At 64.8% G+C, this 56383-nt stretch carries 48 protein-coding genes and 1 riboswitch (1 of these 49 only partly in view); of the genes, 26 read left to right on the forward strand and 22 right to left on the reverse strand.

Annotated elements, in window-relative coordinates; genetic code table 11:
* Positions 1 to 45: 45 nt before the first annotated feature.
* Complete coding sequence (locus ACW5W4_RS03535) at positions 46 to 2046, reverse strand: methyl-accepting chemotaxis protein (protein WP_456688432.1); 2001 nt, start codon at positions 2044 to 2046, stop codon at positions 46 to 48.
* Positions 2047 to 2306: 260 nt separating this feature from the next.
* Here ACW5W4_RS03535 and hinT point away from each other — a divergent pair, with 260 nt between their 5' ends.
* The 9 genes from hinT to secF all read left to right on the forward strand — a co-directional run bounded on the left by hinT (position 2307) and on the right by secF (position 10197).
* Entirely contained in the window at positions 2307 to 2657 is a 351-nt protein-coding gene (gene hinT / locus ACW5W4_RS03540; RefSeq protein ID WP_456688433.1) for a purine nucleoside phosphoramidase, read from the forward strand.
* Positions 2657 to 4051, forward strand: coding sequence for a COG3014 family protein (locus ACW5W4_RS03545; RefSeq protein ID WP_456688519.1), 1395 nt, complete (start codon positions 2657 to 2659; stop codon positions 4049 to 4051). The genes hinT and ACW5W4_RS03545 overlap by 1 nt, the downstream gene beginning before the upstream one ends.
* Before the next feature lie 67 nt (positions 4052 to 4118).
* Complete coding sequence (locus tag ACW5W4_RS03550; protein ID WP_456688434.1) at positions 4119 to 4517, forward strand: YcfL family protein; 399 nt, start codon at positions 4119 to 4121, stop codon at positions 4515 to 4517.
* Positions 4517 to 5113, forward strand: coding sequence for a penicillin-binding protein activator LpoB (gene lpoB, locus ACW5W4_RS03555; RefSeq protein ID WP_456688435.1), 597 nt, complete (start codon positions 4517 to 4519; stop codon positions 5111 to 5113). Before ACW5W4_RS03550 ends, lpoB begins: the two co-directional genes overlap by 1 nt.
* Positions 5103 to 5936, forward strand: coding sequence for a phosphotransferase (locus ACW5W4_RS03560; RefSeq protein ID WP_408796784.1), 834 nt, complete (start codon positions 5103 to 5105; stop codon positions 5934 to 5936). Before lpoB ends, ACW5W4_RS03560 begins: the two co-directional genes overlap by 11 nt.
* 8 nt (positions 5937 to 5944) lie before the next feature.
* On the forward strand, positions 5945 to 6802 hold the full coding sequence (locus ACW5W4_RS03565) for a DUF6279 family lipoprotein (protein ID WP_456688520.1): 858 nt from the start codon (positions 5945 to 5947) through the stop codon (positions 6800 to 6802).
* Between the two features lie 136 nt (positions 6803 to 6938).
* Entirely contained in the window at positions 6939 to 7337 is a 399-nt protein-coding gene (locus tag ACW5W4_RS03570) for a hypothetical protein (RefSeq protein WP_427263145.1), read from the forward strand.
* A 131-nt stretch (positions 7338 to 7468) separates the two neighbouring features.
* On the forward strand, positions 7469 to 9280 hold the full coding sequence (gene secD, locus ACW5W4_RS03575; protein WP_456688436.1) for a protein translocase subunit SecD: 1812 nt from the start codon (positions 7469 to 7471) through the stop codon (positions 9278 to 9280).
* Positions 9281 to 9282: 2 nt separating this feature from the next.
* On the forward strand, positions 9283 to 10197 hold the full coding sequence (gene secF, locus ACW5W4_RS03580; RefSeq protein WP_456688437.1) for a protein translocase subunit SecF: 915 nt from the start codon (positions 9283 to 9285) through the stop codon (positions 10195 to 10197).
* A 69-nt stretch (positions 10198 to 10266) separates the two neighbouring features.
* Here the strand turns inward: secF and ACW5W4_RS03585 are convergent, their stop codons facing one another.
* Entirely contained in the window at positions 10267 to 10869 is a 603-nt protein-coding gene (locus tag ACW5W4_RS03585) for a DUF924 family protein (protein WP_456688438.1), read from the reverse strand.
* A gap of 198 nt (positions 10870 to 11067) precedes the next feature.
* Here ACW5W4_RS03585 and ACW5W4_RS03590 point away from each other — a divergent pair, with 198 nt between their 5' ends.
* From ACW5W4_RS03590 to ACW5W4_RS03600, 3 genes are all read left to right on the forward strand, one after another.
* Positions 11068 to 11985: a DUF808 domain-containing protein gene (locus ACW5W4_RS03590; protein ID WP_456688439.1), complete on the forward strand. Its 918-nt coding sequence runs from the start codon at positions 11068 to 11070 to the stop codon at positions 11983 to 11985.
* A gap of 176 nt (positions 11986 to 12161) precedes the next feature.
* Positions 12162 to 13934, forward strand: a complete 1773-nt coding sequence (locus ACW5W4_RS03595; protein ID WP_456688440.1) for a M3 family oligoendopeptidase — start codon at positions 12162 to 12164, stop codon at positions 13932 to 13934.
* A gap of 147 nt (positions 13935 to 14081) precedes the next feature.
* The gene (locus tag ACW5W4_RS03600; protein ID WP_456688441.1) at positions 14082 to 15911 is read left to right on the forward strand and encodes a M3 family oligoendopeptidase; all 1830 of its coding nucleotides are present in this window, start codon (positions 14082 to 14084) and stop codon (positions 15909 to 15911) included.
* On the opposite strand, the gene ACW5W4_RS03605 is transcribed toward ACW5W4_RS03600, so the two are convergent.
* On the reverse strand, positions 15904 to 17061 hold the full coding sequence (locus ACW5W4_RS03605) for a diguanylate cyclase (RefSeq protein ID WP_456688442.1): 1158 nt from the start codon (positions 17059 to 17061) through the stop codon (positions 15904 to 15906). The two genes, ACW5W4_RS03600 and ACW5W4_RS03605, sit on opposite strands and share 8 nt — an antisense overlap.
* Positions 17062 to 17238: 177 nt before the next feature.
* Between ACW5W4_RS03605 and ycfP the strand changes: the two genes are divergently transcribed.
* The 3 genes from ycfP (at position 17239) to ACW5W4_RS03620 (ending at position 19580) form a co-directional block, all read left to right on the forward strand.
* Positions 17239 to 17778, forward strand: a complete 540-nt coding sequence (gene ycfP, locus ACW5W4_RS03610; protein WP_041998845.1) for an alpha/beta hydrolase YcfP — start codon at positions 17239 to 17241, stop codon at positions 17776 to 17778.
* Positions 17779 to 17856: 78 nt separating this feature from the next.
* A complete protein-coding gene (locus ACW5W4_RS03615; RefSeq protein ID WP_427263137.1) occupies positions 17857 to 19149 on the forward strand; it encodes an NAD(P)/FAD-dependent oxidoreductase in 1293 nt (430 codons plus the stop codon).
* 113 nt (positions 19150 to 19262) lie between these two features.
* Positions 19263 to 19580 carry a heavy metal-binding domain-containing protein gene (locus ACW5W4_RS03620; protein WP_456688443.1) on the forward strand — a complete coding sequence of 106 codons (318 nt, stop codon included), beginning with the start codon at positions 19263 to 19265 and terminating at the stop codon, positions 19578 to 19580.
* An 84-nt stretch (positions 19581 to 19664) separates the two neighbouring features.
* On the opposite strand, the gene ACW5W4_RS03625 is transcribed toward ACW5W4_RS03620, so the two are convergent.
* Positions 19665 to 21929, reverse strand: coding sequence for an LTA synthase family protein (locus tag ACW5W4_RS03625; RefSeq protein ID WP_456688444.1), 2265 nt, complete (start codon positions 21927 to 21929; stop codon positions 19665 to 19667).
* A gap of 233 nt (positions 21930 to 22162) precedes the next feature.
* Between ACW5W4_RS03625 and ACW5W4_RS03630 the strand changes: the two genes are divergently transcribed.
* Entirely contained in the window at positions 22163 to 23239 is a 1077-nt protein-coding gene (locus tag ACW5W4_RS03630) for a hypothetical protein (RefSeq protein ID WP_456688445.1), read from the forward strand.
* A 66-nt stretch (positions 23240 to 23305) separates the two neighbouring features.
* Here ACW5W4_RS03630 and lysC read toward each other — a convergent pair whose 3' ends face one another.
* A complete protein-coding gene (gene lysC, locus ACW5W4_RS03635; protein WP_456688446.1) occupies positions 23306 to 24658 on the reverse strand; it encodes a lysine-sensitive aspartokinase 3 in 1353 nt (450 codons plus the stop codon).
* An 86-nt stretch (positions 24659 to 24744) separates the two neighbouring features.
* Positions 24745 to 24970: riboswitch (Lysine riboswitch) on the reverse strand.
* Between the two features lie 108 nt (positions 24971 to 25078).
* Positions 25079 to 26407: an amino-acid N-acetyltransferase gene (argA, locus tag ACW5W4_RS03640; RefSeq protein WP_456688447.1), complete on the reverse strand. Its 1329-nt coding sequence runs from the start codon at positions 26405 to 26407 to the stop codon at positions 25079 to 25081.
* A 251-nt stretch (positions 26408 to 26658) separates the two neighbouring features.
* Here argA and msrA point away from each other — a divergent pair, with 251 nt between their 5' ends.
* Positions 26659 to 27291 carry a peptide-methionine (S)-S-oxide reductase MsrA gene (msrA, locus tag ACW5W4_RS03645; protein WP_456688448.1) on the forward strand — a complete coding sequence of 211 codons (633 nt, stop codon included), beginning with the start codon at positions 26659 to 26661 and terminating at the stop codon, positions 27289 to 27291.
* A gap of 311 nt (positions 27292 to 27602) precedes the next feature.
* Here msrA and ACW5W4_RS03650 read toward each other — a convergent pair whose 3' ends face one another.
* From ACW5W4_RS03650 to ACW5W4_RS03660, 3 genes are read right to left on the reverse strand one after another with little or no spacing between them, the layout of a single operon-like run.
* Complete coding sequence (locus ACW5W4_RS03650) at positions 27603 to 27938, reverse strand: DUF3802 family protein (protein ID WP_408796768.1); 336 nt, start codon at positions 27936 to 27938, stop codon at positions 27603 to 27605.
* A 35-nt stretch (positions 27939 to 27973) separates the two neighbouring features.
* On the reverse strand, positions 27974 to 28489 hold the full coding sequence (locus ACW5W4_RS03655) for a GNAT family N-acetyltransferase (RefSeq protein ID WP_456688449.1): 516 nt from the start codon (positions 28487 to 28489) through the stop codon (positions 27974 to 27976).
* Positions 28486 to 28842, reverse strand: coding sequence for an MmcQ/YjbR family DNA-binding protein (locus ACW5W4_RS03660; protein WP_456688450.1), 357 nt, complete (start codon positions 28840 to 28842; stop codon positions 28486 to 28488). Before ACW5W4_RS03660 ends, ACW5W4_RS03655 begins: the two co-directional genes overlap by 4 nt.
* A 108-nt stretch (positions 28843 to 28950) precedes the next feature.
* Between ACW5W4_RS03660 and ACW5W4_RS03665 the strand changes: the two genes are divergently transcribed.
* Positions 28951 to 29745 carry an alpha/beta fold hydrolase gene (locus ACW5W4_RS03665; protein WP_456688451.1) on the forward strand — a complete coding sequence of 265 codons (795 nt, stop codon included), beginning with the start codon at positions 28951 to 28953 and terminating at the stop codon, positions 29743 to 29745.
* Between the two features lie 30 nt (positions 29746 to 29775).
* Here the strand turns inward: ACW5W4_RS03665 and ACW5W4_RS03670 are convergent, their stop codons facing one another.
* Positions 29776 to 30753: a LysR family transcriptional regulator gene (locus ACW5W4_RS03670; protein ID WP_427263128.1), complete on the reverse strand. Its 978-nt coding sequence runs from the start codon at positions 30751 to 30753 to the stop codon at positions 29776 to 29778.
* Positions 30754 to 30816: 63 nt separating this feature from the next.
* Between ACW5W4_RS03670 and ACW5W4_RS03675 the strand changes: the two genes are divergently transcribed.
* The 5 genes from ACW5W4_RS03675 to ACW5W4_RS03695 are packed head-to-tail and all read left to right on the forward strand — an operon-like array spanning position 30817 to position 38206.
* Positions 30817 to 32514: an L-lactate permease gene (locus tag ACW5W4_RS03675; RefSeq protein ID WP_456688452.1), complete on the forward strand. Its 1698-nt coding sequence runs from the start codon at positions 30817 to 30819 to the stop codon at positions 32512 to 32514.
* 12 nt (positions 32515 to 32526) lie between these two features.
* Positions 32527 to 33318 carry a (Fe-S)-binding protein gene (locus ACW5W4_RS03680; protein WP_456688521.1) on the forward strand — a complete coding sequence of 264 codons (792 nt, stop codon included), beginning with the start codon at positions 32527 to 32529 and terminating at the stop codon, positions 33316 to 33318.
* The gene (locus ACW5W4_RS03685; RefSeq protein ID WP_456688453.1) at positions 33311 to 34747 is read left to right on the forward strand and encodes a LutB/LldF family L-lactate oxidation iron-sulfur protein; all 1437 of its coding nucleotides are present in this window, start codon (positions 33311 to 33313) and stop codon (positions 34745 to 34747) included. The genes ACW5W4_RS03680 and ACW5W4_RS03685 overlap by 8 nt, the downstream gene beginning before the upstream one ends.
* A gap of 1 nt (position 34748) precedes the next feature.
* Positions 34749 to 35399: a LutC/YkgG family protein gene (locus ACW5W4_RS03690; protein ID WP_456688454.1), complete on the forward strand. Its 651-nt coding sequence runs from the start codon at positions 34749 to 34751 to the stop codon at positions 35397 to 35399.
* Positions 35399 to 38206: an FAD-binding and (Fe-S)-binding domain-containing protein gene (locus ACW5W4_RS03695; protein ID WP_456688455.1), complete on the forward strand. Its 2808-nt coding sequence runs from the start codon at positions 35399 to 35401 to the stop codon at positions 38204 to 38206. The genes ACW5W4_RS03690 and ACW5W4_RS03695 overlap by 1 nt, the downstream gene beginning before the upstream one ends.
* 129 nt (positions 38207 to 38335) lie before the next feature.
* On the opposite strand, the gene ACW5W4_RS03700 is transcribed toward ACW5W4_RS03695, so the two are convergent.
* From ACW5W4_RS03700 to ACW5W4_RS03720, 5 genes are all read right to left on the reverse strand, one after another.
* On the reverse strand, positions 38336 to 38677 hold the full coding sequence (locus ACW5W4_RS03700; RefSeq protein WP_456688456.1) for a hypothetical protein: 342 nt from the start codon (positions 38675 to 38677) through the stop codon (positions 38336 to 38338).
* Between the two features lie 384 nt (positions 38678 to 39061).
* Complete coding sequence (locus tag ACW5W4_RS03705; RefSeq protein ID WP_456688457.1) at positions 39062 to 39532, reverse strand: hypothetical protein; 471 nt, start codon at positions 39530 to 39532, stop codon at positions 39062 to 39064.
* A 395-nt stretch (positions 39533 to 39927) separates the two neighbouring features.
* Entirely contained in the window at positions 39928 to 41004 is a 1077-nt protein-coding gene (locus ACW5W4_RS03710) for a lipocalin-like domain-containing protein (RefSeq protein ID WP_456688458.1), read from the reverse strand.
* A complete protein-coding gene (locus ACW5W4_RS03715) occupies positions 41001 to 43415 on the reverse strand; it encodes an FtsX-like permease family protein (protein WP_456688459.1) in 2415 nt (804 codons plus the stop codon). The genes ACW5W4_RS03710 and ACW5W4_RS03715 overlap by 4 nt, the downstream gene beginning before the upstream one ends.
* Before the next feature lie 21 nt (positions 43416 to 43436).
* Positions 43437 to 44117, reverse strand: coding sequence for an ABC transporter ATP-binding protein (locus ACW5W4_RS03720; RefSeq protein ID WP_456688460.1), 681 nt, complete (start codon positions 44115 to 44117; stop codon positions 43437 to 43439).
* Positions 44118 to 44310: 193 nt separating this feature from the next.
* Between ACW5W4_RS03720 and ACW5W4_RS03725 the strand changes: the two genes are divergently transcribed.
* The 3 genes from ACW5W4_RS03725 to ACW5W4_RS03735 all read left to right on the forward strand — a co-directional run bounded on the left by ACW5W4_RS03725 (position 44311) and on the right by ACW5W4_RS03735 (position 46961).
* Positions 44311 to 44778 carry a DUF4357 domain-containing protein gene (locus tag ACW5W4_RS03725; protein ID WP_456688461.1) on the forward strand — a complete coding sequence of 156 codons (468 nt, stop codon included), beginning with the start codon at positions 44311 to 44313 and terminating at the stop codon, positions 44776 to 44778.
* A gap of 156 nt (positions 44779 to 44934) precedes the next feature.
* Entirely contained in the window at positions 44935 to 46365 is a 1431-nt protein-coding gene (gene nhaD / locus ACW5W4_RS03730; RefSeq protein ID WP_456688462.1) for a sodium:proton antiporter NhaD, read from the forward strand.
* Positions 46366 to 46394: 29 nt separating this feature from the next.
* Positions 46395 to 46961 (forward strand): pyridoxamine 5'-phosphate oxidase family protein, encoded by a 567-nt coding sequence (locus ACW5W4_RS03735; RefSeq protein ID WP_456688463.1) that lies wholly within the window; start codon positions 46395 to 46397, stop codon positions 46959 to 46961.
* A 67-nt stretch (positions 46962 to 47028) separates the two neighbouring features.
* Here ACW5W4_RS03735 and ACW5W4_RS03740 read toward each other — a convergent pair whose 3' ends face one another.
* The 7 genes from ACW5W4_RS03740 to ACW5W4_RS03770 all read right to left on the reverse strand — a co-directional run.
* The gene (locus tag ACW5W4_RS03740) at positions 47029 to 48222 is read right to left on the reverse strand and encodes a Bcr/CflA family multidrug efflux MFS transporter (RefSeq protein WP_456688464.1); all 1194 of its coding nucleotides are present in this window, start codon (positions 48220 to 48222) and stop codon (positions 47029 to 47031) included.
* A 73-nt stretch (positions 48223 to 48295) separates the two neighbouring features.
* Positions 48296 to 49954 carry a hypothetical protein gene (locus ACW5W4_RS03745; protein ID WP_456688465.1) on the reverse strand — a complete coding sequence of 553 codons (1659 nt, stop codon included), beginning with the start codon at positions 49952 to 49954 and terminating at the stop codon, positions 48296 to 48298.
* Between the two features lie 86 nt (positions 49955 to 50040).
* Positions 50041 to 51303, reverse strand: coding sequence for a hypothetical protein (locus tag ACW5W4_RS03750; RefSeq protein ID WP_456688522.1), 1263 nt, complete (start codon positions 51301 to 51303; stop codon positions 50041 to 50043).
* A 200-nt stretch (positions 51304 to 51503) separates the two neighbouring features.
* Positions 51504 to 52064 (reverse strand): hypothetical protein, encoded by a 561-nt coding sequence (locus ACW5W4_RS03755; protein WP_456688466.1) that lies wholly within the window; start codon positions 52062 to 52064, stop codon positions 51504 to 51506.
* A 146-nt stretch (positions 52065 to 52210) separates the two neighbouring features.
* Complete coding sequence (locus ACW5W4_RS03760; RefSeq protein WP_456688467.1) at positions 52211 to 53635, reverse strand: NAD(P)/FAD-dependent oxidoreductase; 1425 nt, start codon at positions 53633 to 53635, stop codon at positions 52211 to 52213.
* A gap of 75 nt (positions 53636 to 53710) precedes the next feature.
* Positions 53711 to 54550, reverse strand: coding sequence for an FTR1 family iron permease (locus tag ACW5W4_RS03765; protein WP_456688468.1), 840 nt, complete (start codon positions 54548 to 54550; stop codon positions 53711 to 53713).
* Positions 54550 to 56383, reverse strand: the 3' portion of a protein-coding gene (locus tag ACW5W4_RS03770) for a YncE family protein (RefSeq protein ID WP_456688469.1). The gene runs 1187 nt beyond the window's last position; only the last 1834 of its 3021 coding nucleotides appear in the window; its start codon lies beyond the right edge, outside the window; it ends in the stop codon at positions 54550 to 54552. The genes ACW5W4_RS03765 and ACW5W4_RS03770 overlap by 1 nt, the downstream gene beginning before the upstream one ends.

A 56383-nucleotide genomic window follows, 5' to 3' on the forward strand; every position in this document is an offset into this window, starting at 1 on the left:
GGAGGCCCCGCAGATGCGGGGCCTCGTCGTCTCTGGGGGCAGCCGTCAGGCGCTGAGGCGAAAACGCCGGACCAGGCTCTCCTGCTGCTCGGCCAGGGCATCGAGCTGCTGGCTGGTCTCGGCGACCCGCTCTATGCCCTGATAGTTGAGGTCCGAGATGTCCGAGATGCGATTGAGGTTGGTGGCGATGTCGGCGCTGGTGGCCTGCTGCTGCTCGGCGGCGGAGGCTATCTGGCTCGACATGTCGCTGATGAGCACCACTATGCCCTGCACCTCCTCCATGGCGTTGTTGGCGTGGGAGCTCTGGCTCATGCAGCTGTCCATCTCGCGGGAGCACTCCTGCATCACGCTGACCGCCCGGGCGACCCCCTGCTGCAGGTTCTCTATCATGGTCTGGATCTCGTTGGTGGAGTGGGCGGTGCGCCCGGCCAGGTTGCGCACCTCGTCGGCCACCACGGCGAAGCCGCGGCCCTGCTCGCCAGCCCGGGCCGCCTCGATGGCGGCGTTGAGGGCCAGCAGATTGGTCTGCTCGGCGATGGCGCGAATGACGTCGAGTATGTTACCAATCTGGCCGCTCATGGCGCTCACATCGCCAATCACTTTGCCGGTCTGTTGCAACTTGCCCGCCAGCTGGTGGGTGGTGCTGATGTTGCCCGCCATCACCTGGCGTCCGGTCTCGGAGGCCTTCTCCACGTCCATCACCCGCTCCAGGGTCTGGTTGGCGGCCTGGGCCACCTCCCGCACCGAGGCCTCCATCTGGGTCATGGCGGCGGCGACCGAGGCGGTCTCCTGGCGCTGCTTCTCCAGATCCGCGCGCACCGATTCGGTGGTGTGGCGGTTGTCGTGGGCGGCGTCATTGAGCTGGGTCGAGGCCTGGGAGAGCTGGGAGAGCACCTCGCTCATCTGGGCGATCAGCAGGTTGACCTGGCTGCCGAGCTGGCCGAATTCGTTGCGGCTCTTGAAGCCGATGCGCAGGGTCATGTCCCCCTGGGTCACCTCGGTCAATACCCGCAGCAGCTCCTTGAGGGGTCGACGGATGGCGCGGCCCAGGGTGATGGCCACCAGGATGGCGACCAGGATGGCCAGCCCTATGCTGACTCCCTGAGAGAGGCTGCTGCGCTGCTGTACCTGTTCGGAGGCCAGGATGCTGGCGTTCATCAGCTGCTGGCTCTGGGCCGTGATGGCCTCGAGCTGACCCTGGATGGCGATGATGAGCTGGCTCGCCTGCTTGCTCTTCTCGTGCAGGGTGGCCTGCTGTTTCATCAGGGTCAGATACTGGCCGAGCAGGCCGTCGGCGGCCGTGGTGTCGCGCACGAAGGCGCGCACGCTGTGGCCGAGGTCGTTGTCAAAGTCCGGCAGCTCCCGCTCCAGATCCGCGATGGTGCCGTTGAAGCCGTCGATCTGCATCTTGTTGCGCTTGAGCGCCGCTTCTATGGGGGCGGGGATGCTCTGGTTGAGGGCATCCATGGTGGAGAGCTCGATGGCGGAGAGCTGGGTGGTGAGCTTCTCGGAGAGCATCTTGATGAAGCTGTCATCCTGGCCGGCCATCATGTCGCCCAGGTTCTTCTTGAACTGGGGCAGGGTGACCTGAAACTGGCCCTTGGCCCGGTTCACCTTGTGCAACTGGCTGAGCAGGGCCTGGTGTGCGGCGGGCAGGGCCTGGGTCAGGGCCTGGTAGCTGGCGACCTGCTCCTTGAGCGCCGTGAGCGGCGCCTGCAACTGGGGCTCATTGCCGGCCTGGGCAGTCAGGGCCTGCAGCCGGCGCTCGACCTCGGCCTCGGCCTCCGTCAGGGTGGCTATCTCTTCGGGCATCATCCTGGCGTCCTGCTCGGTCAGCACGTCGTTGAGCCGCTTGTTGGCGCTGAGCAGGCTTATCTGGGTCTGGCTGCTGGCCTGAACCAGCGGCATGGACTGCTGGGTGACCTGATGCAGGGCCTGACCGAGGGCGCGCTGGCTGTGAAAGGTGAAGGCAGAGCTCGCTATCATCACGGCCACCAGGATGGCAAACCCGAGATAGACCCGCTGCAAGATGGAGAGGTCCGACATGCTTAGTTTCATTATTGTCCCGCTTTGAATGCAAAAGTCCCTTGCCTGAATCCCCCGTCCCTTTGCTACCCTACGGACGTCGCGCCCGGCACCGGGGATCCCTCGTTCTGGCTATCGGTATTTTTAACAATAACTGAAGGGATTGTGACAACGGCTGTCGCAAAAACCGGCCTGTGTCACACTTGGCGGCCCCGGTGGCGATGGAATAGCCTCGTTAGAGGCTTTATTTTGATTTTTCTTTTTAACGCAAGGAGTTACCCATGGCCGATGAAACCATTTTCAGCAAAATCATCCGCAAGGAAATCCCGGCCGAGATCCTCTATCAAGACGATCTGGTCACCGCCTTTCGCGACATCTTCCCCAAGGCCAAGACCCATATTCTCATCATCCCCAATGTGCTGATCCCCACGGTCAACGACGTCGAAGCCGAGCATGAGCTGGCCCTGGGGCGCATGTTCACCGTGGCCCGCAAGCTGGCGGCCGAGGCCGGCATCGCCGAGGATGGCTATCGCCTCATCATGAACTGCAACCGCCACGGCGGGCAGGAGGTGTACCACATCCATATGCACCTGGTCGGCGGTCAACCCCTGGGCCCCTTGCTCAGCCTGTGATGCGCCTCGTCTCATCGACCGGCCTGCTGCTGGCCGCTCTGCTGCTGGGGGGCTGTGCCAGCTGGCAGGACTTGTTCGTTTCCTATTCGGTGCAGATGGCGCCGGTGCGCAGTGCCCTGCTCCAGGGCAAGGCTCTGGACGCCATGGCCGAGGTACGCGAGCTCGAACCCGGCGATGACGGCTATGTGCTCAGCCGCCTGGAGCTGGGGCGCATCGCCCAGCTGGCCCGGCAGGATCCCGCCAGCCGCCAGGCCTGGGTGGCGGCGGACAGGGCCCTGAGGGCCCAGGATGAGCAGGCGCGCTACCGGCTGAGCCAGGGGCTGGCCCAGGCGGGCAGCCTGCTCACCAACGATCAGACCCTGGGCTATCAGACCCCGGACTATGAGCGCACCATGCTGCACCACTACCTGGCCCTCGATTACCTGGCACGAGGGGATCGGGAGGGGGCCCTGGTGGAGGTGCGCCGCGCCAACCAGGTGCAGGAGCGGGCCCTGCGGGAACGGGATGGCGAGCTCGCCAAGGCGAAGGCACAGGCCGGCGTGCGCCAGGCCCTGTCGCGGGCGCCGGATCTCGACCGCCTGGTCGGTCAGGTCAAGAATGGCTTCCAGAACGCCTACACCTTCTATCTGTCCGGGGTGCTCTATGAGGCGAGCGGGGATCTCAACGATGCCTGGGTCGACTATGGCCGCGCCCTGGAGATAGCACCGGACAACCCGGCTCTGCAAGGGGCCCTGCTGCGGTTGGCGCGCCTGCGGGGCTCCGCCGAGGAGCTGGAGCAGACGCAGCGGCGCCTCGGTCGCAAGGCGCCGCCCCTGACGCGGGGGGAGGGCAGGGTGGTGATCCTGTTCGAAGACGGCCTGATCCCGGCCCGGCGCGAACTCTTCCTGCCACTGCCCCTGTTCACCTCGGCCGGGGATTTTCGTACCTTTACCGTCGCCATCCCCTACTACGATAATCGCGGCGCGGACGTGGGGCCCCTCAGGGTCGGGGTGGCTGGCCAGGTCGGCAGCACGACGCCCCTGGTGCGGCTCGAGGCCCTGGCCGCCAGGGATCTGCAGGAGCGCCTGCCCGCCATGTTGAGCCGTCAGGCGCTGCGGCTGCTGGCCAAGGAGCAGCTGCGGCGCACCGCCGCCAAGGAGGGGGGGGATGTGGGCAACCTGGTGGTCGGTCTGTTCAACACCTTCTCCGAGCGGGCCGATACCCGCAGCTGGCTGACCCTGCCGGCCCAGGCGTCGAGCTGGGAGGCCAGCCTGCCGGCGGGTCGCCAGAGTCTGAGCCTGGGGGCGGGGAGCGCGAGCCAGACCCTGCCCATCGAGGTGCGGGCCGGGCGCACCACGCTAGTTTGGGTACAGCGCCTCGGCGCGGGCCTGAACAGCCGGGTGATGCCCCTATGAGTGCCCGTTTGGGCAAGGATCACTGACTGACCGGTTCGGCCCCTCGGCCACCGGCAAGGAGAACAAGATGAAAGCACATGGCTTGGCCCTCGCTCTGGTACTGCTGCTGGCGGGGTGCGCCACCAATACCTCCGGCGTGGCGCTCTATGGCGCGGCCGGGGCGGCCGCGGTGGCGGAGCAGCACCAGAACGTCAACGTCACCCTGACCGAACTCAGCCGCCGTCAGCAAAACGGCCTGCTGCAGGTCAACGTGGCCGCGGCCAGCACCCAGCGCGGCGACAACAAGCTGCAATACCTGTTCTATTGGTATGATGACGCCGGGCAGGAGGTGGCCAGCGATGGCCGCGGCTGGACCCCCATCACGCTGCACGGCTACCAGACCCGCACCCTGTCCGCCCTGGCGCCGAGTCCGGCCGCCCTGGGCTACCGGATTTACGTACGCGAAGTGATTGAGGAATCGAATTGATGAGAATGAACCATGCCCTGCTGATCCTGACCTCAGCCCTGCTGCTGGGGGGCTGCTCCAGCACCACGGTGAGCTATGGCGATGCCACCGCCACCGAGACGGTCACCGTCGATTATGGCTCGAGCGATCTGCAGGCCATCGCCGACAAGATGGCGGACTCCATGCTCGCCTCGCCGGCGACCAGCGAAATCACCGCGGGGGGCCGTCCCGTGATGTTCATGGACAGCATCCGCAACAAGACCTCGGAGCACATCGACACCGAGGCCATCACCGACACCCTGCGCACCAGGCTGCTGCGCTCGGGCAAGTTCCGCTTCGTCGACATGAGCAAGGTGGCGGCGGTCAGGCAGCAGCTCGAGTACCAGCAGAGCAGCGGCATGGTGGACCCTGCCGCCATGGTGCGCCTGGGCAAGCAGACCGGCGCCCGCTACATGGTCTATGGCAACCTCAGCAGCATCGTCAAGGACAACGGCAAGGTGAAGGACGTCTACTACCAGATGACCATGAACCTGATGGACTTGCAGAGCGGCGAGCTGGAGTGGGCGGATCAGAAGGAGATCCGCAAGCAGGCCAAGACCTCGACCTTTGGCTGGTAACCAGGCCCTGCTGGCGAGCCTGCCTGCCCCCTGGCGGACGGGATGGCTCGAGCCCCTGGGGCTCGGGCTGACCAACCGCAACTATCGACTGCGCCTCCCCTCGGGGCGCAGTTACTTTTTAAGGCAAGGCCACCCGGATCCGGCGCGCCTCGGCATCGATAGGGCTACCGAGTGGCAGCTCTATCGCGGGGCCATGGCGGCCGGACTGGCGCTGCCTTGCCATCACGGGGATCCCGAGCGCGGCATCCTGCTGCTGGACTGGTGCGAGGCGCCGAGCTGGGCGCAGTCGCCTCCTCCCCGCCAGCTGGCGCTGCCCGCCCTGGCGCGGCTGCTGGTGCGGCTGCATCGCCTGCCGGTGCCGACCGTCAGGATGGCGGTGCGGGCCCATGCCCGGGGCTATCGCAGCCGGCTGCGAGCCCCTCCACCCTGGCTGGCCGCCCTGGAGGCACCCCTGCTCGCCAGCCAGGAGCCGGACGGCTGCTGGCTCCCTTGCCATCACGATCTCAATCCGGCTAACTTGTTGGGGGAGCGGCCCTGGGTCATCGACTGGGAATATGGCGCCGCCGGTCACCCGGGGTTCGAGCTGGCCAGCATAGTGCGCACCCATGGCTGGGACCTGGATGAGATGGCGGCGCTTGAAGCCTGCTATCTTGAAGAACATGCACGGCTCGCCCCCACCACCCCTATCCCGGTGTTTCAGGGGGAGGCCTTCCTGCCCTGGGTCGACTACATCGCCCTGCTGTGGGCCCTGCTCATGGCCGAACAGGCGCCGGATCCGGCCTATGACACCCTGATAGCCCATCATCGCCAACGACTGGAGTAACCATCTTGATGACACACCTTTGGCGCAAGAAAACACGAGTCTGGCTGGCGGGTCTGGCCTGTCTGCTGCTGGTCGGCTGTGCGACCCGGGTGATCTACTACTGGCTCGACTCGGCCATCATCTGGCAGCTGGACGACTACTTCTCCCTGGACCGCGACCAGAAGACCCTGCTCGATACCGAGGTGAAGGGGCTGATGGCCTGGCATCGCCAGCACGAACTGCCTCTCTACGCCCGGGATCTCGATGCCCTGGCCAAGGCGGTGGCCAGCCCCATGAGCCCGGCCCAGGTCACCCTCCATCTGGACAGGACACAGGCGAGCCTGACTCGCACCCTGGAGAACGCCATCCCCCGCACGGTGCGCCTGGCCCGCACCCTGACCGATGCCCAGGTGGCGCACTTCATGGCCGATCGGGTGAAGCGCCAGCAGGAGCGCCAGCATGACTTCACCACGGAGTCGAAGACAGGGATGCAGCAAGAGTTCCAGGACAAGCTGAGGGAGCGGCTGGCGTTCTGGATAGGCAAGGTGAAACCGGCCCAGGAGCCGCTCATCGCCCAGTGGGCCGAGTGGCAATACGAGATGATGCCCCCCTGGCTCGAGTTTCAGGGGGCCTGGACCCGGGAGCTGGACAGGTTGATGAAGCAGCGCCAGAGTCCGGACTTTGGCAAGGAGCTGACCCGCTTGCTGCAACAGGGGGACGGCCTGATGGATGGCCGCTTCACCGGCTACACGGATCAGTCCCGCCAGCGCACCATCCAGTGGCTCAGCGATTTGAGCCAGTCGCTGGATCTCTCCCAGCGCGCCCACCTCTATACCCTGCTCAAGGAGTATGCCGAGGACTTCGAGACCATGACCCGCAGCCGATGACAGTGCGCGCGGGGGCAGGGCCGGCCTTGCCCCCGCCACCTTGCCTGTGATAGCTTGCCAGCTGTGGGCGCCCGCCCACGGCTTTTATCGGGGTAATATGTCGACCAATCGTCCAGACACAGTGAAATGGATGCTGATGAGCGTGCTCATGGCCTTCATGCTGCTGTTCTCCACTCTTGGAGTGGAGCGATCTGCGGTGGTCGTTCCCCAGCATCAGCACAGCCAGGAGAGCGTCTTTCATGGCGCCAGCGTCCCCGAAGGGGGGGCGGTCAAGTTCATCGGTACCCATCAGAATCATCTGCTGCGGCTGGAACATGCCCAGCTGAGGGAGGGTGAACGTCCGCCGCTCGATTACCAGCTGATCGCCGACTGGTCCGCCGCCTTCTGCCAGCTGCTGCTCGGCGGTCTGCTGCTCTGCCGCGCCCTGCTCTACCAGAGACACAGTTTCCGGGACCAGTTCAGGGCCATCCATCGCCACTGGCTCTGCCGCCGCCACCTGCAATACCGCTTCTCCCAGAGCGCCGTTTCGCGCTGATCCCGAGCCGCCGTCGGGCCAATGCCTGCCGGCCGCTCCCCGGGCCATCCTTGCCCGATGTCGACTGATTGTCCGCGATGACGCCCGCCGTGCGGGTGCTCGCCCTGTATCCTTCGATCCGGATCTTCCCTATGAACAGCGTGAGAAAGAAATCGCGCCTCGTGCACAATCGCACGAGCGCCTGGCAGTACGCCCTGTTGCTGCTGATGTTATTGACCTTCGGCTTCTACTCCCTGCCCACCTTCTTCGGTGAGCAGCCCTCCCTGGGCCTGCACGGCCAGACCAGTCTGAGCGACGGCGATGCCCAGTTGCTGGCCCGGCAGGGCATAGCGGTGCAGCAGAGCATCGCCTCGGCGGACAAGCTGGAGCTGGTGTTCGCCAATCAGGCGGATCAGCAGCGCGCCAAGCAGCTGCTCGAGGGGCAGGGCCATGACAGCGCCGCCCTGACCCTGGAGTTTCATGCCAACGCCCCTGGCTGGATAAGCCGGCTCGGGGCCAGCCCCATCAAGCTGGGGCTGGACCTGCGTGGCGGCTCCCAGCTGTTGATCGGCGTGGATCTGGACTTCGTGCTGGAGAGCCAGACCCGCAACCTGGTGGACAACCTGCGCAGCGGCCTGCGCGAGGCCCACCTGCGGGGCGGCGCCGTGAGCCGGGTGGCGACGGGGGAGGTGCGCATCCAGCTTCCCGAGGACGCACAGCAGGCCCCCTGGCTCACCCTCATCAAGGAGAGCGGCGGCGTGCGCCAGGGGCAGTGGCAGCTGGCGCGCAGCGGCAACCAGGTGACCCTGACCCTGAGCGAGGCCGAGCGCAGCCTGCTCATCAACAACGCCGTGACCCAGAACCTGTCGATCCTGAAAAAACGGATCAATGAGCTCGGCATCGTCGAGGCCTCGGTCCAGCGCCAGGGCCAGGACGGCATCCGCATCGAGCTGCCGGGGGTACATAACCCCAGGCAGGCCAAGGAGGTGATCGGGGCCACGGCGTCCCTGGCCTTCTATCAGGCCAGGCCCGAGAGCCACTTCGTCATGACCGACAGAGAGGGGCGCAGCGTGGGACTGGATCGCAAACCCGTGCTGACCGGCGAGCACATCGTCGATGCCAGGGCCAGCATGGGGGAGATGGGCCAACCCCAGGTCGCCATCGTGCTCGATGCCCTGGGGGGGAGCAAGATGAGCCAGTTCAGCCGCCAGCACGTGGGCAGCGCCATGGCCACCCTGTTCACCGAATACAAGACGGACGGCAAGGACAAGCTTCGGGCCCATAGCGAGGTGATCAACGTCGCCACCATACAGACGGCGCTGGGCAACCAGTTTCGCATCACCGGCATTGGCAGCATGCCAGAGGCCCAGGAGCTCGCCATGTTGCTGCGGGCCGGCGCCCTGACCGCGCCGCTCAAGATCCTGGAGGAGCGCAGCATAGGCCCCACCCTGGGGATGCAGAACATAGAGGCGGGCTTCACCGCCCTGGCGTTTGGCATGGCGGGCATGATGCTGTTCATGATGGCCTGGTATCGCAAGTTTGGCTGGGTGGCCATCTCGGCCCTGCTCGCCAACCTGCTGATGCAGGTGGGCATGCTGGCGGTGCTGCCCGGCGCCGTGCTGACCCTGCCCGGCATCGCCGGTCTGGTGCTCACCGTGGGCATGGCGGTGGATACCCATGTGCTCATCTTCGAGCGGGTGAAAGACAGGCTGCGGGAGGGGGGGAGCCTGGCCGGGGCCATCGACTTCGGTTATCGCTCGGCATTTAGCACCATCTTCGATGCCAACCTCACCACACTGATCAGCGCCGTGGTGCTCTACTCCATCGGCTCCGGGCCGCTGCAAGGCTTCTCCATCACCCTGATCCTGGGGCTGGTCTCCAGCATGATCACCGGTATCTGGGGCACCCGTGCCATCATCAACCCCATCTGGGGCAAGAGCAGCCAGCGGCTGCAGAGGGTTTAATCATGTTCCATCGTCTGTTTGCCATGAACCTGACCCGCTGGCGCTACCTTGGCCTGGGTTTCTCCGTGCTCATCACCCTGGCCAGCGTGGCGCTGCTGCTGGGCAACGGCCTGCAACTGGGCCTCGACTTTACCGGCGGCATCTTGCTGGAATTCAAGATCCAGACCCTCAAGGAGGCCCACGAACTCAACGCCCTGCTCGATGGATCCCTGCAAGCCCTGGTCAGCCTGCAACCGGCCGGGGTGCCCGGGGAGTGGCTGATCAAGCTGCCGCCCCATGGCCTGCCCATGCCAGCCCAGGCCCTGGCGGAGCAGCTGGCCGGCCAGCTCTGCCTGCCGGTGGAGCTGCTGCGCACTACCATAGTCGGTCCCCAGGTGGGCGCCGAGCTGTTCCAGCAGGGGATGATGGCGGTGCTGGTGGCCTCCCTGGCCATCTCGGTCTACCTGGCTTTTCGCTTCGAATGGCGCCAGGCTGTGGGCATACTGCTCTCCGTGCTCCATGACGGCGTGGTGGCGCTGGGGCTGCTGGCCCTGTTTCACATCGAGTTTGATCTCAACGTGATCGCGGGGCTGATGGCGGTGATAGGCTACTCCCTCAACGACAGCATCGTCATCTCGGATAGGCTCAGGGACATATTGAGCTCCCGTACCCGCCTCGACATGCACGGCTGCAGCGATCTCGCCATCAAGGCCACCTTCAGCCGCACCATGATCACCTCGGGCACCACCCTGTTTACCGTGGGCGCCCTGCTGCTGTTTGGCGGCGACGCCCTCCATGGCTTCGCCTTCACCCTGTTTGCCGGCATCCTGACCGGGACCCTCTCCTCCATCACGGTGGCCTCCACGGTGCAGGAGCTGCTGGGGCTCTCCCCCCAGGCTTACCAGAAGAAGGAGGACGATCTGGCGCAGGCGGCCTGAGTCGCGTCGCCGCTTGATGAAAAACGGGCCCGTCGGGCCCGTTTTTGCTGATGGCCCCGCCGGGGCGCCTTAGAAACCGGAGCCGGGCTGCTGCAGGAACGCCGTCTCCTCCGAGGTGCTTGGGCGGCCCAGGATGGCGTTGCGGTGGGGGAAGCGGCCGAAGCGCTCGACGATCACCTGATGGCGGCGGGCAAAGTCGGCGAAGCCCTCGAAGGTGGCCCGGGCAGGCCCCCCGACCTGCTCGGCCGCCAGGGCCTCGAACAGGGCGACGCTTCTGCTCTGCTGCTCCCGGGATTCCGCATGTTCCAGGGGCAGATAGAAGAAGACCCGCGCCAGGGGGGAGAGGGACTTGTCCGCCCCGAGGGAGAGGCCCGCCAGGCAGAGGTCGCGGGCCTTGGCGTCCTGGGCAAAGGCGCCTGGGGTGCCTCGGTGGATGTTGCGCGGCAACTGATCCAGCAGCAGGATCAACGCCAGCCGGCCGGCGGACACCTCGGCCCACTGAGCCAGGTCGCCCCTGGCCGCCGCCTCGGCCAGTTCGCCGAAGCGGCGGGCCAGCAGGGCATCGGTCTCGCTGTTTTTGCCCCACCAGAGGGGGGCTTGCCGCTGGGCGCGGGGGGCGTCGTCGGCGTCATCGCCAAACCAGAAATCGAGCAGAGGCTGCCAGGCTTGCATGGGAACTCCTTGGGCTGGGGTGGCCTGAGGCGGTGTCATCCGACTCAGAGGGGCTGCCGAAACGGCGGCTTCTGGTTACACTGTGCCATCTTTTGCCCCAAAGGGTGATCCCCGGATGGGCCCGTGGTCGCCTGATCCCCTCATCACCCTGATCTGGGCAGCCCGGATGTGTCCCACTGAATAGAAGGAATGCCAGATATGGCCGGAGCCAGTTTGTTAACCCTGCTCGATGATATTGCCAGCGTGCTCGATGATGTCGCCCTGATGACCAAGGTGGCGGCCAAGAAGACCGCCGGGGTGCTGGGGGACGATCTTGCCCTCAACGCCGAGCAGGTCTCCGGGGTGCGGGCCGAGCGGGAGCTGCCCGTGGTATGGGCGGTGGCCAAGGGGTCGTTTCGCAACAAGCTGATCCTGGTGCCCGCCGCCATCGCCATCAGCGCCCTCATCCCCTGGCTCATCACCCCGCTGCTGATGCTGGGGGGCGCCTACCTCTGCTTCGAAGGCGCCGAGAAGCTGGCCCACAAGTTCCTGCCCCACGGGACAGAGGAGGAACAGGGGCAGGTCGATGCCATCCCGGACGATCTGATGGCGTTCGAGCAGCAGAAGGTGAAGGGAGCCATTCGCACCGACTTCATCCTCTCGGCGGAGATCATCGTCATCGCCCTCGGCACGGTGCAGGGGGCCAGCCTGGCGCTGCAGCTGTCGGTGGTGGCGGGCATCGCCGTCCTGATGACGGTGGGGGTCTACGGCCTGGTGGGCCTCATCGTCAAGCTGGACGACATCGGCCTGCACCTGCTCAAAAAGCCCGATGGCGGCCCCCTGCGCCGCGCCCTGGGGCAGGGGCTGCTGGTGACGGCGCCGCGCCTGATGCACCTGCTGGCTCTGGTCGGCACCATCGCCATGTTCATGGTGGGAGGGGGCATCCTGGTCCATGGCTGGCCCTTCGCCCATCACCTGATCGAGGGGGCCGCCGGCACGATCGCCACCCTGCCGACCCTGGGAGGCCTGCTGGCCGCGGTGACGCCGACCCTGCTCAGTGCCCTGGTCGGGGTGGCGGCGGGCATGGTGCTGGTGCTGGCCATGACCCTAGTGAGCCGGCTCAAGCCCGCCAGGTAACGGGCGCGTCGGATCTGCCTTCGGCCGACAGGGGCCGTCGCATCCGGCAAGGGTTGTCCAGGGGGTTGGCTCGGATGGGGGCTGGGCAAGGCTCGGCCCCCTTCGTACTATCCGAACTGGCACTCGCCCACAGAGGCGGGGCCAGATGACATGGATGCAAACCAACAAGGACAGTTATGAACCCACCCGTCTGGCAGGATGATCACATCTATGCCGCCCCCGACTGCCCGGCGATCGCCGCCGATTTCCACCAGGCCAGCCAGGCCCTGGCCACCCTGGGTCAACTGGTTGAGCAGATCCCCCATACCGCAGAGATCAATGCCCTGCGCCACCTGCTTCGGGCCATCCGGCGTTTGACCACGCGGCTGCATCGCCTGGCCTGGAACGGCCAGACCTATGGCTACAACCGGCTCAGCCGGGACGGTCGCGACGACAAGGCCAGGGCGCTCTATGGCCGCAGCCAGCAGCTGCAGGCGACCCTGGCCCAGCTCGCCAAGCCGGTGGCCCTGTTCTGGCTGAACGCCCCCGAGGAGCGGGTGCGGGCCCTGCTGCAGGACCCCGAGCTGTTCGAGCTGGCCTACCTCATTCACCACGACAGGGCGCAGCAGGATCAGTGGCTCTCCCTCGAGAGCGAGCAGCTCATTGAGGGGCTGGCGGTGGATGGGCTGCAGGGGTGGGGCACGCTCTACGACACCCTGGTTGCCCGGCTCACCCCAGTGGTGGAGGGGGAGCCCATGGGGCTGGCCCAGGCGGACAACCTGCTCGCCCACCCGCAGAGGACGCGCCGGGCCGGTGCCTGGCACGCCATCCAGGCGGCCTGGGGGGCGGAGCAGGAGACGGTGGCCGCCATCCTCAACGCCATCAACGGCTGGCGCAACGAGCTCACCCGTCAGCGGGGGCGCAGGCAGGATGCCCTCGACGTCAGCTGCCATCAGGAGCGCATCACCCGCGCCACCCTGGAGACCCTGATGGCGGCGGCCGAGGAGCACAGGGAGCTGGGGCGCCGCGCCCTGCGGGCCATGGCCTGTGCCCAGCAGATAGCGGACTTTGCCCCCTGGGATCGCTATGCCCCGGCCCCCCAGATCGCGCACGGCGGGTTCGGCTTCGAGCAGGCGCTGGATCTGGTGGCGCAGGCCTTTGCCGCCTTCGATCCCGAGATGGGGGCCTTCGCCCGCATGATGGCCGACCAGGGGTGGATAGATGCGGCCCCGAGCAAGCACAGGCGCAGCGGCGCCTACAGCACCGAGTATGCCGACCCGCCCGAGCCTCGGGTCTTCCTCACCTTCGAGGGGACCCTGGACAACGTCATCACCCTGGCCCACGAGCTGGGCCATGCCTGGCACAGCTGGCTGCTGCGTGACCTCCCCCTGGAGCAGCGGGAGTATCCCAAGACGCTGGCGGAGACCGCCTCCCTCTTTGCCGAGACCCTGGTGCGCGACGCCCTGCTGGCCGCCTGCGACAGGGTGGAGCAGCGCCGGGCCATCGCCTGGCTGGACGGGGAGCGGGCCGCGAGCCTGCTGCTCGACGTGCCTGCCCGCTTCACCTTCGAGCGCGCCCTGGTGGCGGCGCGGGAGGCGGGCTATGTGGGGGCGAGTCAGCTGCGGGCCATGATGAAATCGGCGCAGCAGCAGTGGTATGGTGACACCCTCAGCCAATATGACGAGCTGCTCTGGGCCAGCAAGAGCCACTTCTCCATCGCCGAGTTCGGCTTTTACAACTACCCCTATCTGTTTGGTTATCTCTTCAGCCTGGGGCTCTATGCCCAGCATGAGCGCAGCGGGGGCGAGTTTGTCTTCACCTATCGCGAACTGCTCCGTGACACCGGTCGCATGAGCGCCGAGGCGCTGGTGGAGAAGCACCTGGGGGTGGATATCCGCGAACCCGGGTTCTGGCAGGAGAGCCTGCGTCATGTGGAAGCGGCGGTGAGCCGCCTGGAGCGGCTGGTATAGTCGCGAACCCCTTTCTCAGGGCAGGAAAGCCTGCGCTATGTGGAAGCGGCGGTGGAGCGGCTGGTGTGATGCCTGCCCGCGAAGGTGGTGGCTCTGGCCACCTGGATGTAACGACGGGCCAGACCCGTCCCTGACGATGAGCGTTCGATGCAACAACGAGTCTATCCACAGCAGTGGCAAAATGATCACATCTACCCCTCCCTCGACAGCTGTGTCCTCGAGGCGGACATGAGCCTGGCCCGTGCCAGCCTGGCCGAGCTGAGCGGTTTTATCGAGGGACTGGCCCAGGTTCCGCGCACCCCAGGCGCCCTGCAGGACTTCCTCAGGGAGGTGCGGCTGCGGGCCAGGCGCATTCGCGACATCGGCTGGAACATCGCCGTGCTGGCCGCCTGCAAGGGGAGCCAGGACGTCCGGGATCCCCTGGCCAAGCAGGTTGCCTCCCGGGCCCGTGCCCTCAATGCGGATCTGTTCAAGACGCTTGCCCCCATCGAAGATCTGATGCTGGGGCTGGCGGAGCCCGAGTTTGAACAGCTGATGGCCGACCCCCTGCTCGGGGAGGAGGGGTACCGGCTGCGCCACGAGCGCCGCCTGCAGGATCAGCGGCTGCCGGTGGCGGCGGAGCAGCTGGTCATCGGCCTTGGCTCCGACGGCCTGCACGCCTGGGGCAATCTCTACAACGATCTGGTGGGCAAGATAAGGCTGACCATCGACGGCCGCGAGATGGGGCTGGCCGAGGCGAGCAACCTGCTCTCCTGCCCGGATCGGGCGCTGCGCAAAGCGGCCTTCGACGCCATCAGCGCCGGCTGGGAGGGGGAGCAGGAGACGGTGGCCGCCATCCTCAACGCCCTCAACGGCTGGCGCCTGGAGCTTTCGCGCCAGCGCGGCAAGCACCGGCGCCTCGATGCCCTGGATCTCTCCTGTCACCAGAGCCATATCGAGCGGGCGACCCTGGAGGCCCTCATGGCCGAGACGTATCGGGCCCGGGGGCTGGGCCAGCGGGCCCTGGGGCTGATGGCCGGTCACCTTGGCCTCGAGGTGCTGGGGCCGGAGGATCTCTTTGCGCCGCCCCCTGCCGCCAGCCGCCGGGCGATCCCCTTCGAGGAGGCGGTCGACCTCATCGCCCTGGCCTTCGCGCGCTTTGACCCCGAGATGGGGGACTTTGCCCGCATGATGGCCGAGCGCGGCTGGATTGATGCCGCTCCCACCCCCAACCGGCGCACCGGGGCCTACTGCACCAAGTTTGCCGAGCCGGTGGAGCCGCGGGTCTTCATCACCTATGCCGGCACCCTGGACAACGTCATCACCCTGGCCCACGAGCTCGGTCACGCCTGGCACAACTGGCTCATCCGCGACTTGCCCATGAGCCAGCGCAGCTACCCCATGACCCTGGCGGAGACCGCCTCCATCTTCGCCGAGACCCTGGTGCGCAGCGCCCTCTACGAGCAGGCGCAGAATCCCGAGGAGCGCCTGGCCATGGCCTGGGCGGAAGCCGACGGCGCCGCCACCTTCCTGGTCAACATCCCGGCTCGCTTCGACTTCGAGCGGGCCCTGGTAGCCGAGCGGGAGCTGGGATATGTCTCATCGGCCCGGCTCAAGGGGCTCACCGACGAGGCCTGGGGGCGCTGGTACGAGGGGAGCCTTGGCCGCTATCACCCCATGTTCTGGGCCGCCAAGGGGCATTTTTCCATCGCGGGCCTGGGCTTTTACAACTACCCCTATCTGTTTGGTTACCTGTTCAGCCTCGGGGTCTATCGGCAGCTGATGAGCCGCAAGGGGGCAGGGGAGGCGAACGTGGCCGAGGCCTATCGCGCCCTGCTGCGAGACACCGGCCGCATGAGCGCCGAGGCGCTGGTGGCGAAACACCTGGGGCAGGATATCCGCGAGCCGGCCTTCTGGCGCCAGAGCCTGGAGGGGGTCGAGGGGGTGGTGACGCGACTGGCCGCGCTGGTCGGGGAGCCTGATCTGGGTCTCAATTGAGCTGAGTGGCCAGCTCCTGCTGGCAGGCCACGCAGTTGCGCCCGCGCCGCTTGGCAAGATAGAGGGCGAGATCGGCCTGCTTGAGCAGGTCGGCCAGGGAGGATCCCCGATCGCTGGCCACCCCTATGCTCACAGTGATGCGCAGCGCCCCCAGTTCGCAGATCAGGGGGGAGGCGGCTATCTGGCTGCGCAGGTACTCGGCGCGGGCGTGGGCATTGGCCAGATCCTCCCCGGGCAGCAGGATGGCAAACTCCTCGCCGCCGACCCGGGCCAGGATGGCCGGGGTGCCCATATGGTGTTGCAGCAGGCGGGCGAGGTGACAGAGCAGCCGATCGCCCGTGTCATGGCCGTGATGGTCGTTGACCTGCTTGAAGTGATCCACGTCGATCAGCAGCAGGGCGCGCTGGGGATCGGTCTGGGCCTGCCAGCGGGTCTCGAAGCCGCGGCGATTGAGCAGCTGGGTCAGGCTGTCTCGCAAGGAGAGTTCGTTGAGCTTGCGGGTGTTGCGCAGCACCACCATGAAGAACTGGCCCAGTTGCAGGCCGGTGGCGAGCAGCCAGATCACCAGCAGCGCCACCAGGCTGTGATGGGACCGAAAGTGGATCTCCTGGCTCGGCAGCGGCAGGCTCTGGGCCATGAGGAGCCGCTCCCCCCAGGCCAGGATGGCCAGCAGCCCCAGCAGACTGAGCAGGCCGCTGAGGGGGGCGCCCAGCTGCTGGCTGAGGGGACGGGCCGAGTAGCAGATCATCAGAAAACCGCTGACGCCGGAGAAGAGGGCCAGCAGCAACAGGCGCAGCTGGCTCTGGGGCAGGCTCGGTCCCACCCAGACCAGCAGCAGGGCACCGAGCAGGGTGATGGTCAGCCAGCGGAGCAGGGGGAAGCGGCCCCGGTCGAAGCGGTAGGCGCGTCCCCACAAGAGGGTGAAGCCGCAGAGCACCAGGATATCCGCCCCCGTGTAGCTGAGCCAGGGATCCAGGGCGCCGCGCCGGGCAAACAGGACGAGGGCCGCGGCCCAGCACAGGGAGTAGGCGGCGCCGAGCAGGCAGGTGAGACGCTCGCTGCGCACCAGCCAGGCCGTCAGGGCCCAGAGCACAGCATACAGACCCATCTGGGCGGCCAGTAACAGATAACTCAGGGCGATTCCGTTCACGCCGTCCTCATCCGTTGTTTTTTGTGCTTGAAGCGTAGCAACTTATCGGGATCGACAGCGGACGCAACCGACGACCACAGTCGTGATCCAAAGCAAGAAAGCCGCATGTTTTGGTGGCGCCGGGCCCGTCTGCTGCGGTAGTTTCGAAAGAACCGACACAGATTCTGAGGTCTTACCATGATCATCTATCTGCATGGCTTCGATGCCACTAGCCCTGGCAATCATGAGAAGGTGCTGCAGTTGCAGTATATCGATGATGATGTGCGCTTCGTACACTACAGCACCATACATCCCCGCCACGACATGAGTCACCTGCTCAAGGAGGTGAAGAAGCAGCTCGACATGAGCACGGACCCCAAGCCCCTCATCTGCGGTGTGGGCCTGGGCGGCTACTGGAGCGAGCGGATCGGCTTTCTGTGTGGCATCAAGCAGGTGATCTTCAACCCCAACCTGCACCCCGAGATCAACATGGAGGGGCGCATCGACCGGCCCGAGGAGTACCAGGACATAGGCACCAAATGCGTGTCAGAATTTCGTAATAAAAACTCAGGAAATTGCCTGTGCATCCTTTCCGTGCGGGATGAAGTGGGTAATAATGCGGACACTGAGCGTGAATTGAAGAATTATTACGACATCGTGTGGGATGAGCGGGAGAGCCACAAATTCAAGAACATCTCCCATCACCTGCAGCGGATGAAGGCCTTCAAGGAGGCCTGATGCAGTCACGTCATGGATTCAACTATCAAGGGAGCCTCCGGCTCCCTTAGCTTTAAATGGAACCTGAGGTAATTCACCATGACCAATATCGTTGTCGTCGGCGGCGGGGCTGGCGGGCTGGAGCTGGCCACCAGCCTGGGCCGCAAGCTGGGCAAGAAGAACAAGGCACAGATCACCCTGGTGGACCGCAATCGCACCCACCTGTGGAAACCCCTGCTGCACGAAGTGGCCACCGGCTCCATGGACGCGGGCATCGACGCCCTGAGCTACCAGTCCCATGCCAAGAACCACGGCTTTGACTTCCAGCTCGGCAGCCTGACCGCCATCAAGCGTGACGAGAAACGCATCGTGCTGGCCCCGATCCACGACGAGGATGGGGAGCTGGTGGTCCATGAGCGCGAGCTGCCCTATGACATCCTGGTGATGGCCATCGGCTCCGTCTCCAACGACTTCAACACCCCGGGCATCAAGGATCACTGCATCTTCCTGGACAGCCCCTCCCAGGCGCACCGCTTCCACGACCACATGATGAACCGCTTCTTGCAGTTCGCCACCGAGTACCAACCCGGTGACAAGGTCAAGATCGCCATCGTCGGCGGCGGCGCCACCGGGGTGGAGCTCTCCGCCGAGCTCTACAACGCGGTGGAGCAGCTCTACGCCTACGGCTTCAAGAACCTCACCACCGACAGCCTCAAGGTGACCCTGGTGGAAGCGGGCCCCCGCATCCTGCCGGCCCTGCCCGAGCGCATCAGCGGCGCCGCCCACCAGGAGCTGGTCAAGCTGGGAGTGGACGTGCGCACCGCCACCATGATCACCGAAGCCACCAGCGAGGGGCTGCGCACCAAGGATGGGGAGCTCATCGAAGCAGACCTCATGGTGTGGGCCGCCGGCATCAAGGCGCCGGACTTCATGAAGGAGATCGCGGGCCTCGAGACCAACCGCATCAACCAGCTGGTGGTGCACCAGACCCTGCAGACCACCCGTGACGAGCACATCTTCGTCATTGGCGACTGCGCGGCCTGCCCGCAGCCGGATGGCAAGTTCGTGCCGCCGCGGGCCCAGTCCGCCCACCAGATGGCGACTCAGGCCTACAAGAACATCCTGGCCAAGCTGGCGGGTGGCGAGATGAAGCCCTACCTCTACCACGACCACGGCTCCCTGGTCTCCTTGAGTCGCTTCTCCACCGTGGGCAGCCTGATGGGCAACCTGATGCGCGGCTCCATGATGGTGGAGGGTTACATCGCCCGTCTGGTCTACATCTCCCTGTACCGGATGCACCAGGTGGCCCTGCACGGCTATGTGAAGACCGGCCTCATCATGCTGGTGGGCCGCATCAACCGGGTGCTGAGACCGACTCTGAAGCTGCACTGAGTCCCGTCCGGACGCGATGACGACAGGGAGAGGCCGAGGCCTCTCCCTTTTTTGTTTCTGTCCCGGCAGGCTTTGGGGTAGTCTGGAACCCGTTTTCACCCAAGGAGCGCAAGATGATCCTCTCAACCACCCCCACCCTGGAAGGCAAGGTTATTCGCGAGTATCGCGGCATCGTGGTCGGCGAGGCCATCCTCGGTGCCAACGTGTTCAAGGATCTGTTCGCCGGCATCCGCGACATCATAGGCGGGCGTTCCGGCGCCTATGAAAAGGAGCTGGCCCGGGCCCGGGAGATCGCCTTCGATGAGCTCAAGGAGCGTGCCCAGACCCTTGGCGCCAACGCCGTGGTGGGCATCGACCTCGACTACGAGGTGGTCGGCCAGAACGGCAGCATGTTGATGGTGAGCATCAGCGGTACCGCCGTGGTGGTCTGATGTCTTAGTTCGCCCCAGAATGTGGCCAGAACGCAAACGGCCGCCCCTCGTCCGGGCGGCCGTTTTTCATCATCCCACGCCGGCTCAGGGCAGGGTCTCGGGGCGAAAGCTTTCGCGGATCTGCGGCACCAGGGGCGAGACGTCGAATCCCTTCTCCTGGCCGAGCACGGGGTGGAGCAGGGGGCCATCCTTCAGGGGGGTGAGATCCCCGGCCAGCAGGGCGCGGGTCGCCTGGCCCATCTGGTAGAGCTGGCGCACGGCACCAAACTGGCGCGCGAGATCCAGGCTGCCGTCATTGCGGGTGAAGGCCATCATGGGGATCTGATAGCTGGCATCCCGGGGCGGCTTGTCCCCATGGATCCCCTTGCCCGCCGACATCAGGTAGGGCTGGTGATCGCCAAAGGCCACCACCAGATAGCGTTTGCCGCTGGCATCCAGGGCCTTGAGCAGCCGCTCCAGGGAGGCCATGGCATCCACCACCCCGGTGTAATAGGTGTTGAGCAGCTGGCGCTCGGCCGGCGCGAGATCCGGGCAGGCCTTGTCGAGCTGCTGGGCCTGATAACGCACGCCATCGAAGGGGCCATGACCCTGCATGGTGACCCCGTAGGCGAACAGCGGCTGGTCATCCTGGTTGCTGCGCCTGAGCAGGTGATCGATCAGGGCATGGTCCGACACATAGAGTCCCTTGTACTCCAGGCTGGTGAAGTGGTCACTGAACCAGCGCTCCTCATACCCCAGCGCCGCAATGGCCTTCTCCCGCCCCCAGAACTTCTCGGTATAGGGGTGGGCGAACAGGGTGCGATAGCCGCTGGCCCTGGCGGTCTGGGCCAGCCCGGGCACCTGGTCGCGCAGATAGTAGTAGGGCACTATGCCCTGCTTGAGCAGCCCCACCGGCAGGCCGGTGTTCATCTCGAACTCCGGCAGCACCGTCATGCCCCCCGTGGTGGGGGAGTGGATGGTCTTGTGCCACTGTGCCACGGTGGCGGGCAGGTTCAGGGTGGGGGCGGGGGCGCAGATCCTGGCTTGCCAGTCGAGCCAGAGGGACTCGTACTGCAGCACTATTACCCTGTCCCAGCGAGGTTGAGCCGGGGGCGGGGTCTGCGGCCGGACCTGGCTCAGGCTGGGTGCCTTGCTCTGCAAGGGGTGGCGAAAGATGTTGCCGCTTTGCAGCATCTCGTCCACCAGGTTGAACAGGTAGAGGCCGGGACCGGCGCGGATGATGTCCCTGTGGTAGTTGACCGCCCTGTCCATGTAGCGGATGTTGACCCCCAGCAGCAGGTTGCCTGCCTGGGTGGCGAATACGCACAGGGCGAAGAAGGCGACGGTGGCGGCCAGGGTGCGCAGCACCCAGCGCGACAGGGCGAAGTACCAGCACAGGAAGAGGAGGGCGAGGCCGAAGATCCAGGGCAGCAGGGGATGCTGCTCGGTCAGGATGCGGGCCAGGGCCAGCAGGTTGCCCAGATCGTCCCCCCCGAGCGGCACCCCGTAGATGGCGATCTTCATGAAGTTGGCGAGCAGCCCCAGGGCGCAGAGCAGGGTAAACACCAGCCCCATGTAGAGGTTGAAACCGGCCAGGGCGCACAGTCCCCAGCCGAGCACCATGCTGCCCCAGGCCAGGTAGTAGTGCTCGGGGCGAAAGCCGGTCCAGAGCAGGAACTCGCCGACCCGAAACACCACGAAACCGTGCAGCAGCACGAAGGTGAGGTTGCCTATCAGCAGGCAGCCCATCAGCCGCCAGGCGAGCCCCCGGCGCAGGAGCGGCAGGCAGATGCGCAGGGCGGCGGCGCAGATCAGCAGCACCAGCCCCAGGCTCGCCAGCAGATAGCTGAGGTTGAACCCCTGCTCCGGCAGGGGCTGCAGTATGCGGCGCAGCCCGCCGCTGTCATCCCTGTCTGCCAGCTGCAAACCGATGCGCAGCTGATAGTGGTTGGAGAGGGCGTCGTCCGGTGCCCTGAGGGTGCTGTTGAGGTCGAGGCTGCACCCCGTGGGATCGCAGCGTTGGCGCTTGTCGGCCCGCTGGCTCTGGGTGGCGATGGCCGTCCCCTGCTCCCCCAGCAACTCCACCCGCACCCTGTCCGCAGCTTGCAGCGGCTGCCTCAGCTGCCACTGGCTGTGCACCACCAGATAGAGGCCGCGGTTGTCACTCTTGTAGAGCAGGGAGTGACGCACCAGGGTGGCGACCGGGTTGTCGGCGGGCCCCAGCACCATGGGCCTGGCCGGACTCAGCAGGTTGGCCGGGCCCATGGTCGGTAGCAGCAGGGTGAACAGCAGCAGGGCAGACAGCAGCGCCAGCATCAGGGCTGGCAGCGGGGGAACCCGTGGCCTTTGGCCTGGGCGGGAGAGGGGCATAAGGGCTCGTCCTTTGAGCATCATCTTGCTTGCTTCAATGTTGACCGATGGTGCTGGGCTTGCCCTTGCTTGTCAATTTAATGACAGAAAAATGAATGGATGCGGACACTTGTGTGACGGGGATCCGGTCCCGACCGCTGTTTCTGTGATGAAAGCGGCATCATGAGAGGATGGCACTGGCAAGGGAGCGGGAGCGCTGTTTACTCTCTCAATAACGAATGAGGGAGACTGTAATGAATCCTAAAGTTGCCGGACGCCAGGCGAGACTACTACAGATGTTGCAGCGCAACGACGAGATACTGGTTGGCCGCGAGCGCGACTGTCCCCTCTCCCTCGCCCAGTTGCAGAGCCTGGGGGAGAGCCACCCTGCGGTGATCGCGCTCCATGATGGCGGCCTCAGCGCCCAGGTGTTTCACCTCAAGGTCGAGGGCCATCACTGGTGCCTCAAGCGCAGGCGCGCCGTCTCCCGGGTCGCCAATCCCGATGGCCAGACCGCCTTTCTCACCGAGCTCGAACGCCGGCGGGAGATAGAGGCCCTGCGCGAGCAGCATCCCACCCTGCTGCCCAACGTGGTCTGCACCAGCTTCGGCTCGGCCCGGGCCGGGATCCTGCTCTCCCCCTGGCTGCGGGGCGAGCCGGTGCGCACGCTCTGCGAGCGCAACCTGGCCCAGATGCTGGCGGCCGAGGCCGAGCTGGCGCGCTGGGGCTGGTTTGACTGGGATCCGAGCCCGGGCAACCTGCTCGACGACGGCCAGCAGATCAGCCTGTTCGATTTCGGTTACACCTGGCCCTTCGATCCCCGCTTCGAGTTCAACTCCAACGGCCTGTGCGACCCTGAGTTTCATGTGGTGGAGCGCCTCGAGACCCGCACCCTGTCCGGGCTCTGGCTCGACGAGGTCAATCCGCTGGCGCAGTTTGCCTGCTGGCGACGCCTCACCCTGGCCTGGGCCGAGCAGGAGCTGGCGCGGCTGAGCCGGGAGGGGGCCTGCGCCCCCGTGCTGGCCAGGCTGGAAGGGCTTGCCGGCGAGTGGCGCACCGCCCTGAGCGGCGAGGAGGCGCTGGCGGCGAACTGGCTCAAGGACATGTATCGCAGCCATCGCCTGGACGTGCAAGACGATCTCGGCGGCCAGAGCTGCACCCCACTCACCCTCAAGCGGCTCGACTGGCTGGAGCATGCCCTGCGCCACTGTTATGAGGAGCTGGCCGAGGGCGCGCCGCTGGGGGGGCTGAGTCAGCCCCAACTGATCGAGGAGCTGGCCCGCTGGCGCGAGCAGGCCAGGGAGTGGCAGCTGAGCCCGACCCCGGCCTGATCCCGGGAGCAAAAAACGACAGAGGGCGCCAGGGGCGCCCTCTTTGTTGCCGTGGCCGCCGAGCGCTCAGTCGAGCAGCTCCTGGTGCAGGCGATTGACTATCTGGTTAGCCTCACCCTCGTTGACCAGGAAGCAGAGGTTATGGGCGCTGGCGCCGTAACAGATCATGCGAATGTTGTGCTCGCGCATGGCGTCGAACACCCGGCTGCCCACCCCGGCGGCCTCGCTCATCCGGTTGCCGATGAGGGCCACCAGCGCCAGATCCGTCTCCACCTTCACCTTGCACAGCTGGCCCAGTTCCGCCAGCACCTTGTCGCCGAGGGCGGGTTCGCCGTTGCTCTGGCTGCCGGTGTGATCCAGGGTCAGCGACACGCTCACCTCCGAGGTGGTGATGAGGTCCACCGAGATGCGGTGGCGGGCCAGGATGCCGAACACCTCGGCCAAAAAGCCGTAGGCGTGGAACATGTTGAGGCTGTGCAGGGTCACCAGCACCTGCTGGCGGCGCAGGGCCACGGCGCGAAACAGCGGGCTGCTCTGGGTGGTGGCGCGGATCCAGGTGCCCCCCGCCGCCGGATCCTTGCTGGAGCCGACAAACACGGGGATGTCTTGGCGCACCGCGGGTTGCAGGGTGGCCGGGTGCAGCACCTTGGCGCCGAACGTGGCCATCTCTGCCGCCTCCACGAAGCTGATCTCCGGGATGGGGCGGGCGCGGGTGACCAGGCGTGGATCCGTGGTGTAGATGCCGGGAACGTCGGTCCAGATCTCGATGGCGGTGGCGTCGAGGGCCTCGGCAAAGAGGGCGGCGCTGTAGTCGGAGCCGCCGCGGCCCAGGGTGGTGGTGCGGCCATCGCCATCGGCGCCGATGAAGCCCTGGGTGATGACGAGGGTGTCACCGAGCAGGGGGCCCAGGGCCTGCTGGCAGAGGGCGCGGCTGGCGGCGAGATCCACGCTGGCCTTGCCAAAGCGGCTGTCGGTGCGCAGCAGCTGGCGCGCATCCTGCCACTGGGCCTTGACGCCCCGCTGGCACAGAAGCTCGGTAAAGAGCCGGGTGGACATCAGCTCGCCGCAGGCGATCAGGCGATCCGCCAGCTCCGCATCGGTCTGCTGGGTGGCCTGGAGCGCCATCTTGCGCACCTCCTCCAGCAGGCCATGGATGATGGCGGCGGTGTCGGCCGGCTGGCCGAGGTCTTGCAATATGCCCTGCTGGATCTCGGCCAATTTGCCGAGCTGCGCCTCGCGCTCCCCTTCATCGAGTTCGCCCTGGGCCAGGGCCACCAGCAGATTGGTGACCCCGGAGCTCGCGCTCAGCACCACCAGCCGGGTTGCCGGGTTGGCCAGCACTATGTTGGCGCAGTTGTTCATGGCGGCGGCATTGGCGACGCTGGTTCCGCCAAACTTGGCGACGTTGAAAGGGCTCATTGCATACTCCTGTCTATATCAAATATCCGGATCCATGGGGCAAAGAGACAGGGGAGGGCAGAAAATGGCAGGAATGGCGAAAGATCCCGGCCAGAAGCGCTCCACCTGCAGAGCCCATCCAGTACCCGGCCAGGATCTGGACCGGGTAGTGGATAGACACGACCGATGACAACCCGGGGGATTCAGCCCCCGCGGCCGACGATGAGGATACCAGGCTCCTCCTGCGTCTCGGCGCTGCTCCCCCTCAATCGGCATCATGGGACTCTGGTGTCCTGCTCCGACCTACCTGGGCAACGCTCCTCTTCTGGCTCCACCCACTGGGGTGGAGTGCAATTAGAAATAACCCGCGTTGGATTGCACTGTCAATCGAGTTTCGAAAAAAGTTCAATTTCCCGCCGAAGACAACACAAAATCAACAGCTTAAATAATGGGCTTTGACAAAACCTTGGAGCGACGCTGCCAGTTGTAGAGCCGCTGGCGCGCCACCGGCAGGGCCTCGACCTCCAGGGGCTCGAAGCCCCGCTCCCTGAACCAGTGGATGGAGCGGGTGGTGAGTACGAACAGCTGACGGATGCCGAGGCGCTTGGCCCGCTCCGCCACCTTGGCCACCAGCTGATCGCCCCGGTTGGAGTTGCGGTACTCGGGGTGAATGGCGACGCAGGCCATCTCGGCCATCGCCTCCTCCATGAAGCAGTAGAGGGCCGCGCAGCCGATGATGAGGCCGTCGCGCTCTATGATGGTGAACTTGTCGATCTCCATCTCCAGCTGCTCCCGGGAGCGGCGCACCAGGATCCCTTCCTCCTCCAGGGGGCGGATGAGATCCAGGATACCGCCTATGTCTTCTATGGTGGCGGCGCGGGCCCGTTCGGCGCTCTCCCGCACTATCTGGGTACCCAGCCCCTCGCGGCTGAACAGCTCCTGCAGCATGGCGCCATCATCCTGGTAGCTCACCAGGTGAGAGCGGGGCACGCCGCCGCGGCAGGAGGCGATGGCCGCTCTCAGGTAACGGGCGGTGCCGGACATCTCTTCCCCCGCCTGCTCCAGCTCCACCAGCAGCTCCTCCGCCTGCTCGGGGAAGAGCTCGGAGATGGCGTGGCCCTGTCTGTCCAGTACCCCTTGGCTGGAACTGAAGCAGATCAGCTTGTCGGCCTTGAGATCCACGGCGATGCGTCTGGCCACCTCTTCCGAGGTGAGATTGAAGCTCTCCCCGGTGACGGAGCAGCCGATGGGGGAGATGAGCACCAGGTTCTGCTGATCGAGCTGACGCACTATCCCCTCCACGTCGATGCGACGGACCCGGCCGCTGTGGCAGTAGTCGACCCCATCGTCTATCCCCAGGGGCTGGGCGGTGACAAAGTTGCCGCTCACCACGCTGATGCGGGCCCCCTGCATGGGGGTGTTGGCCAGCCCCATGGAGAGCTTGGCGGTGATGTCGAATTGCAGGCCACCGCTCACCTGCTTGATGAGGGCGAAGCTGGGGTCGTCGGTGACCCGGACTCGTTTGTGGTAATGGGCCTCGATGCCGGCGCGGGCCAGGGCCTCATCGTTCTGGGGACGGGCGCCAAATACCAGTACCAGGCGGATCCCGAGCGTCTGAAGCAGGGCGATGTCACTGACGATATTGGCAAAGTTGGGATGGGCGATGGACTCCCCTCCCATCATCAGCACGAAGGTGGCACCCCTGTGCACGTTGACATAGGGGGTGGACTGCCGAAAGGCATGGACCAGGCTGGGTTCACGTTCACGCACTCGAGATTCATCCATAAAAAAACAGCAATGGGCCCAATATATGAAAATAAATTCACAAATCAAGACTAAATATTGATTTGGTGCGATTTGTTGCCATCACGGCCTCGCCCTGGGAGTCTGATGGCCCGAGATGACGAGGCCATGACTCGCCACCGGGAGAGAGCAGGGCGGTTGATCCGGCGGGACAAACTCCTTATCTTCACCCTTCTTGCCGATGTCACGGGCTGGACCCGCTAGTTAAGGATGAGTCAATGGAAGCGATATTGAGTGCCGAACAGGCCCTTCCCGGGCGCGATGAGCCCATGGTGATTGGCCAGCTGCATGCTGTCAACGGTCACCCGACCCAGGGGCCCTGGCCCGAGGGGCTGGCGCTGGCCTGGTTTGGCATGGGGTGTTTCTGGGGCGTGGAGCGCCTGTTCTGGCAGCAGGCCGGCATCTATTCGAGTGCGGCCGGTTATCAGGGGGGCCATACCCCGAACCCCACCTACAAAGAGGTGTGCAGCGGCCAGACCGGCCATGCAGAGACGGTGCAGCTGGTGTTCGACCCCAAGGTCATCTCCTACGCCGAACTGCTGCGCCTGTTCTGGGAGCACCATGATCCGGCCCAGGGCATGCGCCAAGGCGGGGATCTGGGCACCCAGTACCGCTCCGTCATCTTCTGTGGCGACGAGGAGCAGCAGGCCCTGGCCCAGGCGAGCCTGGTTGCCTATCAGAGCGCCATGGCCGCCAGCGGCGACCCGCGCACCATCACCACGGAGATCAGGCCGCTGGCCCCCTTCTACTACGCCGAGGATTACCATCAGCAGTATCTGCATAAAAATCCGGAAGGGTATTGCGGTCTCGGTGGCATAGGCGTCTGCCTGCCCCCCAGCCTGGCGCGCTAGTTGGCGCCGCTTGGTACTGGCAGCAAAATAAGTTGAAATAAATGGGCAACAAAGCGGAACTTGGCCGGGAAGGCGTGGACTAACTAGTTAGCAGCCAAGGATGGCCGCGATGCCAGACACATGATGAGCCTCCCAACCATGATAGCAAGCGGGGGGCCCCCCCCCGCGGGGGGCCGGGGGATTTAAGACGCGCGGGCGGCGGGCGCGGCCGGGGGGGGGGGGCCCTTCTCATTTCCGCTCGCAGGCGGGCGGCGTCGCCCGGGTTGCGCCCATGAGGGCGCCGCTGGCAGGGACGAGCCGAGCGGGGAAGATCAGTTGATGGCGCTGTCGAACAGGTTCTTGATGAGGTCGATGAATTCGTTCAGGAAGGCGTGTTGCTGCTCGGTCGGGGCCTGAAGCCAGACGGCGGAGAGCACCTCCTCCAGATCGGCGACCACGGCGTCGGCCTCCTGCATCATCACGAAGCGCAACTTGGCATCGAGCTGGGGGTTCTGCTCGCACAGGGTCATCAGGCTGTTGGCGACCCGGCTGCTCACCAGATCCTCTATGGTCAGCTCGCCCTGGCCGGATTGATGGCCTTCGAACAGGCTGAGCCGTTCCACCAAATACTCAATCAGCGCTATATAGCCGTCACTCTCAACCACCATGGGGTGCTACCTCATCGAAAAAATCAGGGCGTATTCTAGTGGTTGTCGTCAGCTTGGCAAGGGCCGTCGTCAAGGGAGAGGTGCAGGCGATGGCGGGTGAAGCCGACGCCACCCCGGCTCACCTGCTCCAGGCCGTCCAGGACGAAACCGTGGCGCAGGAACAGGGGATAGCTCAGCAGGCTCGCCTCGGTATCGATCCAGGTCAGGCCCAGGGCGCGGGCCTCGGCGATGAGGCGGCGGATCAGCAGGCTGGCGAGCCCCTGCCTGCCCCACTCGGGGGCGACATAGAGCAGCCCCAGATGGCCACTCGGGCTCAGGGTGATGAAGCCCAGCAGCGCATCCCCCTGGGCCAGCACCCAGCCGTAATGGGTTTGCAACTGATCGGCGAAGCCGGGGTGATGGGCTCCCCGAGCCCACTGCTCCACCTGTTCCGGGCTGTAGTGCGCGGGGCCGAGCTGGCGCACCGCCCGCTCGAACAACTCGGCCAGGCGGGGGATGTGCGCTGCGGTCAGGGGCACGCAGCGGGGGGCCAGCGGCGGGTGCGCCCTCATGGCTTGACCGCCTGGGGTCGCCTGGCCTTGGGCAGGCCGGCCACCACCCGCTCATAGGAGTGCATGACCCAACCCTGCCAGAGCGTGTCAGTCAGGGTGTCGGTCAAGGCGATGGAGTTCCAGTGCTGCTTGTTCATGTGCCAGCCTGGGGTGACCTCGGGGTGGATCTCCCGCAGCAGCAGGGCCAGTTCGGGCTCGCACTTGAGGTTGAGGCGCATCGGCGCTTCCTGCCAGCTCAGCAGGGCGAACATCTTGCCGGCGATGCGATAGACCAGGTATTCGGGGCCAAAGGGCGTATCCTCGGCGGCGCCCGGCAGGCTGAGCAGAAATTCACGTAACTGTGTCAGGGTCATGCAAGCCTCCAGGCGGATCCGATCATGCGAGCAAGCATATTCATCCGGGTGAGCCATCTGTTAATATGCGCGCCGAGTATACCCCCCATCACAGCGGGAGCCCATGAGATGTTGTACCACAAGACCTTTGAGCTGGGCCCCGATCGGGATTGGGTGGTGTTCGTGCACGGCGCCGGCGGCAGCTCCTCCATCTGGTTCAAGCAGCTGCGGGCCTACCGGGAGCACTTCAACGTGCTGCTGCTGGACCTGCGCGGTCACGGCCAGTCCAACCAGTTGCAGCAGGTGGTCAAGGGCCACTACAGCTTTCGCGCCGTGACCGAGGACATCCTGCAGCTGCTCGATCACCTGCGCATCCCCCAGGCCCACTTTGTCGGCATCTCCCTTGGCACCATCCTCATCCGCCACCTGGCGGAGCTCTGCCCCGAGCGGGTCAGGAGCATGGTGCTGGGCGGCGCCATCCTGCGCCTCGACATCCGCTCCCGGGTGCTGGTGCAGCTGGGTCGCCTCGGCCAGCACATCCTGCCCTACATGTGGCTCTACCGCCTGTTTGCCTTCATCATCATGCCGCGCCAGCACCATCAGGAGTCCCGCAACCTCTTCGTGCGCGAGGCCCGCAAGCTGTGCCAGAAGGAGTTCAAGCGCTGGTTTCGTCTCGCCACCGAGGTGAACCCTCTTATGCGCTATTTCAAGGAGCGCGCCCTGCCCATTCCCACCCTCTACGTGATGGGGGAGGAGGATCACATGTTCCTCGCCCCGGTGCGCGAGCAGGTGGCCCGGGATCCTTACAGCCGGCTCGAGATCATCGAAAAATGCGGCCATGTCTGCAACGTGGAGCAGCCGGAGCGCTTCAATCGCCAATCGTTGGCGTTTCTCTCCCGCCAGGTGACCCTGCCGGGCCGATAGCGGCGAGCCCCCAGCCCGTGTTCGGGCCCCTCAGACGAAGTAGTGGCCAATCTCCAGATAACGCTGGCGGATATGCTCGATGAGCAGCCGTATCTTGCGCGGCGGCTGGCGGGTGAAGGGGTAGACGGCGTAGATGCCGAGTTTCTTGCCCACTCGCTCGGGAAACAAGTCCACCAGTTCGCCGTTCATCAGATCGTGATAGACCAGACAGCGCGGCACATAGACGATGCCGCGCCCCCCCAGCGCCGCCTTGCGCAGGGCCCCGGCGTTGTCGGTTGAGAAGCTGCCCGACACCGACAACAGATAATCCCCCTGTTCCCCCTTGAAGGCCCACTCGGACGCCCCCGTGCTCTGGTAGGCGTAGCGCAGGCAGTTGTGGCCTTGCAGATCCCTGGGCTCGCGCGGCGCCCCGAAGCGGCGCACGTAGCCGGGAGCGGCGCAGATGACCCACTGGGAGTCGAGGATGTGGCGGGCAATCAGGCTGGAATCATCCAGATAGCCGGTGCGAATGACCAGATCGAACCCCTCTTCCACCAGATTGACGAAGCGGTTGTCCAGCGACATCTCCACCGTGAGCCCGGGGTGCTGCTGGCAAAAATCGGCCACGGCGTCGGCCAGCAACAGTTCCCCCGAGATGGTGGGCACCGACATGCGCACGTGGCCGCTCACCTTTTCGCCAAACCCCGCCACCGCATCGAAGGCGTCCAGTGCGGCGGCCTTCACATTTTTGGCACCCTGATAGAGGGCCTTGCCCGCCTCGCTCAGGGTGAGGCGACGGGTGGTGCGATAGAGCAGCTGCACCCCGAGTTCTTCCTCAAGACGCCCGATCCGTTTGCTAACCACTGAATTTGTCAGGGAATTTTGTTCCGCCACCTTGCTGAAGGAGCCTGCCTCCACCACCTGGGCGAAGAGGATGAGGTCGTCGGTGCTGGCCATATTGATCAACTTTTGGAATGAATGTTGTTCATTATTTCCATATATCGCGAAAAAGGAACAGGGTAAGGTCACGTTCGCTTAACAAAACAACAACAAGGTGCCCCCGCGGTGCCCCCTCTGGACAAGGACGTTATGATGACAGACACCCTGCTGGCCCTGGTGGCCTTCTCGCCGATCCTGGTGGCCGCCGTGCTGCTGGTCGGCCTCAACTGGCCCGCCAAGCGCGCCATGCCCATCGCCTTTCTGTTGACCGTCTTCATCGCCCTGTGGGGCTGGCAGATGAGCCCGACCCGGGTCTTCGCCTCCACCCTGCAAGGATTGGTGATCACGGTGACCGTGCTCTGGATAGTGTTCGGCGCCATCCTGATGCTCAACACCCTCAAACACACCGGTGCCATCACCGCTATTCGCGGCGGCTTTACCAACATCTCACCGGATCGGCGCATCCAGGCCATCATCATCGCCTGGTGCTTTGGCGCCTTTATCGAAGGGGCCTCTGGTTTTGGTACCCCGGCCGCCATCGCCGCCCCCTTGCTGGTGGCCATCGGCTTCCCGGCGCTCGCCGCCGTGCTGCTCGGCATGATGATCCAGTCCACCCCGGTCTCCTTCGGCGCGGTGGGCACCCCCATCCTCGTGGGCATCAACAAGGGGCTCGACAGCCAGGCCATTGGCCAGACGTTAAGCGCAGGCGGCAGCAGCTGGGACATCTATCTGCAGCAGATCACCACCAACGTGGCCCTCATTCACGCCACCGTCGGCACCCTGATGCCGGTGCTCATGGTGATGATGCTGACCCGCTTCTTCGGCCGCCACCGCAGCTGGACCGAGGGGCTCGCCATATTGCCGTTCGCAATTTTTGCCGGGCTCGCCTTCACCGTGCCTTATGCCCTGACCGGCATGCTGCTCGGCCCCGAGTTCCCGTCCCTCATCGGCGGTCTGGTGGGGCTGGCCCTGGTGGTGACCGCGGCGCACCACGGCTTTTTGGTGCCCAAGACTCAGTGGGATTTCGCCCCCGAGAAAGAGTGGCCGGCCGAGTGGCTGGGCTCCATCAAGCTGGATCTCAAGGAGGCCGCTGGCCGCCCCATGTCGCTCATGCTGGCCTGGCTGCCCTATGTGGCGCTGGCCCTCTTGCTGGTGGCGAGCCGGGTGAGCCCGGAGTTCAAGGCGAGCCTCCTGTCGGTCAGCCTGCCGTTTGCCGATCTGCTGGGGGAGAAGGGGGTGAGCGCCTCCATTGAACCGCTCTATCTGCCGGGGGGCCTCTTGGTGCTGTGCGCCCTGGTGGCGACCCTGATCCAGTCCCGCTCCCTCGCCCCCTTTGGCAAGGCCATGGGCGAGTCCGGCCGCACCCTGATCGGCGCCGGTTTCGTGCTGATTTTCACCGTGCCCATGGTGCGCATCTTCATCAACTCCGGCGTCAACGGGGCGGATCTCGCCAGCATGCCGGTGACCACCGCCAATTTCGCCGCCGGGCTGGTCGGGGAGTTCTTCCCGGCGCTGAGCGCCACTATAGGCGCACTGGGGGCCTTTATCGCCGGCTCGAACACGGTGTCGAACATGATGTTCAGCCAGTTCCAGTTCGAGGTGGCGCAGACCCTGGGGGTCTCCACCGCCGCCATGCTGGCCCTGCAGGCGGTGGGGGCGGCGGCTGGCAACATGATCGCCATCCACAACGTGGTGGCGGCCTCGGCCACCGTGGGTCTGCTCGGCCGTGAGGGGGCGACGCTGCGCAAGACGGCGCTACCCACCCTCTACTACCTGCTGGCCACCGGCCTCATCGGGCTGGCGATCATCTATAGCTTCCACATCTCGGACGCACTGCTGCAATTGAAGTAAGGAGAGCAAGTGATGAAGGTAATGCGGGTCTATCCGGCCAAGCCGGCCGATGTCTATCTCTACGCCACCTGTCTGGTGGACCTGTTCGACCCGGTGGCGGGGCTCGATGCCATCGCCCTGATCGAGCGGGAAGGGATAAGGGTGCACTTTGTCGAGAAACAGACCTGCTGCGGGCAGCCGGCCTACACCTCGGGCCATGAGGAGGAGGCGCGCCAGGTGGCGCAAAGCCAGATGGCGCTCTTTCCCGAGCCCTGGCCCGTGGTGGTGCTCTCGGGCTCTTGCGGCGGCATGATGCACCATCACTATGGTCGCCTCTTTCCGGGCAACCCCGAGGTGGCGGCGTTTTGCGAGCGGGTGTTTGAGCTGACTGAATTCCTGGCCCAGATCTGCCGGGTACGCTGGCACGGGGTGGGGGAGGCGAGCATCGTCATGCACACCTCCTGCTCGGCCCGGCGCGAGATGCAGGTACACAGCCGGGCCCGCGCCCTGCTGGGGCAACTCGATGGCGTCACCCTGCACGAGCAGGCCTACGAGAGCGAGTGCTGCGGCTTTGGCGGCGCCTTCTCGGTGCGCCATCCCCACATCAGCCAGGCCATGGTCGAAGACAAGACCCGCCACCTGCTGGCCACCGGCGCCGACACCTTGGTGAGCGCCGACTGGGGGTGCCTGCTCAACATCAAGGGATCCCTGGCCTATCAGGGCAAGACACTGCCCGCCATGCACCTGGCGAGCTTCCTGCTCGCCCACAGCGAGCCGGTGGCTCAGGGCTTACCAGCGCAAAAACAGGGGGCCCATCATGAGTGAGCACGCCAAGTATTCGCCGCGCCGCTTCCATCCCCAGGCCGAGGCGGCCCTGGCCGACCCAGTGCTGCGCCAGAATTTTCGCGGCGCCATGGATTACCTGCGCGCCAAGCGCCGCGATGCCTTTGCCGACCCCGCCGAAGAAGAATCGGTGCGCGATGCCGCCGAGCAGATCCGCCAGCGCTGCCTGTCGCGCCTGCCGGACCTTTTGGAGCAGCTAGAAGCCAACTGCGAGCGCAACGGCATCAGGGTGCACTGGGCCCAGACTCCCGATGAGGCCAACGCCATCATCCTCGGTATCGCCCAGCAGCACGGGGTGAGCAGCATCGTCAAGGGCAAGTCCATGGTGAGCGAGGAGGTGGGGTTCAACCACGAGATGGCGCGCCACGGCATCCGCTGCCTGGAGAGCGACATGGGGGAGTTTATCGTCCAGCTCGATGGCGATACCCCGTCCCACATCATCATGCCCGCCATCCACAAGAACAAGCAGGAGGTGAGCGACACCTTCGCCCATAACCTGGAAGGTTTCACCCCCACCACGGACGTGGACGCCCTGATCCAGACCGGGCGGCGGGCCCTGCGTGAAGAGTTTCGCCGCGCCGGCATGGGGCTGTCGGGCGTGAACTTCGCGGTGGCCGAGATCGGCAGCCTGTGTCTCGTCGAGAACGAGGGCAACGGGCGCATGTGCACCACGGTGCCGAAAGTACACGTGGCCATCACCGGCATCGAGAAGGTGGTGGAGTTTTTATCCGACGTGCCGCCCCTTTACAGCGCCCTGACCCGCTCGGCCACCGGTCAGGCCATCACGACTTATTTCAACGTCATCAGCGGCCCGCGCCGGGCAGGGGAGCTGGATGGCCCGGACGAGGTGCATCTGGTGCTGCTCGACAACGGCCGCAGCCAGGCTTATCGGGACGAGGAGCTGCGAAAGACCTTGCAGTGCATCCGCTGCGGCGCCTGCATGAACCACTGCCCTGTCTACACCCGCATCGGTGGCCACGCCTACGGCACCATCTACCCGGGCCCCATCGGCAAAATCATCTCCCCCCATCTATTGGGTCTGGAAAGTACCCAGGACTTGGTGACCGCATCGAGCCTGTGCGGCGCCTGCGGCGAGGTGTGCCCGGTGCGCATCCCCATTCCCGATATGTTGCAGCGCCTGCGCCGGGAGGCCAAGCATGACGCACAGCCCGGCCACGAGCCGCTGGCGGGGCAAGGGGCGGCCAGGAGCCGGCTCGAGACCCTCGCCATGCAAGGCTTTGCTTTCGCGGCCACCCACCCGCGCCTCTATCACGCCGCAACCAATGTGGCCGGTCGCCTGCGAGGCTTGATGCCTAAACATCTGGGCCCCTGGACCCAGTACCGCGAGGCCCCCCAACCCGCCCCCCAGAGCCTGCACGCCCTGCTGCGCCAGAAGAAGAAGGAGTCCTGAGATGACCAGCAAAGAGGCCATATTAAGCCGCCTGCGCGGCGCCGCCACCCCCACCCCCATATCTCACGCTCCCCATGGCTGGCAGCCCTGGCGTGGGGCAGACGACGGCGCGCGGCGCGAGCGCTTTCTTGGCATGATCAGCGCCAGCCACGCCGAGATCCTCACCGTCACGGAGGCAACCCTGGCCCGAGATCTGGCTGCCTGGCTGGATGGGGAACAGATTCAGACGTTGGCCTGCGGTCAGGGGGGACGCTGGCAGGAGGCGGTCGCGGCCGCCTGCGCCGGGCGCTCTGTGTTGACTCCGGCGGGGGAGTTCGCCAGCTGGAAAGACGATCTGTTTGATGCCTGTCAGGCCGGCATCACCCACTGCGAGGGGGCCATCGCCGATACCGGCACCCTGGTGCTGCTGCCGGATGGCGGCGAGCCGCGCACCCTCTCCTTGGTGCCCCCCTGCCATATCGCCCTGCTGGCGGCCTCCACCATCGCCGACAACCTGGCGGGGCTGGTGAATGCCGGGCGCTGGCAGCAGGCCATGCCCACCAATTTGCTGCTGGTCTCCGGCCCCTCCAAGACCGCCGATATCCAGCAGACCCTGGCCTACGGCGCCCATGGCCCGAGCCGCCTGTTGGTGGTGCTGGTGGAGGATTGCTGATGAGCTGGAGCCAATTTGACGCCGCCGTGCTCTTGCGCATCCCGCCGGAGCGCTTGGTGACTGACCCGGATCTTCGGCTCGCCCACGGCACGGACGCGAGCTTCTACCGCTTGGTGCCCGAGCGCATCGTGCGCCTCGACTCCCTCGATGAAGTGCGCTTCGTGCTCGGGGTGTGCCGCGAATTGAATTTGCCGTGCACCTTTCGCGCCGCTGGCACCAGCCTCTCGGGTCAGGCCCTGAGCGATTCGGTGCTCATCACCCTGACCGACAGTTGGCGCGGCCACCGCATTTTGGACGAGGGGGCCCGCATTGCCCTGCAACCCGGAGTGATCGGCGCCGATGCCAACCGCTATCTGGCGCCTCTGGGGCGCAAGATTGGGCCGGATCCGGCCTCCATCAACGCCTGCAAGCTCGGCGGCATCGCCGCCAATAACGCGAGCGGCATGTGCTGCGGCACCGCCCACAACAGCTATCACACCTTGCACGCCATGACCTTGCTGCTGGCCGATGGCACCGTGCTGGATAGCGGCGATCCCCACAGCCGCGCCGCCTTTGCGGCCAAGCGCCCAGAGCTGCTGGCCGGGCTCGCCGCCCTGCGCGCCGAGGTGCTGGCCAATACCGAGCTTGCCGCGAAAATTCGCCACAAGTACCGGCTCAAGAACACCACCGGCTACGCCATCAATGCCCTGCTCGACCATGCAGATCCCATCGATATCCTCACCCACCTGATGATTGGCTCGGAGGGAACCCTCGGCTTTATCGCCGAGGTGGTGCTCGACACCGTGCCCGAATACCCCCACAAGGCCTCGGCCCTGCTGGTGTTTCGGGACGCCGAGCAGGCGTGTCTGGCCACCTCGCGCCTGAAAAGTGCCCCGGTGGCGGCGGTGGAGCTGATGGATGGGCGCTCCCTTCGCTCGGTGGCGGGCAAGCCCGGCCTGCCGGATTTTATCAAGACGCTGGATTTAACCGCCTGCGCCTTGCTTGTCGAGGTGCATGGGGAATCGAAGGAAGAGCTGGTCGATCGCTGCGAGCAGGTGACGGCCATGGCCGCCGAGTTCGCTCAGGTCGCCTCTGTGCCCTTTACCAGCGACAGCGCCGGGCTCTGGGCCATTCGCAAGGGGCTCTTCCCGGCGGTGGGGGCGGTGCGCACCACCGGCACCACCGTCATCATCGAGGATGTCGCCTTTCCCATCGAGCGTCTGGCCGAAGGGGTGGCGGGGCTGCAAGCCCTGTTCGATCGCTTCGAATACGGTGAAGCCATCATCTTCGGCCACGCGCTGGAGGGGAACCTGCACTTCGTCTTTACCCAGGGGTTCGATGATCCGGCGCAGGTGGCCCGCTACGGCGCCTTTATGGATGCGGTGGCCGAACTGGTCGCCGTGCGCTTTGGCGGGTCGCTGAAAGCCGAGCACGGCACCGGCCGCAACATGGCCCCCTATGTGGAGCTGGAATGGGGGCCGGAGGGGATGGCGCTGATGCGCCGCATCAAGACGCTGCTGGACCCGGACGGCCTGCTCAATCCCGGCGTCATCATCAACGACGACCCCAAGGCCCACCTGGCCCACCTCAAACCCATGCCGGCGAGCGATGCCATCGTCGACCCGTGCATCGAGTGTGGCTTTTGCGAGGCAGTCTGCCCATCGCGCACCCTGTCGCTCTCACCGCGCCAGCGCATCGTGCTCTATCGGGAGCTGTCGCGCCGAGGCCGCGCCAATGAGCCCTCCCACGAGCTGGCCCGGCTGTTTGACTATCAAGGGATTGAGACCTGCGCCGCGACGGGGCTGTGCGCCGATCGCTGCCCGGTGGGCATCAACACCGGCAGCCTGATCAAGAAGCTGCGCACTGACAAGTACAGCCGCTTCGTGCCCATCGCCCGCTGGAGCGCCGATCACTTCGCCGGGGTCACCCGCACGGCGCGCGGGGCGCTGGGCCTAAAAGCCATTGCCGGCAAGGTGCTGGGAGACAAGGCGCTGGCAGGGCTGGTGAACGGGGTTCGCCATCTGAGCGGCCAGCGCACACCCGCTTGGCTGCCCACCCTGCCGGGGCCGAGCCGCTACCGGTGGCCGCAAGGGGAGGGGAGCCATGGCGGATCCAGTGAGGACATTGGAGAGGATCGTGCCGTGGTCTACCTGCCGTCGTGCGCCAGCCGGGTATTTGGCCAGCAGGAGGAGGCCCCGTCACTGCCGGACGTGGTGCAATCCCTCCTCAATAAAGCGGGTTGCCGGGTCATAGTGCCGACGGGGGTTGAGGGGCTCTGCTGCGGCATGCCCTATGACAGCAAGGGGATGAGCGAGGTGGCACAGGCCAAGCGTACTGATCTGGCCGAGGCCCTGTGGCAGGCAAGCGAGCAGGGGCGTTGGCCCGTGCTGCTCGACACCAGCCCCTGCGTGCAGCGACTGCTGTCGGGGGCGCTTGGCAAGGGCCTTCGGGTGTTTGAACCTTCCGCCTTTGTGCTGGAACACCTGCTGCCCCACCTTGAGCTGACCCCCATCGATGAGACCGTGATGCTCCATATCACCTGCAGCACCCGGCGCATGGGGCTTGGCGATAAGATGCAGGCGCTGGCCCGCGCCTGCGCCCGCGAGGTGATCGTCCCTGAGCATATCCAGTGCTGCGGCTTTGCCGGCGACAAGGGGTTGATGACCCCGGAGCTCAACGCCGCGGCGCTTGCCAGCCTGCCCGCCCAGGTGCCCAGGGATTGCCGCCAGGGTTTCAGCAACAGCCGCACCTGCGAAATGGGGCTTAGCCAGCATGCCGGCATTCCCTATCACAGCATCCTCTATCTGGTCGAACAGGCGGCGAAATAAAGAAAACCCCGGCAGAATAAATTCTGTCGGGGGGTATTTACTATAGGACAGGTGTGTCAAGTCGTCATAACAATGTTGATCTCCAGACTACAGCCGCCTACCCAGAAGGTGGGGGATATATTTATGTCACTATATATTTTCTTGTTTTTTTAATGGTCTGTCTTTTTTGTATATCCAAGCAACTGTCCCATCTGTACGAGTAAAGCCCCGGGCTTTTATGCCAATTAACAAACGACACAGCGTATCTTCTGATAAACCAGTTACTCTTTGAAGAGTTTCTAAGCTACGCCCCTGCCCCTGGGCCGCATTATCCAACATTTCTCGGAGGATATCTTTGCTCGGGCCCCAATACGCGCTCTCCTCAAATAATGCACGGCGTCTTTCTAGCAACCATGGTCCGATAAATGACGTTACTGCTGATGTAATCAGCGCAACGATGCCTGCAATTATTGCAATATCATATTGAGCCATTATCTTAGTCACCTATATAGTTTGTTTTTGTATGTGTTTAATCTTGAGTATTTCAGAGCGCCATTCAATAGCTGCGTTACAGGTTATCTTAATGAGAACCGTTTATATATATGATGTAAAGATAAAGCATTAACCTTCTGCTAGTGCTGATCTATATACTGGGATTTGTAAGTTATATCTATTGGAGATAATCTCAATGACTAAATCCTCGAACCATTTAGGTGCGTAAGGATTTATCAATACTTTTTTGATCATTTTTTGACTTTCAATATTTGAAATGCAAATTCCAGTTCGAGTATTCTTGGTTTTTGAATTTGCGTTAGGGTCTATAGCAATTAGCCGGGCTTCTTTTTCGAAAGAAAAACCAGCATGTTTCATGAATGATTAAAGTGCTGCATACGTCGCTGTGGTCTCATGTGTTTGAGGGGTTATTTCGTTCCATAGATTGACTGGGCCTGGTGTATTAATGTTGCTTATTGTTGGGTTTTTATATCTCACATCATCAAAATACGAATGCATATTAATTTTTGATGAAAAATAGGCGCATTTAAAATCAATTTCGGTTGTTTGTATTGCAACAGATTCAGAAGATGAGCCATAAATTTTCCACATTGCATGGCGTTCGTGATCTTCTAAATGCCAGCAACTTATATATATCCAATCCATACAAGCGCGAATGGATTCTCTCGATATAACATGGTTATTATTTGATTTTTCATTAAAATAATACAAAATCCCTTCCAATTCATCTTCAAATAATGTCGCTTTTGGTATGAACAACCCATGCTCAAGAACTGAGAGCAATTTCGTAAGGGGGATGTATCTTGTCAATAATCTTTTAGGGTGTGGTTTCATATATATTCAACAATGCCATTTGGTGTTTTGTATGTTACGTCCCCATGTATTCCATGCGGTGGAGATATAGAGATTTCCCTCATTATCTAGCTACGGACCTCACTTATATTCATTCCTTATCTCGCTTATTAGAAGATGGCTACCGCGAAGGGTTACAGCTCCCTGTATGCTGCTTTTAACCTGATTGAATAGGGCTGAACCATCACCACTCCCTGGCTGCCTTTGGGGCTCTGAGGTCCGGATGAGTAGGGTATCAAACGCCGACCAACTCAAGTGAGTAAAAGGTTATTTAAGACTCGTCTTTTGAATGATTTTTTGACGGGGATCAGACTCTTGGCGATGCCCTTGTTATGGCATTGCCTGTTGGTTGCGGGTTATCCGGCAAAGTCGCCAGCTCAGTAACCGGTCATCTCCAGATAGCCAACGCCGTTGGCATCTCCCGAGACTAAGACCGCCCCCTCCCAGTAGTCAAAGCGCCCCGTCATGGCCTGATTGGGCTGGCGCGCCTTAATAACGAGATTCAAATCAGCGGCCTTAAGCTGCCACTCGATGGGGTAGGCTTGCCCCTTGGGGCCGCGCCAGGTCTTGCCGGGGGTGAGGCGGATCTGCTCAGGATCCAGCACCCGGCTGCTGCCGTCCCGTTCAATCAGGATGCCGTAGCGGTTCTCCGGCTTGTTTTCGGAATGGGCGCGTCCCGATTTGGTGCGCAGGCGAAACAGCATCAACTCGCGGCCATCTTCAAATTGCAGCGAAAACCAGTCCCAGCCCGATTGCCACTCGGCCAATACCGAGCTGCTCCACTCGTGATCAAACCAGCCCTCACCGCTGACGGTGCGGGTCTCCCCATCCAGGGTCATGGTGCCACTGATGGTCAGGCGGGGGTAGGAGTAGTAGAAGGAGGCGTTGCCCGGGCTCTTCTCGCTGTAACCCTGTTTGCCTTGCAGCACAGCAGGCTTGGCGGCGCTCACCTTCACATCAAGATCCCCCGCCTTGCTCTGCACCTTGAGGGTGGCAGGAAAAAGCGATTCCCCTTGAGAGGTCAGCACCCACTCTTTGAGCCAATACTCGCCGCCGCTGGCACCGGCCAGCCCAGGCCCCTGGCGGCTGGTGCGCTCATCCTGCTGGTGGCTGCCCTTGCTCAAGTCAGTGATGGCGAACTGGGCCAGCCAGAGCTGGGGCACAAGCCAGGGGTTCTCCGAGGTGATCTCCTGCTCGATGCCTTGCCTGAACAGGGTCCACTGCATGCCGTAGCCGCGCCCCTGTTCGTCTTTGAGGTTGCCGGTGAGATACCACCACTCGGAGCGGTAGTCGGGATGGGCGCCGTGATCCGCTGGCAGGTTGATGGACTGGCCCGGCAGGGCCTTCTTGAAGTGCTCGCTGTCGCCGCCAAGGATGCTGCTCAGATCGTTGGCACGGATCCCGGCGCCATACAGGGTGAAGATGAGTGCCAGCGGCCAGATGATGGTTTTCATACCACTCTCCTTGCGGCGTACCAGGAGGCGAGCGCGCCACAGACCGGCGCCAGCAGAAGCGCCGTGACGGCGTGCAGGGGGGCGGCCTCGAAGGCCAGACGCCAACCAAAGGCGCGGGGGTTGACCACCTCGATCAGCACCCAGGCGAGGCCATAGCCCACCGGCAGGGCCAACAGCGCGGTGAGCAGCCCCAATCCCGCCCCTTGCCACACCAGCAGGCGGCGGCAGTGGCGCGGGCCAACGCCTAAGCTTTGCAGGGTCTGCAACTCGCCGCGCCGGGCCAGCCCCAGCACCATAAAGGCCGAGCCGATGCCGACGAAGGCGATGCCGAGGATCAGCAGTTTCAATAGCTCGGTCACTACAAAGGTCTGGTCGAACACCTTAAGCGCCGCGGCGTGGATGGCGGGGGCGGGCAAGAGGTTCACCTGCTCGCCAAACTGGCTCCTGAGCCTGTCGCCAAGGCTCTCGGGATCCGTGCTGAAGAGGGCGAGGGATTGCACCTTGCCCCCTTCGAAGGCGTGCAGTATCTGCCCCTTGTCGCTGCCGTAATCCTGATAGACGCCGGTGACGGTAAGCCGCCTTGGCCCCCCCTCGCTTGTTACCTCGAGGGTTTGGCCCACCCTGACCCCGAGGCGCACCGTGAGCGGTTCGCTCGCCAGCACCTCGTCAGAGGTAGCGGGCCAGCGCCCGGCCAGCAGGGGATAGGCGGCTTTGAGCTCGGGGATAAAGTCCATCTGCGCCCACTCGATGGGCTGCCCCTGCCAGCGGGCCGGGAGCACGGCGCGGCGCGAGGCGGCGCTTACCTCTGGCGCGGCGAGGATGGCGGTCAGGGTCTGCTCGCCCAGGGCGCCGCGACTGCCTGCCACCCCCTTGGGGGCGGTGACATAGAGATCGGCAGCCAGACGCTGGCCGAGCCAGATCTCCACGCTTGAGCGAAAGCTCGACACCATGACCCCGATGCCGATGGCAGCCGCAATGGCCAGTTGCAGCGCCATCACCGCGATGGCGGTGCGATCGAGGTGATAGAGGGTTTCGGCCACCCCGAGCCGGGCGGTGAGGGGGCCGCGTGCGCGCAGCCGCCCCAGCAAGGAGCGAAGGGCGTCGGGCAGGATGAGGGCCATGGCGAGCAGCCAGCCGCCTGCCATGAAGAGGGCGCCGCCCAGGCCCGTTTCTGACCGCCGCAGACTCAAGGCGCACAGCAGCAGGATGGCGATGGCCAGACCCCGGCGTTGCCAGGGGTGAGCCGATGGGCGGCTGTTGCCCTCTCGCAGCTCAAGGGGGGATTGGCGCAGCAGTTGCCACCAGCCGGGCAGGTTGGCGGCCAGCGTCCCAGCCAGGCCGAGCACCAGCGCCTTGCCAATGCTCGCGGGGGAGAGGCGCAGCAGGTCGATGGGGTTGGGGCCATAGAGATCGGCCAGCGCCTGGGTGAGCTGCCCCATGAGAGCGAGGGCCAAGAGGCTCCCCAGCAGCAGCCCGAGCAGGGTGCCAAGGGTGGCGAGGAGAGCGAGCTCCACGATGAGCCAGTGAAGCACCCGGCGCGGCGCCATGCCGAGGATGATGAGCTGGGCGAGCAGGGGGCGGCGTACGCTCTGCACGAAGCGCTGGGCGTTGAACACCAAAAACAATCCCACCGCCATGGCGAGCAGGGAAAGCGCCGTGAGGTTCAGCGCCAGGGCATCCCCGAGCTGGCTGGCATCGAGGGCCGGGCTGATGGGCTCAAGCCACAGGGGCTGATCGGGGAAGTCTGCCCGCAGAGCGGCTTGCAGCGTCTGCGCCTGCGTATCGCTTGCCTTGAAGACGATGCGATCCAGCCTGCCGGCCTTGCCCAGCAGGGGCTGGGCGAGGCCGATGTCGGTCACCAGCAGCCGCTCCATGGGCACGGCGCCGGGCTCGAAGGTGCCGTCCAGGGTGAGGGTCAGGGGACGCTGCCCCTCATCCCCCAGCACAAAGGTTCGCGACTGGCCCGGTTGCCAGTCAAGGCGCCTGGCCTCGGGGGCAGCCAGCCAGACGCTGTCGGCGCGACTGAGGGAGAAATCGGGCTCGCTCTCCCGAGTGGCGTCAAACAGCTGGCGCAGGGGGCCGGGGTTGAACAGATCCATCCCCAAGAGCTGGAAGCTGCGCCCCTGCTCGTCCTTGAGCCAGGCGTGCAGCTCTGGCATGGCGTTGAGGTCCGGCTGGCTTCGCACCAGCCTCACGTAGAGCTGTTCATCCAGGCCGCCCCGGGGGGCCAGCCGGTAGTTGGCCTCCCCGGCGAGCTGGCTGCGGGCGGCGACGAAGTTGGTGCGGGCGCTGTGGTTCAAGAGCTCGATGGCCACCACCAGGGTGACCCCGAGGGTGAGCCCGGCCAGGCTCATCAACAGCAGCCAGGGGTGGGCGCGATAGAGGCGCAGCAGCGCCTTGAGCGGCAGCATCAGTGGCCTCCGTGGCGGGCGTCAGCCATGGCGGCGCCCCTTGATCTCGACCAGCTGCCCCCCTTCCAGGCGCAGCACCCGATCCGCCAGGTCGCCATAGCCCGGGTTGTGGCTCACCAGCAAGAGACCGGCGCCGGTATCCCGCACCGCGCTCATCATCAGGGCCATCACCTGCTCGGCGTTGTGTTCATCGAGGCTCCCGGTGGGCTCGTCGGCGAGCAGCCAACGGGGCTGATGAATGAGGGCGCGGGCCAGGGCCACCCGCTGGCGCTGGCCGCCGGAGAGCTGCTCCGGCCAGGCGTGGCGCTTGTGGCTCATGCCTAGGCGCGCGAGCAGGGCATCGAGGCGCTCATCGTCCTGGGGCAGGTCGTTTATCTGAAGGGGCAGGGCGAGGTTCTCGGCCACCGTCAGGGTCGGCAGCAGGTTGAAATCCTGATAGACGATGCCGAAATGGCGCCCGCGCAGCCGGGCCCGCTCGTCGGCCGGCAGGGTGTCGAGGCGGGTCTCGCCGAGCCAGATCTCCCCCTCGTCCGGGGCGATGAGGCCGGCGATGAGGCTGAGCAGGGTGGACTTGCCACAGCCGCTTTGCCCCAGCAGCAGGCAGGTTTCGCCGGCGTTGAGGGTGAGATCCAGCCCCTCAAACAGGGGGAGCGTCTCGCCGCCGTTGGCGAAGCGTTTACTGAGGTTGCGCAGGTTCAACATGAGGTAACCGTTTGATGGTCAATGATATTGCCCGGTGGTTTACGCTATCACGGCCAGAAATGATCAACACCCCTCGTCGTTGATCAAACTGGCCAGTTAGTGATCACGGCTGCAAAACGGGGCAGGATCCTGTCTGGATCCCGCTCGTCAGAGCTGGGTAGAATAGGGCATCGTGGCACAGAGGATGGCAAGGATGTTACACAAGCAGGTCAATTTCATCGTCGATGGCAAGGGAAACAAGCAGGCGGCCGTGGTGCCAATCGATATCTACAACGAGCTGATGACCCTGCAAAAGGCCCTGGCAGACACCAAGCCGGGGGAGCGGGAGCTCTATCACTTCGGCGGCAAGGGGGCAGAGGCCCATGGCTATCCGGTGGGCAAGCGGCAAAACCCCGGCTTCATGGTGCTGGCGGGATCCACCGCCAACGGCGAGGACGCGGCCTCCCTGCGTGAGGCGGTGATCGAGCTGCGCCAGGATCTGCTGGCCAAGGGGGTGCTCACTCCCCGCGCCGAGGGGGGCTTCGTGTTCAGCGCCGATCAGTTGTTCAACAGCCCGAGCCTGGCCGCCAGCCTGGTGGCGGGCAACAACCGCAGCGGCCTCGACGCCTGGCATAACAAGGCGGGCCACACCCTCAAGCAGTCCGGGTTTGGCAAGAAATAGCCCGGTTCCCCGCCCCGTCGGGGGCGTGCTGTGTGCCGGGCGAAAGCCCGGACCTATTTTCTGGCAAGAAATGCCGAAAAGGTTGATATAGATACAATTTATTTTTGTATCAGCTGCTAGCATCGATGCCAGACGCTTCTCAAAGGAAGAGCATGTATGTCTGGAACCTTACGCCTTGTCGCCCTGCTTGGGCTCACCCTCTTCTCCTCCACCAGCTTCGCCAGTAGCGGCAGCATCCCCCTGACGAGTGCCGGGGTCGGCTGGTTTGCCCTTGGCATCTTCGTCTTTGCCTATGCCCTGGTCATGGCCGAAGAGTATCTGCAACTGCGCAAATCCAAGCCCGTGCTGATCGCGGCAGGCATCATATGGATACTGATTGGCATCGTCTATGCCGAGCAGGGACTCAGCGACCTGGCCCATGACGCCTTTCGCCACAACCTGCTGGAATACGCCGAGTTGATGCTGTTCCTGCTGGTGGCCATGACCTATATCAACGCCATGGAGGACAGGCTGCTGTTCGATGCCCTGCGGGCCTGGCTGGTGCGATCGGGCTTTGGCCTGCGCACCTTGTTCTGGCTCACCGGGCTGCTGGCCTTCTTCATCTCCCCGGTGGCGGACAACCTCACCACGGCGCTGCTGATGTGCGCCGTGGTGCTCAAGGTGGCCAACGGGGATCGCCGCTTCGTCAACCTCGCCTGCATCAACATAGTGGTGGCGGCCAACGCCGGCGGCGCCTTCAGCCCCTTCGGCGACATCACCACCCTGATGGTGTGGCAGGCGGGCAAGGTGCAGTTTGGCCAGTTCCTGGTGCTCTTCATCCCCTCCCTGCTCAATTTCCTAGTGCCCGCCACCCTGATGAGCCTGATGGTGCCGCGCCGCGCCCCCAATGCCCTGAACGAGGTGGTGGAGCTCAAGCGCGGGGCCCGCACCATAGTGCTGCTCTTCATCCTCACCATAGGGACCGCGGTGGCCTGCCACAACTTCCTGCACCTGCCCCCCGTGCTCGGCATGATGATGGGGCTGGGTTACCTGCAATTTTTCGGCTTCTACCTGCGCAAGACACTGCCACGATCCCTGGCCCGCAAGCGCGCCCTCTACGAGCGCAACGGCGACCATGCCCACCTGCAGCGCATGGGCTCCATAGTGCCGTTCGATGTGTTCAACAAGGTGGCCAAGGCGGAGTGGGACACCCTGCTCTTCTTCTATGGGGTGGTGATGTGCGTCGGCGGTCTGGGCTTCATGGGCTATCTGGAGCTGGCGTCCCACTTCCTCTATGACGGCGGCGATCCGACCCTGGCCAACGTCGCCATCGGCGTGCTCTCCGCCGTGGTTGACAACATCCCTGTGATGTTCGCCGTGCTGTCGATGAACCCGGACATGGCCCTGGGCCAGTGGCTGCTGGTGACCCTGACCGCCGGGGTGGGGGGCAGCCTGCTCTCCATCGGCTCCGCCGCCGGGGTGGCCCTGATGGGGCAGGCCCACGGCATGTATACCTTCTTCGGCCACCTCAAGTGGTTGCCCGCCATTCTGCTGGGCTATGTGGTCAGCATAGGGGCGCATTTGTGGCTCAATACCGCCCTGTTCTGAACACCATGGTGATGGCAAAGGAAGGATAGATGGGACAACTGTTCGAGGCGCTCTCACCGCGCCATGTGGCCTTCATCGAGGCGCAGAAGATCTATTTTGTCGGCACGGCGGCGAGGGAGGGCACCGTCAATCTCTCCCCCAAGGGCGGGGATTCCCTGCGGATCCTGGGCCCCAATACCCTGGCCTGGCTCAACCTGACCGGCAGCGGCAACGAATCCGCCGCCCATGTGCTGCAACACCCGCGCATGACGGTGATGTTCTGCGCCTTCGAGGGGGCGCCCCTTATTCTGCGCGCCTATGGCCGGGCCAGGGTGCTGCACCGGGGCGATACGGAGTGGGAGTCGGCCCTGGTGCGCTTCCCGGCCAGCGTCGCGGCCCGGCAAGTCTTCCTGCTCGACATTGATCGGGTGCAGACCTCCTGCGGCATGTCGGTGCCTCTCTATGACTACCAGGGGGACAGGGAGGATCTCGCCAACTGGTCGGCGCACCAGGGCAAGGAGGGCATAGAGGCCTATTGGCGCAAGAAGAATCAGCTGAGCCTGGATGGGCTGGAGAGCGAGATCCTGGCGCGCAGCGGGTTGCAGGCCGATGACTGAGGTGCCTGCGCCTCGATGCAAAAAGCCCTGTCCATGGACAGGGCTTTCTCTTTGATGGGCACGGGGATCAGGCGGCGCGCTTGCCGGTGAGCAGCCAGTAGCAGAGGGTCGAGCCCAGGCCGCAACCTGCGATGGCGAGGGCCATGGGCAGGGGCGATTCGGGGGGATTGAGGTTGACCAGCACCCCTACCAGGGCGCCGAGGCCAAAGCGCAGGGTGCCCGCGAGCGCCGAGGCGGTGCCCGCCGCCTGGGGGAAGTGGCCGAGCAGCCCCGTCATGGCGTTGGCCCCCACCAGGCTGATGTGGCCGACGAAGAGCACGACCGGGATGACGATGCCCCACAGGCCCCCGGTCTGGCTCCAGGCGTTGTAGATAAGCAGCAGGCCCGCCAGGGGCAGCACAGTCAGGCCGTATCGCAGCATGCGTTCGGCACCCACCCCCTTCACCAGGCGGCTGTTGACGAAGGTCACCACCATCATCAGCAGGATGTTGAGGCCAAACAGCCAGCCGTAGTGCTCGGTCGGCACCTGGAAATACTCGATGTAGACATAGGGGGAGGCGCTCAGGAAGGCGAACATGCCCGAGCTCGACAGGGATCCGCACAGCACATAGCCCATGGCGCCGCGGTGGGAGAGCACCCCCCAGTAGTTGCGCAGTATCTGGCCCAGGCGCAGGGGCTGGCGCAGTTCGGGCTTGAGGGTCTCCTGAATTTTCCACTGCATCACCAGGCAGATGAGCAGGCTGATCCCCACCAAGAGCCAGAAGATCACCCGCCAGTCGGCATGGGCGCTGATGTAACCTCCCACCACGGGGGCCACCAGGGGGGCCAGGGTCATCACCAGGATGACGAAGGACATGGCCCGGGAAAACGCATCCTTCTCGAACAGGTCGCGCAGCAGGGCGTTGACCACCACGGAGCCCGCCGCGCCCCCTGCGGCCTGCAACATGCGCCAGGCCAGCAGCTCCGGCAGGGAGTCCGCCATGGCGCAGCCCACCGAGGCCACGGCGAACATCGTCAGGCCCGCCAGGATCACCGGTTTTCTGCCAAAGCTGTCGGCGAGCGGCCCGTAGAAGAGCTGGCCGAGGGCAAAACCGCCGAGGAAGGCGCTGATGGTGAGCTGGGCGCCGTCGATGCTGGTGGCCAGATCCCGTGCTATGGCGGGAATGGCGGGCAGGTACATGTCCACCGCCAGCGGGGTGAGGCCGGCGAGGGCGCCGAGCAGGATAAACAGAAAGCGCGGCGAGAGAGGCGTTTGAGGCATAGGGTGTCCAATCTTCATGGGGCCGAGAGTGGCAAGGGCGTCAGTCTACCAGCTTTGACGGGGCCGGGCAGGTCTATCCGGGCGCCGAATGGCCAGTGCGGGGGCCGTCATCCCGCCGCCAGCGCCAGAGCCAGCCGATCCAGGCCAGCAGGGAGAGAGCAGTACCGACCCGCTCGGGCCAGCGCGCCGCCAGGGTCAGGGTCAGGCTGTGTTGGCCGGCAGGCACCCAGAGTTGCAGCAGACCATGGTCGTTGGCGCTCACCGTCAGGGGCAGGGCGCCGTCCAGGCTGGCCTGCCAACCGGGGTAGTCATATTGGTGCAAGATGAGCTTGGCGGGCTGGGGCGCCGTCACCACCAGGGCCAGTTGCCTGGGTTGCCAGCGCACCAGGGTCCAGCTCACCCCGGGCTGCTCCGTGGTGATCGGGGCTTGAAACGCCCCCTGCCAGGCGAGCTGGCTCGGGCTGAAGGCGCCTTTGGGCGTCTGCTGGGGACGGTACTCCCGGGCGCTGCGCTTGCCGGCGAACAGGGCATCGACCTGGCGCAGATCCGGCGCCTGGGTGAGGGGGGCGTGGCGCACATAGGCGAGGGAAGAGGCCAGGATCAGGGCGAGCAGCCCCCACCAGAGCCAGCGCCAGGGCCCAGGGGCGGGGGGCACCTGCGCCACCAGGGCCACGGTCGCCAGGAGCAGGATGAGGTTGAGCCGCCAGGGAAATTGCACCAGTTGCAGGGGGGGCAGCAGGATCCAGAGGGGTTGGCTTGGGGACAGCATCATCAGGCAGGCGCCCAGGCCAATGGCGCCCCAGCAGGTGATCTCCGGTTGGCAATGGCCTCTGGCCCCTCCCCAGGCCACCAGCAGCAGGGCCAGGGTCAGCAGGGTGAACCAGCCCAGGTGACCGCGAAAGCGCCAGTCATCCAGCCCCTGGGGCAGGCGGTCGAGGAAGTTGCGGCGAAAGTCGAACATGCCGCCGCGCATCTGCTCCATGGTGATGGCCCCCTGATCCGCCAGGGCGGGCAGCAGCAGGATGGCGGCCATGGCCAGCCCCAGCAGCAGGGGGGCCAGGGTATGCCAGAGGGGGTGAAGGGCGCGCGCCTGCCAGGCGAACCAGAGGGCTCGCACCATGACCAGGGCCAGCATCAGCAGCAGGCTGGGCAGGTGGGAGAAGGCCAGCAGCGCCACGGCCAGGGCCAGCAGGGCCCGTCCCCTGGGGGACTGACGCGCCATGAGATCCTGCCCCAGCAGGATGAGGGGGGCCCAGACGAAGGCCCAGAACTCCGCCAGGGCGAAGCGGGCATAGAGATCCATGGCGACATGATAGGGCAGCGCCAGATAGAGCAGGCTGGCGGCCAGGGCCCGCCCAGGCCCGCTTGTCCTGCGCAGCCACAGATAGGCGAACAGGCCCGAGAGCAGCAGGGCCAGGGTGGCGCTGCCGAGCAGGGGATAGATGGCGTGGCGGGCCGGGGCCTCCGGGCCGGCAAAGAGGGCGCTGACATAGTAGGGAAGCGGGGGATAGAAGAAGAAGGTGGGGCTGCCAAAACCGCCGTTCATGGCCATCAGCCAGCGGGGATAGAGCTCCCCCTGCCAGAGCTGACGGCCAAAATAGTGGCCGGAGAGGAGATGATGAAACAGATCGTGCCCCTGAGTGCCCCCCTGCAGCCAGAGCGGCAGCACCAGCAGGGCGCTGGCCAGCGCCAGCACCAGGGGCACCAGCGCCCACTCCTTGCCTCCCTTCATTCCTTCTCTCCCTGCCAGGCCCATGGGCAGTGAGTGTAGCCGAGTCAGCTGACGCCATGAGGGGGCGGACTCGGGTCTTGCGCCTCCTAGCGGGGCAGGGCGAGCCAGAGGCCGGGTTCGGCGTGAAAGCGGGGGGCAAACCAGTGCGTCTGGTGGGGGAGCGGCATCTCGCTCTGCGCTATCGGACGGCGGCTGAGGCGGCAGGCTCCCTGGGTAAGTGCAAGGGCGGCATCCCCCCGATACCAGCCATCGGTCACCGGCAATGCAGTGGTTTCCCTAAGCAGCCGTACCCCCCACTGGGTCACCAGGGCCGGGCAGGCCCGTTCGGCCAGTCGGGCGGCCTGCACCATGGCGGGCGCGGCAGGTGGGGTGAGAGTGCTCAGCAGCAGCAACAGGGCCCCCACCATGGCAGGTCGCTCGCCCCATAGCGGCAGCCTGCCCGCCAGCTGCACCAGGCCGAGCAGGGTGATGGGGGCCAGATGGCGGGGGTTGTCCGGGTTCTGGCCAAGCAGGGTCCAGAGCAGCAGGGCGAGCCAGTAGAGGAACCAGAGCGGGGAGAGGGCGGCTGCTTGGTCTTTTGATCTTGGCCAGAGCGGCAGCAGGAGCAAGGCCCCCATCGGCAAGGGCCAGAGCGGGGTCAGTTGATCATTGAAGGTATTCGCCCAGCTCAGCAGCCGATCCCCGTGGGCCGCCGCCGTGTTGCCCCAGAGGGTGAAGTGGCCGTCGGTAAAGCGCCGCCCCTCGGCAAAATAGGCCCAGCCATCGGCTTGCCAGACAAAGAACAGACTGGCGAGCCCCACCAGGGTGATGGGGAGCACAAATCGGAAGCGCGTTCCCTTTTGCGCCATCCCCAACCAAAGGGGCAGCAGGGTCAGCACTAAGTAGGAGGGGCGAAGGGCCAGCATCAGGCCCAGCAAGAGACCTGCCAGCGCTATCTTTCGATGCTGCAAGGCCAGCAGGGCCCCCAGCCAGGCGGCCAGAGCCGACCCGTCCGAGAGGCCGGAGAGCGCCAGGGTCGGGGTAAGCGGCAGGGCCAGCACCAGCAGCCAGACTGGCGTCAGCAGGCTTGGTCGCTGCCACAGCCTTACCGCCAGCCAGGCGGCGAGCGGCGCCAGCAAGCTGCTCCCCAACAGGCTTGCCCACTGCACCGCGCGGGCTGGATCGTCCACCGCCAGGTTGATGAGCCGCGCCAGCCAGATAAAGGCGGGATAACCCGGAAAGTGGGGGGAGAACTCCAGCACGCTGAAGCGCACCACCCCGTGGGCGAAGTTCAGGGCATCGTCAGAATCCAGCGCCACCGGAAAGGCCAGCAACCAGCCGACCCAGGCCAGTTGCAGCAGGGCAAGCAGCCAAATGGCGGTTGTGCAGGGGGAAGCCCAACGTCGGGACCTTGCCTTCCCCCTCATCCCCATCCCTTCTCCCGCAAGGGGAGAAGGGGACGAACCGGCATCCGGGTGCATCTATCGGCAGGCAGTGGGTAGGGTGAGTAGCGCGAAGCGAAACCCATCTTTTGTCACAGCGAGATGGCGCAATGATTGGCTGGTGGTCATCAAAGCGGTGCCAGCACGGCCATCAGCGCTTTTTCGGCATCGCTAAAGGCGGTGGCATCGGCGGGCTTGGCGCCCACCCCGAATACCCCCGGGTTGCCGATGGCGTCCAGCACCTTGGCCAGCGTCTGTTCGGCCACCTTGCGATCCCCTTCACCGAGGGAGGGGAGGATCAAGTCGAGGAAGCGCTTGCTCTTGACCACCAGCACCTTGGCGGTCTGGTAGTCGCCAAGATTCTGGCTGGCCCCTTCGAGGCGGCGCTCGATCTCCGCCTTGTAGGCGCGGTTGAGCAGGGCTTTGGTCGCGGCGGTATCTTTGGCCTGGATGGCGGCCGCCAGCGGCGCTTGCAGTGTCACCTTGTGGTGCTGTTCCAGATAGGTCAGCTCCTCGGCAATGTCGCTCAAGGTGGCGCTGGCATCCTTGCCGTCAGTGGCGGCGCCCAGCAGCGCCTCGCGGGCATCGATCAGCGGCTCCTTGCCGGCTGCGGCGTAGGAGTAAGCCTGCGCCTGGCCGCTCAGGGTCAGCAGCAGGGTGAGGGCGAGTAAACCCGGGCGTATGGTCATCCTGTTCTCCTTATTTATGCCAAGAGGTTATGCCAATGGCGCGGCACTCAGGCCACGCTCTGGGTCTCGATCACGGTATTTTCGTTGCGATGGTTGAAGGTGTTGCGGCGTCTGTCCACCCCGTCGATCACCACATTCAGGGGCCATCAGGCCACGCTCTGGGTCTCGATCACGGTATTTTCGTTGCGATGATTGAAGATGGCGTGACGTCTGTCCACCCCGTCGATCACCATGTCCGCGGCCATCATCCCCATCTCCATGGCGGTGTCGGTGAAGATGTAGCGAAATGTCCCCTGACGGCCGGTCATGATGAGGTTGGCTATCGGCATCAACTCCTTGATGGCGGCGTTGCGGCGCGCCTGATAGCCGAGATCCATCAGCGGATAGGCGTACTCGCTTCGCGCCTCGAAGGTCTCGTCGCCAAGCTTGGCGGTATCGACGCCGAGGCTGGCGAGATCGGCGGTAACCCGAGCGCGCAGATCAGAGAGCGGCGCCTGCCAGGTGGCATCCCCCGGGTTGCAGGGGATCTCCAGCATCACAGATGTCTGGCCCTGAGGCGCCATAAAGGGGCTGCGCCGGCGCGGCTCCTGCAGGCGGGTGGCCAGAATATGGGGGTCCGAGAGGTACTGCCAGGTGTTGTCCGACAGGTTCTCTTGTTTAAGGGGCATATTGACGAAGCGCAAGGATCGGTAGTGGAGGGAGCACGGCAGGCCCAGATGCTGGCAGGTGAGCGGCAGCGGCAGGGTGGAGATCACCTGATCAAAGCGCTCGCTCTGCTCAACGTCATCTTGTGACCAATAAACCCGTTCGATGCGGCCATCAGCCTGCTCGAGACGGGTGATGGTGGCGCCGGTCTTGAGTGTGACGCCCTCTGCCACCAGCCGCTCCCCCAGGGTGGTGAAGATCTGGCCGAAACCATACTTTGGATAACGATATTTGCGGGCGTAGGTGCGCACCGAGAGGCTGCCGTTGCGTCTTGGCAGCAGGCGGCGCGCCACGTCTTTCAAATCGATCAGGCTGATGCGCTGGCCGGCCCAGTCGGCGGAGAGTTGGTCCGGGTTGATGCCCCAGAGCTTCGCCGTGTAGCCCTCGAAGAACTGGCGATAGAGGGTGCGGCCGAAGTGGCTCTGGATCCACTCGGCAAAGCTCGCCTTGGCGAAATCGTCCGGCTTCTTGGCAAAGGGCAACAGCAGCAGATCTTTCACCGCCCCGGCCATCAGGGCGAGCGGGGCTGTCCTCAGCAGGTTGGTGAGGTTCAAGGGGTAGTCATAGGTGCGCCCGCCGAAGCGGATGACGCTCTTGCGATCGGCGTGGAGCAGGTCATCCCCCATCAGTTCGTCGATAAAGGCGAGCAGCTCGGGGTTTTTGGTGATAAAGCGGTGACCGCCGTAGTCGAAGCGATAGTCACCATCGCGCCCCTGGAAGGTCTGAGTGGCGCACATGCCCCCCACCACGCTCTCCTGCTCGAACAGGGTGACCGCAAAACCGGCCTGGCGCAGGCGCCAGGCGGCCATCAGACCGGCGGGGCCGGCGCCCAGCACCGCAATGTGCTTCTTGTTGTTGTCGTTCATGAGTGTTCCGAAACGGCGTGATAGCTGGGGGAGCGCGCCTGTGCGCGGCTCCCGAACAGAGGGTGATCCCCGGGCTCAGCCCCTGGTCGGGGCGGTGCTCCCCTGGGGGCGATAGCTGCGATGCCAGAGGGTGACGAAGATGGCCAAGTAGCTGGCCCAGGTCAGCAACTGCAGGCCGGCCGGTGAGGCGTTGTAGCCAAACAGGGCGCGCAGGAAGGTGCCGAAGATCCCCTGATCGTCGAGGATGTGGCTGATGTTGAACACGGGCGTCGTCCAGAAGGTGATGACGTCCGCCGCCTGCAACATGTTGACGGCGGACGACAGCAGCCCTGCGGCGATGATGATGATGAGCAGCCCGGTCCAGCGGAAGAAGGGGGCCAGCGCCACCTTGCGGGTGGAGCGCAGCAGCCCCCACACCAGCACCACAGAAACCAGCAGCCCCGCCAGGGCACCGATGAGACCGGATTGCAGATCCACCCCTTGCCCGGAGTAGAGCAGGGCGGAGAAGAAGAGCACGGTCTCAAAGCCTTCGCGCATCACAGCAAGGAAGGCGAGCAGCACCAGGCCAAAGAGGTTGCCGCCGTCGATGGCCGCATCGATGCGCGCCGTCATGGCCCCCACCTGGGATTTGGCCTGCTTTTGCATCCAGATCGCCATATAGGTGAGCACCAGGGTGGCGAAGATCAGAATCCCCGCCATCAGCAAATGGTTGTAGCGTTCGCTCTCGAACTGACTCACCACCACCTGGAACAGGAAGGCGACCACAAGGGAGGCGACAAGGCCGAGGCCCACCCCCAGATAGATGAACTTGTTGTAGCGACTCGCCCCCAGCTTGGCGAGATAGGAGAGGCAGATGCCCACCAGCAGGAAGGCTTCCAGCCCCTCGCGCAGGGTAATGAGAAAACTTGCAAACATCAGGATTGAGGCTCCGTAGCGGGCGTGATGGGGAGGGGCTGCAGGGTCAGTTGCAGCCGATTAAGTTGTAGCCGAGCGAGCAGCACTATGGGTGGCTCCGGCAGGCTGGGCTCGGCGGCGCGCACCGCATCACTGACCCACTTGGGGTAGGTGCGGAAATTGAGTCTGATATCGGCCAGGAAGGGCCCCTTGGCATCCGCTGGCAGCGGCCAGGCTTCATCGCGCCAGCCATCGGCCGGGATGCGGGTGTCTTCCAGGAGCTTGGCGTAGCGCCAGAACTTGAGGCCGACCGGCTTGCCCTCGGCATCGCCGAATACTTTGCGAAACAGCCGCGCATCCTCGGGGACGGCGCCCTCCACCGGCTGGCCGCTTTGGAGCACCAGCTTGCCGGTGGCGTCGGTGAGGGTCAGCTCCAGCCAGAGTTCACGGAAATCGGCGACCCCGGTGGGCAGGGCATGGCCCGCGCCTGTGTTGGCGACCCGCACCACCAGTTGCTGCCCATCGGCAGCCTGTTCGATGCGGGCCGAAAGGGTAGCGCTGGATCGCAAGAGCGCCAGGCTCTCCTGCTCAAGGTCTGGATTTCGTAACCCCACCAGCTGGTGCTGGGCACCGGTAAAGTTGTGGCGATAGAGGCGTTCTTTCACTGTGCCGTTTTCGGTGGATTGGCCCGCCACCGGCGCGCCGCCATTGCCCGGCTCCGGGTTCATATGGCAGTCGATGCAGGTACGCCGTTTGGCGGGATCCTCCGCCTTGGCGAAGCTGGAGTTCTCCCACTCATCCCAGGTGTTGACGATATTGGCGCCGCTGCCCGGGGCAAACTCGTTGTGGCACGACTTGCACAGGGCCGCGTCCCGGTAGAAATCCTTCTGGTAGGAGGCCTTGTGCATGGCGGGACGGGCGTTGATCTGCCGCTCTGCCAGCCAGTGGCGGGCGCTGCCCCCCGGGGCATCCTCGAACACATAGCTCTCGCGGTCTTTGAGGTTCACCGTGAAGGCGCTGTTGCCGCCCGCATCCTCGAGCCTTGTGATGCGATGGCAGAGCACGCAGCCTGTCCCTTCCTCCACCACGGGCTCGCCTGCCTTGTGGGCGGCAATCAGGGAGGCCCCCCCCTGCTCGAACATGTGGGAGCCCTTGGGCAGCGCCGTCTGGCCGTTCAGCACCTGCTGGGGCATGTGGCAACCCTGACACCACTGGCCGAAGGCTTCCCCCTCGGTTTCGCGGGCCAACGCCTGCACCACCTTGTAGTAGGGGTGGGAGTTGCCCATCAGCCTGTGGTTGCTCTCGCTCCAGTCCTTGAACGCCGCCTGGTGGCAGTTCTGGCAGGAGGCGGAGTTGAGCCACTCCTTGGGGTGGGTGGTCGGCGCCTTGGCGGGCTGATTGTCAAGGTCAGGGCGCGGGGCATCGAGCCGCAGCCAGTTGGCGAGATAGGGGAGGTTGCCATCTGCGGTGACGAAGGCGTGCAGATCCTCCATCATGGACTTCACCTCGGGCTGAGGCTTGGCGGGATCCACAGTCTCGGCGCCATCGCGACCGTCGTGGCCCATGCCGCCCTGGGTCTGCTGGGTCATGCGCAGGTATTCGCCGACAAAATCCCCCGCCACCATGTTGGCGAGGTTGGCGTGGCCGTTGATGGCGTTGTCGCCGCTCTTCTGGCGATGGGCTGCCATCAGATGGCGGTTGGTGAAGTTGAACCCGTCTAGATGGCAGGAGTTGCAGCTCATCCAGTTGTCCCCGGCCATGGGGAAGCGTGCGTTGGCGTCGTTGTTGCCCAGCGTGTTTCCAAGATGGAACAGCCGCTCGCCGCGTTTGAGGGGCTCGGGGCGGGGATCCGTC

This window comes from Aeromonas crassostreae, from assembly GCF_054052445.1.

What these genes read in the sequence shown, in the direction of transcription:
- ACW5W4_RS03535 (WP_456688432.1), bottom strand. Translation starts at nt 2,046, where the DNA reads ATGTCGGACCTCTCCATCTTGCAGCGGGTCTATCTCGGGTTTGCCATC.
- hinT (WP_456688433.1), top strand. Translation starts at nt 2,307, where the DNA reads ATGGCCGATGAAACCATTTTCAGCAAAATCATCCGCAAGGAAATCCCG.
- ACW5W4_RS03545 (WP_456688519.1), top strand. Translation starts at nt 2,657, where the DNA reads ATGCGCCTCGTCTCATCGACCGGCCTGCTGCTGGCCGCTCTGCTGCTG.
- ACW5W4_RS03550 (WP_456688434.1), top strand. Translation starts at nt 4,119, where the DNA reads ATGAAAGCACATGGCTTGGCCCTCGCTCTGGTACTGCTGCTGGCGGGG.
- lpoB (WP_456688435.1), top strand. Translation starts at nt 4,517, where the DNA reads ATGAGAATGAACCATGCCCTGCTGATCCTGACCTCAGCCCTGCTGCTG.
- ACW5W4_RS03565 (WP_456688520.1), top strand. Translation starts at nt 5,945, where the DNA reads ATGACACACCTTTGGCGCAAGAAAACACGAGTCTGGCTGGCGGGTCTG.
- ACW5W4_RS03570 (WP_427263145.1), top strand. Translation starts at nt 6,939, where the DNA reads ATGAGCGTGCTCATGGCCTTCATGCTGCTGTTCTCCACTCTTGGAGTG.
- secD (WP_456688436.1), top strand. Translation starts at nt 7,469, where the DNA reads ATGAACAGCGTGAGAAAGAAATCGCGCCTCGTGCACAATCGCACGAGC.
- secF (WP_456688437.1), top strand. Translation starts at nt 9,283, where the DNA reads ATGTTCCATCGTCTGTTTGCCATGAACCTGACCCGCTGGCGCTACCTT.
- ACW5W4_RS03585 (WP_456688438.1), bottom strand. Translation starts at nt 10,869, where the DNA reads ATGCAAGCCTGGCAGCCTCTGCTCGATTTCTGGTTTGGCGATGACGCC.
- ACW5W4_RS03590 (WP_456688439.1), top strand. Translation starts at nt 11,068, where the DNA reads ATGGCCGGAGCCAGTTTGTTAACCCTGCTCGATGATATTGCCAGCGTG.
- ACW5W4_RS03595 (WP_456688440.1), top strand. Translation starts at nt 12,162, where the DNA reads ATGAACCCACCCGTCTGGCAGGATGATCACATCTATGCCGCCCCCGAC.
- ACW5W4_RS03600 (WP_456688441.1), top strand. Translation starts at nt 14,082, where the DNA reads ATGCAACAACGAGTCTATCCACAGCAGTGGCAAAATGATCACATCTAC.
- ycfP (WP_041998845.1), top strand. Translation starts at nt 17,239, where the DNA reads ATGATCATCTATCTGCATGGCTTCGATGCCACTAGCCCTGGCAATCAT.
- ACW5W4_RS03615 (WP_427263137.1), top strand. Translation starts at nt 17,857, where the DNA reads ATGACCAATATCGTTGTCGTCGGCGGCGGGGCTGGCGGGCTGGAGCTG.
- ACW5W4_RS03620 (WP_456688443.1), top strand. Translation starts at nt 19,263, where the DNA reads ATGATCCTCTCAACCACCCCCACCCTGGAAGGCAAGGTTATTCGCGAG.
- ACW5W4_RS03625 (WP_456688444.1), bottom strand. Translation starts at nt 21,929, where the DNA reads ATGCCCCTCTCCCGCCCAGGCCAAAGGCCACGGGTTCCCCCGCTGCCA.
- ACW5W4_RS03630 (WP_456688445.1), top strand. Translation starts at nt 22,163, where the DNA reads ATGAATCCTAAAGTTGCCGGACGCCAGGCGAGACTACTACAGATGTTG.
- lysC (WP_456688446.1), bottom strand. Translation starts at nt 24,658, where the DNA reads ATGAGCCCTTTCAACGTCGCCAAGTTTGGCGGAACCAGCGTCGCCAAT.
- msrA (WP_456688448.1), top strand. Translation starts at nt 26,659, where the DNA reads ATGGAAGCGATATTGAGTGCCGAACAGGCCCTTCCCGGGCGCGATGAG.
- ACW5W4_RS03650 (WP_408796768.1), bottom strand. Translation starts at nt 27,938, where the DNA reads ATGGTGGTTGAGAGTGACGGCTATATAGCGCTGATTGAGTATTTGGTG.
- ACW5W4_RS03655 (WP_456688449.1), bottom strand. Translation starts at nt 28,489, where the DNA reads ATGAGGGCGCACCCGCCGCTGGCCCCCCGCTGCGTGCCCCTGACCGCA.
- ACW5W4_RS03660 (WP_456688450.1), bottom strand. Translation starts at nt 28,842, where the DNA reads ATGACCCTGACACAGTTACGTGAATTTCTGCTCAGCCTGCCGGGCGCC.
- ACW5W4_RS03665 (WP_456688451.1), top strand. Translation starts at nt 28,951, where the DNA reads ATGTTGTACCACAAGACCTTTGAGCTGGGCCCCGATCGGGATTGGGTG.
- ACW5W4_RS03675 (WP_456688452.1), top strand. Translation starts at nt 30,817, where the DNA reads ATGACAGACACCCTGCTGGCCCTGGTGGCCTTCTCGCCGATCCTGGTG.
- ACW5W4_RS03680 (WP_456688521.1), top strand. Translation starts at nt 32,527, where the DNA reads ATGAAGGTAATGCGGGTCTATCCGGCCAAGCCGGCCGATGTCTATCTC.
- ACW5W4_RS03685 (WP_456688453.1), top strand. Translation starts at nt 33,311, where the DNA reads ATGAGTGAGCACGCCAAGTATTCGCCGCGCCGCTTCCATCCCCAGGCC.
- ACW5W4_RS03690 (WP_456688454.1), top strand. Translation starts at nt 34,749, where the DNA reads ATGACCAGCAAAGAGGCCATATTAAGCCGCCTGCGCGGCGCCGCCACC.
- ACW5W4_RS03695 (WP_456688455.1), top strand. Translation starts at nt 35,399, where the DNA reads ATGAGCTGGAGCCAATTTGACGCCGCCGTGCTCTTGCGCATCCCGCCG.
- ACW5W4_RS03700 (WP_456688456.1), bottom strand. Translation starts at nt 38,677, where the DNA reads ATGGCTCAATATGATATTGCAATAATTGCAGGCATCGTTGCGCTGATT.
- ACW5W4_RS03705 (WP_456688457.1), bottom strand. Translation starts at nt 39,532, where the DNA reads ATGAAACCACACCCTAAAAGATTATTGACAAGATACATCCCCCTTACG.
- ACW5W4_RS03710 (WP_456688458.1), bottom strand. Translation starts at nt 41,004, where the DNA reads ATGAAAACCATCATCTGGCCGCTGGCACTCATCTTCACCCTGTATGGC.
- ACW5W4_RS03715 (WP_456688459.1), bottom strand. Translation starts at nt 43,415, where the DNA reads ATGCTGCCGCTCAAGGCGCTGCTGCGCCTCTATCGCGCCCACCCCTGG.
- ACW5W4_RS03720 (WP_456688460.1), bottom strand. Translation starts at nt 44,117, where the DNA reads ATGTTGAACCTGCGCAACCTCAGTAAACGCTTCGCCAACGGCGGCGAG.
- ACW5W4_RS03725 (WP_456688461.1), top strand. Translation starts at nt 44,311, where the DNA reads ATGTTACACAAGCAGGTCAATTTCATCGTCGATGGCAAGGGAAACAAG.
- nhaD (WP_456688462.1), top strand. Translation starts at nt 44,935, where the DNA reads ATGTCTGGAACCTTACGCCTTGTCGCCCTGCTTGGGCTCACCCTCTTC.
- ACW5W4_RS03735 (WP_456688463.1), top strand. Translation starts at nt 46,395, where the DNA reads ATGGGACAACTGTTCGAGGCGCTCTCACCGCGCCATGTGGCCTTCATC.
- ACW5W4_RS03740 (WP_456688464.1), bottom strand. Translation starts at nt 48,222, where the DNA reads ATGCCTCAAACGCCTCTCTCGCCGCGCTTTCTGTTTATCCTGCTCGGC.
- ACW5W4_RS03745 (WP_456688465.1), bottom strand. Translation starts at nt 49,954, where the DNA reads ATGAAGGGAGGCAAGGAGTGGGCGCTGGTGCCCCTGGTGCTGGCGCTG.
- ACW5W4_RS03755 (WP_456688466.1), bottom strand. Translation starts at nt 52,064, where the DNA reads ATGACCATACGCCCGGGTTTACTCGCCCTCACCCTGCTGCTGACCCTG.
- ACW5W4_RS03760 (WP_456688467.1), bottom strand. Translation starts at nt 53,635, where the DNA reads ATGAACGACAACAACAAGAAGCACATTGCGGTGCTGGGCGCCGGCCCC.
- ACW5W4_RS03765 (WP_456688468.1), bottom strand. Translation starts at nt 54,550, where the DNA reads ATGTTTGCAAGTTTTCTCATTACCCTGCGCGAGGGGCTGGAAGCCTTC.